Origin of the sequence: Nocardia callitridis (assembly GCF_039543305.1) — a bacterium.
Classification (GTDB): domain Bacteria; phylum Actinomycetota; class Actinomycetes; order Mycobacteriales; family Mycobacteriaceae; genus Nocardia; species Nocardia callitridis.
Genome location: NZ_BAABJM010000006.1, coordinates 170,964 through 227,137 on the forward strand (window position 1 = coordinate 170,964; position 56,174 = coordinate 227,137).

General features: G+C 65.0%; 54 protein-coding genes (1 of these 54 only partly in view). 23 read left to right on the forward strand and 31 right to left on the reverse strand.

What is annotated here, in order from left to right; translation table 11 throughout:
* Window positions 1-159 precede the first annotated feature (159 nt).
* From ABEA50_RS25225 to ABEA50_RS25235, 3 genes are all read right to left on the reverse strand, one after another.
* The gene (locus tag ABEA50_RS25225; protein ID WP_345498455.1) at window positions 160-1,593 is read right to left on the reverse strand and encodes an ATP-binding protein; all 1,434 of its coding nucleotides are present in this window, start codon (window positions 1,591-1,593) and stop codon (window positions 160-162) included.
* A 268-nt stretch (window positions 1,594-1,861) separates the two neighbouring features.
* Complete coding sequence (locus tag ABEA50_RS25230; RefSeq protein ID WP_033247721.1) at window positions 1,862-2,182, reverse strand: helix-turn-helix domain-containing protein; 321 nt, start codon at window positions 2,180-2,182, stop codon at window positions 1,862-1,864.
* A complete protein-coding gene (locus tag ABEA50_RS25235) occupies window positions 2,179-2,547 on the reverse strand; it encodes a type II toxin-antitoxin system RelE/ParE family toxin (RefSeq protein WP_345498458.1) in 369 nt (122 codons plus the stop codon). The genes ABEA50_RS25230 and ABEA50_RS25235 overlap by 4 nt, the downstream gene beginning before the upstream one ends.
* Window positions 2,548-2,871: 324 nt before the next feature.
* Between ABEA50_RS25235 and ABEA50_RS25240 the strand changes: the two genes are divergently transcribed.
* From ABEA50_RS25240 to ABEA50_RS25250, 3 genes are all read left to right on the forward strand, one after another.
* Window positions 2,872-3,195 carry a type VII secretion target gene (locus tag ABEA50_RS25240; protein ID WP_345498460.1) on the forward strand — a complete coding sequence of 108 codons (324 nt, stop codon included), beginning with the start codon at window positions 2,872-2,874 and terminating at the stop codon, window positions 3,193-3,195.
* Window positions 3,192-3,500 (forward strand): hypothetical protein, encoded by a 309-nt coding sequence (locus ABEA50_RS25245; RefSeq protein WP_345498462.1) that lies wholly within the window; start codon window positions 3,192-3,194, stop codon window positions 3,498-3,500. Before ABEA50_RS25240 ends, ABEA50_RS25245 begins: the two co-directional genes overlap by 4 nt.
* A gap of 274 nt (window positions 3,501-3,774) precedes the next feature.
* Window positions 3,775-4,254 carry a hypothetical protein gene (locus tag ABEA50_RS25250; protein ID WP_345498464.1) on the forward strand — a complete coding sequence of 160 codons (480 nt, stop codon included), beginning with the start codon at window positions 3,775-3,777 and terminating at the stop codon, window positions 4,252-4,254.
* A gap of 267 nt (window positions 4,255-4,521) precedes the next feature.
* On the opposite strand, the gene ABEA50_RS25255 is transcribed toward ABEA50_RS25250, so the two are convergent.
* Window positions 4,522-5,139, reverse strand: a complete 618-nt coding sequence (locus ABEA50_RS25255; protein ID WP_345498465.1) for a stage II sporulation protein M — start codon at window positions 5,137-5,139, stop codon at window positions 4,522-4,524.
* Window positions 5,140-5,275: 136 nt separating this feature from the next.
* Between ABEA50_RS25255 and ABEA50_RS25260 the strand changes: the two genes are divergently transcribed.
* Entirely contained in the window at window positions 5,276-5,881 is a 606-nt protein-coding gene (locus ABEA50_RS25260; protein ID WP_345498466.1) for a TetR/AcrR family transcriptional regulator, read from the forward strand.
* Window positions 5,882-6,125: 244 nt separating this feature from the next.
* Here the strand turns inward: ABEA50_RS25260 and ABEA50_RS25265 are convergent, their stop codons facing one another.
* Window positions 6,126-6,806: a GDSL-type esterase/lipase family protein gene (locus tag ABEA50_RS25265; RefSeq protein ID WP_345498788.1), complete on the reverse strand. Its 681-nt coding sequence runs from the start codon at window positions 6,804-6,806 to the stop codon at window positions 6,126-6,128.
* A gap of 32 nt (window positions 6,807-6,838) precedes the next feature.
* On the opposite strand from ABEA50_RS25265, the gene ABEA50_RS25270 reads away from it, so the two are divergent.
* Window positions 6,839-7,429, forward strand: a complete 591-nt coding sequence (locus ABEA50_RS25270) for a LysE family translocator (protein WP_345498467.1) — start codon at window positions 6,839-6,841, stop codon at window positions 7,427-7,429.
* 347 nt (window positions 7,430-7,776) lie between these two features.
* On the opposite strand, the gene ABEA50_RS25275 is transcribed toward ABEA50_RS25270, so the two are convergent.
* Both ABEA50_RS25275 and ABEA50_RS25280 read right to left on the reverse strand, forming a co-directional pair.
* A complete protein-coding gene (locus ABEA50_RS25275; RefSeq protein ID WP_345498469.1) occupies window positions 7,777-8,964 on the reverse strand; it encodes a DUF4041 domain-containing protein in 1,188 nt (395 codons plus the stop codon).
* A complete protein-coding gene (locus tag ABEA50_RS25280; RefSeq protein WP_345498471.1) occupies window positions 8,961-10,124 on the reverse strand; it encodes a hypothetical protein in 1,164 nt (387 codons plus the stop codon). Before ABEA50_RS25280 ends, ABEA50_RS25275 begins: the two co-directional genes overlap by 4 nt.
* A gap of 467 nt (window positions 10,125-10,591) precedes the next feature.
* Here ABEA50_RS25280 and ABEA50_RS25285 point away from each other — a divergent pair, with 467 nt between their 5' ends.
* The 6 genes from ABEA50_RS25285 to ABEA50_RS25310 all read left to right on the forward strand — a co-directional run bounded on the left by ABEA50_RS25285 (window position 10,592) and on the right by ABEA50_RS25310 (window position 17,567).
* A complete protein-coding gene (locus ABEA50_RS25285; RefSeq protein ID WP_345498473.1) occupies window positions 10,592-11,794 on the forward strand; it encodes a histidine kinase in 1,203 nt (400 codons plus the stop codon).
* 57 nt (window positions 11,795-11,851) lie between these two features.
* A complete protein-coding gene (locus ABEA50_RS25290) occupies window positions 11,852-12,628 on the forward strand; it encodes a LytR/AlgR family response regulator transcription factor (protein ID WP_345498475.1) in 777 nt (258 codons plus the stop codon).
* A gap of 349 nt (window positions 12,629-12,977) precedes the next feature.
* On the forward strand, window positions 12,978-13,346 hold the full coding sequence (locus tag ABEA50_RS25295; RefSeq protein WP_345498477.1) for a hypothetical protein: 369 nt from the start codon (window positions 12,978-12,980) through the stop codon (window positions 13,344-13,346).
* 27 nt (window positions 13,347-13,373) lie between these two features.
* Window positions 13,374-15,122: a sodium/solute symporter gene (locus ABEA50_RS25300; protein ID WP_345498478.1), complete on the forward strand. Its 1,749-nt coding sequence runs from the start codon at window positions 13,374-13,376 to the stop codon at window positions 15,120-15,122.
* A gap of 460 nt (window positions 15,123-15,582) precedes the next feature.
* Complete coding sequence (locus tag ABEA50_RS25305) at window positions 15,583-15,939, forward strand: DUF485 domain-containing protein (protein WP_345498479.1); 357 nt, start codon at window positions 15,583-15,585, stop codon at window positions 15,937-15,939.
* The gene (locus tag ABEA50_RS25310; protein WP_345498480.1) at window positions 15,936-17,567 is read left to right on the forward strand and encodes a solute symporter family protein; all 1,632 of its coding nucleotides are present in this window, start codon (window positions 15,936-15,938) and stop codon (window positions 17,565-17,567) included. Before ABEA50_RS25305 ends, ABEA50_RS25310 begins: the two co-directional genes overlap by 4 nt.
* Before the next feature lie 35 nt (window positions 17,568-17,602).
* On the opposite strand, the gene ABEA50_RS25315 is transcribed toward ABEA50_RS25310, so the two are convergent.
* A complete protein-coding gene (locus ABEA50_RS25315) occupies window positions 17,603-19,312 on the reverse strand; it encodes a CocE/NonD family hydrolase (RefSeq protein ID WP_345498481.1) in 1,710 nt (569 codons plus the stop codon).
* Window positions 19,313-19,716: 404 nt separating this feature from the next.
* On the opposite strand from ABEA50_RS25315, the gene proP reads away from it, so the two are divergent.
* The 3 genes from proP to ABEA50_RS25330 are packed head-to-tail and all read left to right on the forward strand — an operon-like array spanning window position 19,717 to window position 24,009.
* Window positions 19,717-21,240, forward strand: coding sequence for a glycine betaine/L-proline transporter ProP (gene proP, locus ABEA50_RS25320; protein WP_345498483.1), 1,524 nt, complete (start codon window positions 19,717-19,719; stop codon window positions 21,238-21,240).
* A gap of 59 nt (window positions 21,241-21,299) precedes the next feature.
* On the forward strand, window positions 21,300-22,064 hold the full coding sequence (locus ABEA50_RS25325; RefSeq protein WP_345498485.1) for an ATP-binding cassette domain-containing protein: 765 nt from the start codon (window positions 21,300-21,302) through the stop codon (window positions 22,062-22,064).
* Between the two features lie 4 nt (window positions 22,065-22,068).
* Window positions 22,069-24,009, forward strand: coding sequence for a YhgE/Pip domain-containing protein (locus ABEA50_RS25330; protein WP_345498487.1), 1,941 nt, complete (start codon window positions 22,069-22,071; stop codon window positions 24,007-24,009).
* 115 nt (window positions 24,010-24,124) lie between these two features.
* Here ABEA50_RS25330 and ABEA50_RS25335 read toward each other — a convergent pair whose 3' ends face one another.
* The 10 genes from ABEA50_RS25335 to ABEA50_RS25380 form a co-directional block, all read right to left on the reverse strand.
* Window positions 24,125-25,849, reverse strand: a complete 1,725-nt coding sequence (locus tag ABEA50_RS25335) for a DUF3556 domain-containing protein (protein ID WP_345498488.1) — start codon at window positions 25,847-25,849, stop codon at window positions 24,125-24,127.
* 84 nt (window positions 25,850-25,933) lie between these two features.
* A complete protein-coding gene (locus ABEA50_RS25340; RefSeq protein WP_345498489.1) occupies window positions 25,934-26,536 on the reverse strand; it encodes a hypothetical protein in 603 nt (200 codons plus the stop codon).
* A gap of 20 nt (window positions 26,537-26,556) precedes the next feature.
* Complete coding sequence (locus ABEA50_RS25345) at window positions 26,557-27,513, reverse strand: MlaD family protein (RefSeq protein ID WP_345498490.1); 957 nt, start codon at window positions 27,511-27,513, stop codon at window positions 26,557-26,559.
* Entirely contained in the window at window positions 27,510-28,601 is a 1,092-nt protein-coding gene (locus tag ABEA50_RS25350; protein WP_345498491.1) for an MlaD family protein, read from the reverse strand. Before ABEA50_RS25350 ends, ABEA50_RS25345 begins: the two co-directional genes overlap by 4 nt.
* The gene (locus ABEA50_RS25355; RefSeq protein WP_345498492.1) at window positions 28,598-29,689 is read right to left on the reverse strand and encodes an MlaD family protein; all 1,092 of its coding nucleotides are present in this window, start codon (window positions 29,687-29,689) and stop codon (window positions 28,598-28,600) included. Before ABEA50_RS25355 ends, ABEA50_RS25350 begins: the two co-directional genes overlap by 4 nt.
* A complete protein-coding gene (locus ABEA50_RS25360) occupies window positions 29,689-30,735 on the reverse strand; it encodes an MlaD family protein (protein ID WP_345498494.1) in 1,047 nt (348 codons plus the stop codon). Before ABEA50_RS25360 ends, ABEA50_RS25355 begins: the two co-directional genes overlap by 1 nt.
* The gene (locus ABEA50_RS25365; protein ID WP_345498495.1) at window positions 30,723-31,727 is read right to left on the reverse strand and encodes an MlaD family protein; all 1,005 of its coding nucleotides are present in this window, start codon (window positions 31,725-31,727) and stop codon (window positions 30,723-30,725) included. Before ABEA50_RS25365 ends, ABEA50_RS25360 begins: the two co-directional genes overlap by 13 nt.
* Window positions 31,727-32,782: an MlaD family protein gene (locus ABEA50_RS25370; RefSeq protein ID WP_345498496.1), complete on the reverse strand. Its 1,056-nt coding sequence runs from the start codon at window positions 32,780-32,782 to the stop codon at window positions 31,727-31,729. Before ABEA50_RS25370 ends, ABEA50_RS25365 begins: the two co-directional genes overlap by 1 nt.
* Before the next feature lie 4 nt (window positions 32,783-32,786).
* On the reverse strand, window positions 32,787-33,650 hold the full coding sequence (locus ABEA50_RS25375) for an ABC transporter permease (protein WP_345498497.1): 864 nt from the start codon (window positions 33,648-33,650) through the stop codon (window positions 32,787-32,789).
* A complete protein-coding gene (locus tag ABEA50_RS25380) occupies window positions 33,650-34,507 on the reverse strand; it encodes an MlaE family ABC transporter permease (protein ID WP_345498498.1) in 858 nt (285 codons plus the stop codon). The genes ABEA50_RS25375 and ABEA50_RS25380 overlap by 1 nt, the downstream gene beginning before the upstream one ends.
* Window positions 34,508-34,948: 441 nt before the next feature.
* Between ABEA50_RS25380 and ABEA50_RS25385 the strand changes: the two genes are divergently transcribed.
* Window positions 34,949-36,484: an aldehyde dehydrogenase family protein gene (locus ABEA50_RS25385; RefSeq protein WP_345498499.1), complete on the forward strand. Its 1,536-nt coding sequence runs from the start codon at window positions 34,949-34,951 to the stop codon at window positions 36,482-36,484.
* Window positions 36,485-36,504: 20 nt separating this feature from the next.
* A complete protein-coding gene (locus ABEA50_RS25390; RefSeq protein ID WP_345498500.1) occupies window positions 36,505-37,404 on the forward strand; it encodes an SDR family NAD(P)-dependent oxidoreductase in 900 nt (299 codons plus the stop codon).
* A 75-nt stretch (window positions 37,405-37,479) separates the two neighbouring features.
* On the opposite strand, the gene ABEA50_RS25395 is transcribed toward ABEA50_RS25390, so the two are convergent.
* Window positions 37,480-38,562 (reverse strand): NAD(P)H-dependent amine dehydrogenase family protein, encoded by a 1,083-nt coding sequence (locus ABEA50_RS25395; RefSeq protein WP_345498501.1) that lies wholly within the window; start codon window positions 38,560-38,562, stop codon window positions 37,480-37,482.
* Window positions 38,563-38,693: 131 nt separating this feature from the next.
* Between ABEA50_RS25395 and ABEA50_RS25400 the strand changes: the two genes are divergently transcribed.
* Window positions 38,694-39,434, forward strand: a complete 741-nt coding sequence (locus ABEA50_RS25400; RefSeq protein ID WP_345498503.1) for a glucose 1-dehydrogenase — start codon at window positions 38,694-38,696, stop codon at window positions 39,432-39,434.
* Window positions 39,435-39,440: 6 nt separating this feature from the next.
* On the opposite strand, the gene ABEA50_RS25405 is transcribed toward ABEA50_RS25400, so the two are convergent.
* Together ABEA50_RS25405 and ABEA50_RS25410 are read right to left on the reverse strand one after the other, a co-directional pair.
* Window positions 39,441-40,226 (reverse strand): enoyl-CoA hydratase/isomerase family protein, encoded by a 786-nt coding sequence (locus tag ABEA50_RS25405; RefSeq protein WP_345498504.1) that lies wholly within the window; start codon window positions 40,224-40,226, stop codon window positions 39,441-39,443.
* A gap of 16 nt (window positions 40,227-40,242) precedes the next feature.
* Complete coding sequence (locus ABEA50_RS25410) at window positions 40,243-40,824, reverse strand: TetR/AcrR family transcriptional regulator (RefSeq protein WP_345498506.1); 582 nt, start codon at window positions 40,822-40,824, stop codon at window positions 40,243-40,245.
* Window positions 40,825-40,982: 158 nt separating this feature from the next.
* Between ABEA50_RS25410 and ABEA50_RS25415 the strand changes: the two genes are divergently transcribed.
* Window positions 40,983-42,110, forward strand: a complete 1,128-nt coding sequence (locus tag ABEA50_RS25415) for an NDMA-dependent alcohol dehydrogenase (protein ID WP_345498508.1) — start codon at window positions 40,983-40,985, stop codon at window positions 42,108-42,110.
* 57 nt (window positions 42,111-42,167) lie between these two features.
* On the opposite strand, the gene ABEA50_RS25420 is transcribed toward ABEA50_RS25415, so the two are convergent.
* The 6 genes from ABEA50_RS25420 to ABEA50_RS25440 form a co-directional block, all read right to left on the reverse strand.
* Window positions 42,168-42,884 carry an ESX secretion-associated protein EspG gene (locus tag ABEA50_RS25420; protein WP_345498510.1) on the reverse strand — a complete coding sequence of 239 codons (717 nt, stop codon included), beginning with the start codon at window positions 42,882-42,884 and terminating at the stop codon, window positions 42,168-42,170.
* Window positions 42,881-44,311: a WXG100 family type VII secretion target gene (locus ABEA50_RS25425; protein ID WP_345498511.1), complete on the reverse strand. Its 1,431-nt coding sequence runs from the start codon at window positions 44,309-44,311 to the stop codon at window positions 42,881-42,883. The genes ABEA50_RS25420 and ABEA50_RS25425 overlap by 4 nt, the downstream gene beginning before the upstream one ends.
* A 4-nt stretch (window positions 44,312-44,315) precedes the next feature.
* Complete coding sequence (locus tag ABEA50_RS31050; RefSeq protein WP_425577711.1) at window positions 44,316-44,990, reverse strand: DUF3558 domain-containing protein; 675 nt, start codon at window positions 44,988-44,990, stop codon at window positions 44,316-44,318.
* On the reverse strand, window positions 44,932-45,297 hold the full coding sequence (locus tag ABEA50_RS25430; RefSeq protein WP_345498512.1) for a hypothetical protein: 366 nt from the start codon (window positions 45,295-45,297) through the stop codon (window positions 44,932-44,934). Before ABEA50_RS25430 ends, ABEA50_RS31050 begins: the two co-directional genes overlap by 59 nt.
* Before the next feature lie 471 nt (window positions 45,298-45,768).
* On the reverse strand, window positions 45,769-45,993 hold the full coding sequence (locus tag ABEA50_RS25435) for a DUF397 domain-containing protein (RefSeq protein ID WP_345498513.1): 225 nt from the start codon (window positions 45,991-45,993) through the stop codon (window positions 45,769-45,771).
* Window positions 45,990-46,880 carry a helix-turn-helix domain-containing protein gene (locus ABEA50_RS25440; protein ID WP_345498515.1) on the reverse strand — a complete coding sequence of 297 codons (891 nt, stop codon included), beginning with the start codon at window positions 46,878-46,880 and terminating at the stop codon, window positions 45,990-45,992. The genes ABEA50_RS25435 and ABEA50_RS25440 overlap by 4 nt, the downstream gene beginning before the upstream one ends.
* A 987-nt stretch (window positions 46,881-47,867) precedes the next feature.
* Here ABEA50_RS25440 and ABEA50_RS25445 point away from each other — a divergent pair.
* On the forward strand, window positions 47,868-48,095 hold the full coding sequence (locus ABEA50_RS25445; RefSeq protein ID WP_345498517.1) for a hypothetical protein: 228 nt from the start codon (window positions 47,868-47,870) through the stop codon (window positions 48,093-48,095).
* A gap of 26 nt (window positions 48,096-48,121) precedes the next feature.
* Here the strand turns inward: ABEA50_RS25445 and ABEA50_RS25450 are convergent, their stop codons facing one another.
* Entirely contained in the window at window positions 48,122-48,577 is a 456-nt protein-coding gene (locus tag ABEA50_RS25450) for a MarR family winged helix-turn-helix transcriptional regulator (RefSeq protein WP_345498519.1), read from the reverse strand.
* Window positions 48,578-48,683: 106 nt separating this feature from the next.
* On the opposite strand from ABEA50_RS25450, the gene ABEA50_RS25455 reads away from it, so the two are divergent.
* Window positions 48,684-49,943 carry a multidrug effflux MFS transporter gene (locus ABEA50_RS25455; protein WP_345498521.1) on the forward strand — a complete coding sequence of 420 codons (1,260 nt, stop codon included), beginning with the start codon at window positions 48,684-48,686 and terminating at the stop codon, window positions 49,941-49,943.
* Window positions 49,944-50,236: 293 nt separating this feature from the next.
* Complete coding sequence (locus tag ABEA50_RS25460; protein WP_345498523.1) at window positions 50,237-51,757, forward strand: acetyl-CoA acetyltransferase; 1,521 nt, start codon at window positions 50,237-50,239, stop codon at window positions 51,755-51,757.
* Window positions 51,758-51,891: 134 nt separating this feature from the next.
* Here the strand turns inward: ABEA50_RS25460 and ABEA50_RS25465 are convergent, their stop codons facing one another.
* Both ABEA50_RS25465 and ABEA50_RS25470 read right to left on the reverse strand, forming a co-directional pair.
* Complete coding sequence (locus ABEA50_RS25465; RefSeq protein ID WP_345498525.1) at window positions 51,892-52,983, reverse strand: NAD(P)H-dependent amine dehydrogenase family protein; 1,092 nt, start codon at window positions 52,981-52,983, stop codon at window positions 51,892-51,894.
* A 52-nt stretch (window positions 52,984-53,035) separates the two neighbouring features.
* Window positions 53,036-54,073, reverse strand: a complete 1,038-nt coding sequence (locus tag ABEA50_RS25470; protein WP_345498526.1) for a Rieske 2Fe-2S domain-containing protein — start codon at window positions 54,071-54,073, stop codon at window positions 53,036-53,038.
* A gap of 198 nt (window positions 54,074-54,271) precedes the next feature.
* Between ABEA50_RS25470 and ABEA50_RS25475 the strand changes: the two genes are divergently transcribed.
* Together ABEA50_RS25475 and ABEA50_RS25480 are read left to right on the forward strand one after the other, a co-directional pair.
* A complete protein-coding gene (locus tag ABEA50_RS25475; RefSeq protein ID WP_345498789.1) occupies window positions 54,272-54,838 on the forward strand; it encodes a TetR/AcrR family transcriptional regulator in 567 nt (188 codons plus the stop codon).
* 266 nt (window positions 54,839-55,104) lie between these two features.
* On the forward strand, window positions 55,105-55,683 hold the full coding sequence (locus ABEA50_RS25480) for a TetR/AcrR family transcriptional regulator (RefSeq protein ID WP_345498528.1): 579 nt from the start codon (window positions 55,105-55,107) through the stop codon (window positions 55,681-55,683).
* Window positions 55,684-55,689: 6 nt separating this feature from the next.
* On the opposite strand, the gene ABEA50_RS25485 is transcribed toward ABEA50_RS25480, so the two are convergent.
* On the reverse strand, window positions 55,690-56,174 hold the 3' portion of the coding sequence (locus ABEA50_RS25485) for an SDR family NAD(P)-dependent oxidoreductase (RefSeq protein WP_345498529.1). The gene runs 325 nt beyond the window's last position; only the last 485 of its 810 coding nucleotides appear in the window; its start codon lies beyond the right edge, outside the window; the stop codon is at window positions 55,690-55,692.

The window sequence follows — 56,174 nt, forward strand, 5'->3', positions numbered from 1 at the left end:
GCCGATTCCGCCGCACCGGCCAGCTCCTCGCCGACCCAGATCGCGCTGGCACGCGATGAACGACACGCCTCCGCACTGGCAAATGACTTCAGGCTCTGTATCCGTGGCGCCGTAGCCGGGTAACCGGCCGTCCGTTGGCGGCATCGACTTCGTTGTCGGTCAGCGCCATGCGTCGACGAGATCTTCTGGGCCCCAATGTGCGGTCAGCGGAAGGTCGTTGCCGACTCCGGATCGAGACACCGCGACGAGCGGGGTATCGATCTCGGTGCCGGGTACCGACAGCAGGGCCCGGCTGAGAGCCTCATAGTCGTGTCGATCGAACGGGCGGTTCTCGAGCCATTTGACGGAGCCGACGAAATGCACGGACTTCGCCGCCGGGGCGGTGTCCGCGCCGATGAGGTCGACTTCGGGATTGTTCTGACGGTTCCACCAACCGCCGACCGCGTCTGTGTCCGGCCACCGGTCGTTCGGCAGCAGTCGGAGCAGTGATTCGCGGATGAGTGGCTCGACCGCCCGGCCGCGCCACGTGGTCCACGACCGTTCGATTCGATCCGCCGCCAGGTCGTGGCGGCCGCGCTCGGCGAGCGGAATCGTCCGTTGCAGTAGGGCCAGCCAGAACCGCAGGTACGGGTCGGCGATGCGATAGCGCTTGTTCTTGTGATCGGGACGGGTGGACAGCGGCAGATCGGCGGTGATGATCCGTTTGGCCTGAAGGGTTTCCAACAGCGGAGCCAGTGTTCCCGCGGGAAGGGCTCCGGAACGACCGGCCTGCGCGGCGATCGTGCCGAAGGTGCGTTCGCCGCTGCCGATCGCTTCGAGAATCGCACGCGCGCGGGAGGATTCGGGAAATTCGCCGAGCAGCGTCAATTCGCCGGCCACGAGTAGCGGTGACAAGGGATCGGTGGTCGAGGCGCGGAGAAAATCGGCGCGGCTCATTCCTGCCTGCCATGACTGCACGATCTCCGGGAAACCGCCGGTGATGAGCAGGGCGTCGATCGCATCGGCGTCAGGCAACCCGGTCATGGCTTGCACATCGGCAACGTGGAGCGCGTCGACCGACATCTTCGTCGCTCGTCCGAAGAACGGCCGGTCTCGGGATTGCAGCGCCTCCATGACCGAGATGTCGCTGCCGACCAGGATGAGTAGGACCGGTTTGGCGGACAGCTGGCGGTCCCACACCGTCTGCAGTGCGCCCTCGAATTCCGCGTCCTGTTCGGTCAGCCATGGCACCTCATCGATCACGACCACACTGGGAGTGTCATCCGGTAATGCGATCGCCAATGTTCGCAGAGTTCGGTTCCAGTCGTCGGCTTGGATTCCGGCAACAAGGTCGGCCCCGGCGAGAGACGAGTAGGCGGTTGCGGCGATGAAGTCGGCACGCTCCGCGTTCGGATTGCGCCCGCGCGTCGCCTGGAACACCATGTTCGCCGCATTGGAGCGGTCACAGAACTCTTGAACCAGCCGCGACTTCCCCACCCGGCGACGACCGGTCACGATCACCGCCCGGCCACGGGTCGCGCCCCTTGCTCGGGCAACGATGTCGAATTGCTGCCCGAGGAGGTCGAGATCGGCTTGTCTACCTGCGAAATCCACCGGTGGCTCCTAGGTGAGATCTAATCTTAGTCAGATCAAGTCTAACTAAGATTGAATCTTAGTTTTATTCGAGCGTCGCCGCACCGGACTTCCCAAGGACGTCGGTGTGTCGCCGCCGGTTAAAGGCTGCACGCGATGGTCGGTCCCGACGTCGACGACCCGGCGTTGACCGGTCCCGGCGTCCTCGCCCGCCCCCGGGGTGGGGCGCTGGAACTACGCCACGAAAAGCTCCCACCCCCGAACACCGATTCTCGTTCCGGCGGCCACCTCACGCTGCGGGGTCGGTCGGCATTTTCAGTAGATGGCCACCGATGTCCGCCAGCAGCTCCAATTTCCCGCCCAACGCGGAAACATACGCGGCGAGAGCTTCGACGGTCGCGACTTCACCGTGCTCGATCTGCGACACTCGCCCCGGGCTGACCCCCATGATCTCGGCCAAACCCGCCTGCGTGAACCCCAGCCGCTTCCGCTCCTCGGCAAGCTGGTAACCCCACTGCTCTGCCATGATCGACCGACGACGCCGCGCCGCTTCCTCTTCGCCCACACGGCGGCGATAGCCTTCGCGATCCCATTTGGAGAAGCTACTCATAGCCCGTCCTCCTCTGCCCGTTCCTTCAGGTACACGCTGTACAGCTCTTCCGCGTGTGGAATCGCCTGCTCGTACCAGCTTTTCCACTGTCCGGTCTTGTCGCCACCGGTCAGCAAGATCGCCGACCGCCACGGGTCGAATGCGAACAGCACACGGATCATCGTCTGTCTCGGCCGTAATTCCTTCAAGTTGGCAAGTTGCGAACCGGTCAGCGTGTCGACGAGGGGGCGACCCAGGGTCGGACCGCATTCAGCGAGCACATCGACGGCCGCTTCGACCCGCTCCGCAGCTTCGGGATCGGAGTGCCGCAGATCGATCATCCACGCGGCCACCTCATCGGTCTGGTAGATCTCCCATTGACCCACGGATGAACTATAGCAAATCCTATAGTTCGCCGATCGGCAGCAGCGCGGTTCGCTCATTCCCACCCCTGAACACCGACGGCCAGATCCCGGTCATCTACCACGCTGAACCCGGTAGCCCACCGCCGACCGCCGCGCCCTCCTGACGTTCCTGTCACCCCGCCCACTACCGGCGGGGTGACAGCCGAAGACGTCGACCACACCCGGCCCTAGTGCGCACCCACCCTTGCCCGATGGAACCGATCCGCCTCCGCTCGCGTCTGACAAGACGAAGAGCGAACATGTAGCGGTGGGCCAGTTCTCGCCCGGATCGGAAAACAGGTGCTTGTGGCTGAGGAACTGAAGGTCGAGCCCGATCGGTTGGACGCGTTCGCGACGAAACTGACCCAACTGGCCACCGAGCACGCGCAGGCGGCGCCGTATGCCAAGCAGTGGCTGAATGTGGACAACGCCGCGGGCGGGGCATTCCTGCCCGGCGTCATCGACACGCTGCACCAGGTGCTCGGCCAGCTGGAAACGAACTTCGCGACACTGAAATCCGTCACCGAGGGTTCGGCCGCCGAGCTGGTCAAGTCGGCCCAGATGTATCGCACCACCACCCACGCCACCGCCGCGGCCCTCGACCAGACCTACGTCGGCGGCGAGAAATGACCGACACCACCACCACCGCAGCGCCCATCGCCGCGCTCACCGAACCACAGCCGAACGATCCGATCCCGGATCTAGTGGAGTTGGTGATCAATGGCAACGCCATCTCTCCGTCGTACTGGATCAATTACGTCCTCAGCAACACGATCCGCGTCGACCCGCTGACGTACGCCACCGACAAGATCGCCGGTGACTGGAAAGCCGTTCAGCAGGCGGGCGCCGCGGTCGCGAACATGTCGGATTACCTGCGCGACTACGCCCGCGAGGTTTCCGTCGACAACCGTGACCTGCATCGTCCCCCAACGTGATCCCGGGAACCAGAAAACCGAACAGGGATCAGATCGTCACCCCTGATGAGCCCGATGAGGACGATCGCTATTTCCAGGATCGCCGACAGCGTGGCTGGCTTCAGTAATCCGCAGGTGTCAACGACTCGATCCCGGAGTAACGATGTTTATGCTCGAATGGTGGCGGAGACCAGAGGTGAGTCTGCGTCTCGTCCACGACCCCGCGGCGATCAACCCCGTCGATCAGCGGGGAATTCAGCACTACCGGCTGGCCGGTGCGCTGCCACCGGTCTGTGTGAAGCACGGCAAGCGCGCGGTCGCCGAGCGCGAAGCACTGATGCAGATGCTCGATACACAGCAGGTCACGGTCTGGACCAGGCTTGCTTTCAAGCTTCCGCGGGTGTTGGTCGGAAACCACGATATTCCGCCCGCAGCGGATTCTGCGATACATGCGGTGGTGCCGATATGCGGTCGCTGTCGACTGTCCGAGAAATTTCGCGAGTTCACCTTCCTGTTCTTGGTTTTCGCGTTCATCTGTCTGGTGATCGGCTTATACGCTGCCGCGCAGTACGGCCAGCGCGGTCTCACGAACATCCTGGCGTTCGTCTTCTTCTGGGGTATCCCCGTGATTGGGGTGATACTTACCGCCCTGTTTACCGGCAGCGGTGTCGCTCCGGTCCGGCGGAGTCGACGCAGCGCGGACAGGAAATACCTCATCGTCCCGGTCCACCCCACCTTCGCCGAGCGTTTCGCATCAGCACCGACCAGCGATTGACCGAACGTTCCCGCGCCGCGCGGGGCTGACCGGGTCGGCGCGAACCGCATTGATGCCGCGGGCAGTCGTCAAGCTGGTACGCAACAGCGATTGGCGGGATGTCTCGCGTGTACTCCTTCGCCGGTGAGCGACCGATGAAGGTCCTCGGGAGACCGGAATATGGTGGTCATCAGCTCTGTACTTCTATTGTGCGACAGGGCTATTCAGCGGCGTGGCTCTGGTCTCGGCGCGAGCGGCACGGTTTTACCGGTATCCGGCGCGCAAGGATCATGTCCCCAGCACCAGGGGCACGAGGAAGTAGATTTCGATGGCCTCGTACACCGCGCCGATGACGAAGAGTACGAGTGCGGGGAGCCAGAGCCAGCCGAGTCGGCTCAGGCCGCGCACGTAGCCCTGTCGGCGAGTAAGGGCGTCGGCTGTCGTTGGTCGTAGCCATGACCTGCCGAGCAGGTACGCGCCGAACATCACCAGCACGTAGGCCTGGAACTCGATGAGCAGTGTGAGCGAGTGTGGGATGAGGGTCAGTTGCGCGGTCGTGTCGACGGGGGCGAGTGTGAGGCCGAGGTCGACGGTCTTGATCGCGAAGACCACGAGTCCCGCGAAGGGAATTACGAGCGACGGGAGGGTGATGAGTAGCAGCGCGGTCGGGAATACGTTGACGAGGAAGATGACCGTGCCGAACACCCATCCGTTGCCGATTACCGCGTCGACGAGCGCACCCTGATCGCCGTCCGCGAACGAGGTGGTTCGCGCGGCGTGCAGGTTCGGGAAGAGCACTCCCAGCGCGATTCCGAGGAGAAACACTCCATAAACGAAGACGTTGACGAGGAGATACGCTCGAAGGTCGGCGCGGATGATCTGAAACGGCCTGCGGAGGCGGTTCATTGGCGGTTCACGTCCATTTCGGGTTCAAGGTTGCCGTGTGCTGCCATCTCGGCACGGCATCTAGCACACTGTGTTACCTAGGCTTGAACGCGACAGTAGCACAGTGTACTAGTACGGCGTGTTAGAGGAGATGTTCATGGTGGAGCGGGAAACGGGTACCAGCAGCCGGGACAGGATTCTTCGGGCGGCGATGGCGATGTTCGCGGAGAATCCGCGTGCGCGGCTCAGTGTGCGCGCGGTTGCGGCGCGAGCCGGGGTGAGCACCGGCTCGTTCAGGTATCACTTCCCGACGCAGCGCGCACTTCAAGACGCCGTTCTCGTCGGTGTCTATGACGCGGTCGCTCCAGACGACAGGATCCACGACCGAGCGGCGCCGGCAAGGGACCGGCTGATCGATTGTCTCCGGCAAGTACTCGCGCTCGCCGGAGTCGGCGACCAAGCGCGAGCGGGTTGGGGCGAGATCTTCACGGCATACATCGAGCCGGAACCGACCGAGGACAAGCGCGCGGAGTATCTCGCTCTCGATCGGGAAGCACAACGTCGCGTCGAGTACTGGCTCACCGTCCTGAGTGCCGAAGGCGCTCTCGCCGAGGGCGACAACCAGCGGCGGGCCAGATTCCTCGTGACTGTTCTCAACGGACTCTCGATCGCGAGAGCTTTGCCTTCCGAGGACTCGATCCTGGCCGCCGAAACCGAGACGCTGCACGCGGCCGTCGACCACGTCCTCGGGTCCGAATCCTGATGGTGTCTCGCTGTCTTACCCACGACGTCCGGCAGCCGGCTCGCTTGTGCCTGCCGTCCCGCTCGAGGCTTGGCTGGTTCTGAGCGCGGGGTGGTGCGGATCGCCGCATCCAGTGATCGTGACCGGGCCTGCCGGTCGCGAGATATGTTGCGGCCCAATAGGTCAGCGTCCGCGCGGTCGATCTTTGCTGACGGCCACGAACATGACCGGGCAGGGTAGAGCCTGCTGACAGGTCGCCGTGTGGTCAGGTGTCGAGGGTTTGTGCGAGGTGGTCGGCGGTCGCTGTCATGCCTTCGAGGTTGGGGTGGTAGGAGCTGGCGATCGAGGTGATGTTTCCGGTGGTGAGGGGGTTTTCGAAGCCGTTGATCCAGGGGGCGGCGCTGCATGTTTTGTGCTGGTCGGCCTCGGGGTGGCCGACCGAGGTCGTGCCGGTGGCCAGCGCGGCGGCACGGGTGGCGGTGACGAGCCCGTCGTAGGTGCGGCGTGTGGTTCGGGCGTCGTCGGGGGAGAGTGGGAGGCTGGCGCAGGTGGTGGCCTGCGGGTCGACCGCCGGTAGGTACTCGACCAGGAGAATTTCGGCGCCGGGAGCTCTGTTCTGAACCGCGCGTACGACATCGGTGATCTTCTGTTCGAGCGCATCGAAGTCGGCAGGTCCCGGTGCGGTAGAGGCACCGACGACGGCCGGGCAAATCGCCTCGGCGGCAGCGGAATACGGGGCGACGGCCGGGCCACAGCTGCGCGCGATCATCGTGCCGATCAGTCCGAGATCGTTTCCCCCTATGGTCAACGTGACCAACTGCGTATCGGCCGTCACGGCGTCGATCTGTGCGGGTCTGGTCAGACCGTTGGACAGGCGTTGGGGTTCGAGGATGTCGGTGGTGGTCGCGCCCGAACAGGGGAGGTTGTATGTCGAGTGCGGCGTTATTCGGTTGGGTGATGGTGGCTTTGGTAGGTGTGATGACCCCGGGGATCGACACTCTGCTGGTGCTCAGGCATACCGCGCTCGGGGGCCGACGTGATGGGTTCATGGTGTTGGTCGGCATTGGTCTCGGCTGCCTGGTGTGGGCGAGCGCCAGCCTGATCGGTCTGACCGCGTTGCTCGCGGCCTCGACCGTGGCCTACAACGCTGTACGTGTAGCTGGCGCGGCGTATTTGGTGTGGCTCGGCATTTCGGCGCTCCGAAAGACGCTGGGCCACAACAACTCATGCTCTGTCGACGATGCCGATACCACGATGCCGACCTCACGGGGCGGGTTCGCCGCACTACGCGCCGGTGTGCTGACCAATCTCCCCAACCCCAAGGTCGGCGTCTTCTATATCAGTCTGCTGCCGCAGTTCCTGCCGGTCGGACCAGGCTCCGCCGGGTGGGGAGTCCTCCTGGTCGCCATCCACCTCGCGGTAACGTTCGCCTGGTATCCGACGCTGATTTGGTGGGCGGCGACGGCACGGACCTGGCTGCAACGACAGCAGGTGCGGCGGTGGCTCGATCGCATCACCGCGACAGTCCTGATCGGACTGGGCATCAAGCTCGCTGCCGAAGTTCGATAGCTCGAGCAGGAGGAGCGAACACACGCGCATGCCGCATCGCTACCACCGAGTCTGTGTAAGCATTCTGAACTGTCGCCGCAACAACATCCGCGACCACGAGTTCGGCGCGTGCATAATGGTCGGAGTGCCGACAGCCACGCGGTAACGCAGCTACGCCCGCAGTACGTGACGAACGCCGTAGGGGTGGTGATTTTCTTCGGTATACCGATGGTCTTGCTGCTGATCACCAGGACCTTCACCGGCAATCTGGGTGTCGGTCCCGAACGTCAGGTGCGCCGCAGCAACGACGGCAGGTACCTCATCGTCCCTGCGCATCCCGCCTTTGCCGAGCGATTCGCGGCGCCGCCTCACGCTAGACGATCAGGCCAATAACCTTTCGATTGAAAATATTGGGTCGCTTCGGGAGAGTCGTTGTAGTCGAGAAGATTCCCCACCTTCTTGGCCAACACCCGCCGAACGTCTTCCGGTGTGGCGAAGAAGAATTCGCGACGTTGGTTGGCATGGTTCAGCCGCCGGCCGCCGAATTCTTTGTGTAGTTCGTTCTCGAGAGTCACTGCATCGTCGGAGAAGTAAATGGCATGGACATCGAATGGGAAAGGAACTGATGCGCCACCGAGTTCGCGGACTCGGTCGAGTGGTTCGAGTCTACGGGTGAGTCCGATTTTTACGACATCGGCGCCGAACGCTCCGATATTAGAAATGACGTAGACGTAGCCTGCGCGGATGTTGGCCGCGCGAAAGTCGTTCTGCGCAATAGCATCTGTGATGCGCGTTAACTGGTCGTTGATGTCTCCGGTGTCTTGCCCTGCTGCCGTGAGTCGCTGCAGCACAGCGCGGTAGTGGGCTTGCTCTTTCTCGAGTCGTTCACGTTCGGCGGCGAGTTCCTGTTCGACTTTGCGTTGCTCACGGAGCCGCTCACGTTCGGCACGGGCGGCTTCGCGTTCTTCCTGAACTCGCATCAGGTAGTCGGCCGTCAGCTCGAGTTCCTTGATTCGCACCGCGTGATAGTTGGGCGAGACATGCATTTGCATTGCCGCACCAAGCTTTTCGATGTCCTTGGCGGCTTTGTCGAGCCGTCTCCGCGCGGTGTCCAGATTTCCTGCTCGCATGGTGCGAACGCAGTTCTCGGCTTCGGCGTTGTATGCCCGCAGCATCAGCTTGGACAGGTCCGTGGTCAATCGGCGACCCTCCGCGAGGGAGTTGTTGAAGCTGAATTTTTTGGCGAGGTTGATCGCTGTTCCACCCTGCACCGCCGCACGGACTTCGCCGCGCAACTCGGCAAGAGCCTTCTTGTATTCGTCGGCATTTTCCAATGGGTGGTGATACTCGTAGATTCCCACTTCCTGCAACACCAGTGCGTCGTCTACGACGATGAGCCGAGGATCGTTCGGCGGCGGTTGTCCGGCAGCATGCGCCGGGCGGGCGGCGAGCTGGGCAGTGAGGTCTCGGACGAGATCTTGCAGGTCGGCCGATTCGCGTTCCTTGACGACGAGCATCTTGCGCAACCCGATGATCACGGCTTGTTGATCGGTCATCCACGCACTCCGTGATCTGCTAATGGAACCAGCCCGAAGGGGTTCGGGGACACTGCTGCCGAGAGGTGAGCCAATGTTTGTTTAGGGTCTACTCGCGCGAGGTCGAGGGCGAGAAAATCTGCTCGGTCGGTAGCAAGCTGAAGGAGGTCCGTGCGAGTATCGTGACCGGTCGCGCCGTCGACTGCGTTCACCGCGACGGTGAGTGCGATGCTGTCGATGATTGCCGCCCGGTCGGCTTCGAACACCTCGTGTACCGTGCGTAGGGCTGTCTGCGCTATCGCCGACGCGTAGCGACGCTTACGTTCTGCCATCGGTAGCGCGGTGGCGGTGATCTCGTCGTTGGTTTTGTTGTAGCGGAACGATTTCGTTGTGAGGAAGGCGTCGGGGCGCGGGGCCAACACAGTGATGCGCAATTCCTGATCTGTTGCGTCGAACGAATGTTCATAGGAGACCTCGAACGTCTCGGGATAGATCGAGTTGGCCAGCACGATGCCGACGTATTCGTCCATCGCTGAGGGCTTGCGCTCACGCAAACCGGCGATGAGCTGGTCCAGCCGAGCATTCGATTCGTTGATCCGGTGGCGCCGTTCAGTCTCGGCCCGCTCATGTCGTCGGCGCGCATCATCCAACTCCGCGGTACGTGCGGCTTCGCGTTGACGCCACTGCGCGCGGAGTTCCGCGTTCGCGGCGCATGTCTGGATCAATATCTGTTCCCATTGCCTGACGAGGCGCAGATGCTCTTGCTGTGCCGTTGCCAACTGAGCGGAACGCTTTCGGTTCCCGCCTAGAGCGCCAGACAGACCCGACTGTGGTGTTGGTGCGACAAAGCTCGGGCGATCCAGTAGAGGGCGATAGTGGGGAACAGCTGACAGGACAAGCAATTCGGGGCGATCGAACGGCAAGGACGACGCGGATTCGCGTAGCGACTCCAAATCCACCCAGTCGTCGACGTCCAGTGTCGCGTTGAGCAAATTGTCGATTTCGTCGAACGCAACGGCGAGTTGAGCGTTCCGTTCCTCGGCCGCTGCCTCGCGAGCGGCGATGTTAGCCAGTCGCGCGGCCCGCTGGGCAGCGGTGCGTTGAGCGGCAGAGGCGCGGATCGCCGCATCGGCGGCGCGTTGCTGCTCGCGCGCGAGTCGAAGCGACTCTCGCACCGCCACATTGTGCGAACGGATCGCTTCTCGCTGCTGCTGTGCCTGACGTTGCTGTGTGAGCCGCTGCTGATACTGCAACTCGGCGAAAAACCCCCTGCGTCGTGCCACTCGGCACCACCCTCTTTCGGTACCACGGTCGACTGTCTTCCGTGGGTTCGGAATAACTGTCGTAACAACGGCGCGGCCGTTACACGGCGTTGGCCGAGTTGCTCCGTGGTTCCGAAACGACCGGCAGAGGTGTCTTGTGGCGTCTTCGCGGATCGCCGGAGATCGACTCTCTCGCCACTCGATTCCCCGGGGAAGCTCCTGGGTGTCGCCGACAAAGCCCGTCGTGACGGGGACGCGAGTGAACAGGAATGTTCGGCTACGTCGGACGCCGCGTCGCCCGTTTCGTTCGGCCGATAACCCGTCGGCGGCGCGACCTGTCTGGATAATCAGGCGGTGATCGTTCGACTGCCGGTGGAGAGCCACGAATGACGACGGCTCTCGTGACGCTGGTTGCCTCGGCGGTATTGCTGCTCGGTATCGCGCTGCTGTGGTTGCGGACTCGGCGGGTGGTGACCACGCCCGCCGAGCGCGCGGTGCATGTGGCGCTACATACCGCCTCGCAGGCCGCGGTGGCGTTGCGGCGGGGGTTGACCGAGGAGGCCGCGCGGGAAGCCGCGCCGTTCTTGCGTGCGCTTACCGGTGGTGCGGGGTTGGGGATTGTCGGGGGTGATGGTGCGTTGTTGACGTGGGACGGTGCGCACGCCGACCGTACGGACGACTTCCTCGTGGCGGCCGAACGAGCACGCGACGAGGAGCGGGCCGTGCTCGTCACCGCGCCGGGGAACGGCGAATATCAGGATCGAACGGTTATCACGCAGCCGTTGGTGCTCGAAAGCTCCGGTGTCGCAGGCGCTTTAGGTGTTGTGGTCGTCGGTAAGCCGGGGCCGGGCCAGCTCGGCGCGATCAGTGATGTGGTGCGGTATGCCTGTGGACAGCTCGAGTTGGCCGAACTCGATGCTTCGCGGGCGCGGCTGGATCGGGCGGAGGTGCGGGCATTGCGGGCGCAGATCAGTCCGCATTTCATCTACAACGCGCTCAATACCATCGCGTCGTTCGTGCGCACCGATCCCGACCGTGCGCGCGAACTGATTCTCGATTTCGCCGATTTCACCAGGTACTCATTCCGTGCGGCGGGTGAATTCACGGTATTGGCCGACGAATTGGGCAATATCGAGCGATACCTCACCTTGGAGCAGGCGCGATTCGGTGCCGCACTGCAAGTACGGCTGCAAATCGCGCCGGAGGCGTTGGGGGTGGTGCTGCCGTTCCTCACGCTGCAACCGCTGGTGGAGAACGCGGTTCGGCACGGTTTGGCGGGTAGGCCCGGTGGCGGCACCGTGAGCATTGTCGCGACCGATGCCGGGACCGATTGCGTGGTCAGCGTCGAGGACGACGGGGTAGGCATGGACCCGGAGTTGCTGCGGTCGGGCGTGCTGGACGCAGTGCGGACCACGCGGCGAGCCGAGCGCTCGGTTCGCGAATCCGCGCATGTGGGTCTGGCGAACGTGGATGATCGACTGCGTGCCGCTTTCGGTGACGATTACGGGCTCGTGGTGGAAACGGCGCAGGGCGCGGGGACGAAGGTGAGCCTGCGGGTGCCGAAGTTTCGTGCGGGTATTCAGGTCTGAGCGGGTGCGGCGAAACGGGGTCATCGGTCGGCCTCCGGTGCTTAGGATGTGCTCGTTGTGACAGCAGAGAATTATGCGGCGGGCGGCGTACTACGTGTGCTCGCCGTCGATGACGAGCAACCGGCGCTCGATGAGTTGGTTTACCTGCTGCGCGCCCAACCCGAGATCGGCGAGCTACACAGCGCCGTCGACGCGACGACCGCATTGCGATTGCTCGGCGCGCACCAATTCCACGCCGTATTCCTCGACATCAATATGCCCGGCTTGGACGGCATGGAATTGGCCGGAATCCTCGCCGGATTCGCCCACCCGCCCGCCATGGTGTTCGTGACAGCACACGACGATCGCGCGGTTTCGGCCTTCGATCTCGGCGCGGTGGATTACCTGCTGAAACCATTGCGGCGCGAACGGCTCGGCGAGGCCGTACGCAGAATCGGTGCGGCGAAGGGCGCGGCGGGAAGCGACCAGAGCGAGGTCATTCCCGTTGAACTCGGCGGTGTGACAACGCTGGTGCATCGGTCGAGCGTGCGTTGGGTGGAAGCCGAGGGGGACTACGCGAGGCTACACACCGATTCCGGCGCGCACCTGGTGCGAATACCCTTGTCGGCGTTGGAATCCCGGTGGCAAGATGTCGGTTTCCTGCGGGTGCATCGTTCCTATCTGGTGGCATTGCGATTGGTGACCGGATTGCGAACGGTAGGCACCGCGACGATGGTATGTCTGCGGGCCGACGGCGAAACGGCCACCGTCGAACTGCCGGTGAGCAGACGCCACGTGCGCGAACTCAAGCAGCGGCTGGTGCGCGGCCCGCGCCGAACATGGACGCAACGATGACCGGCGGTAGCACGGGCGGCGGGTATCGCGACGAACTCGGTGGGTGCGACCGCTGCGGGCCAGCGACAGTGGTGGGTCGCCGAGACGGTGAGGTCGTCGAGCACATCCGCCCCACGGCGGGCAGCGCCTGTCGACACGGACGTGGCGAGGTCTTGTCGGCTTCCGCGCGGCCCACGGTCCACATCGTCGGTGCCGCGGCGCGGCGGCGAAAAGCCGACGGGGCAAGGATATCGAAGGCCGCGACGACTCCGGTTCGTGACGTCGCCGGTTGGCAACGTTGCCGGGTGCGGGGACGCGAGAACGGTGGCGTCATCGAGCACGGTCGGTCGCCGGCGATTGCGCGGCCGCGATGACCGGCCCACAGCGGCGGCCCGTCCGCGAACGGGTGGTGCTCGCCCAACGGCGGGGTGCGCGCAGGGTGCGGACTCGGGTGGAGGTGGCCGAGCAGACCGAGATCGGAGTCGTGTTGATCGACGGCCTGATTCGGGCGCAGTTGGGGTTGGCGTTGCGGATGAGCTTGGTGATCGTGGTGGCGCTCGGCTCGTTGCCGCTGCTGTTTCGGATCGACGCGGTGGCCTCGGCAGCGGTGTTCGGGATTCGGTTGCCGTGGTTGTTACTCGGGGTCGTCGCCTTGGTGCTGCTGTTCGTTGTGGGTGTGGTTTTCGTGCGGCTCGCGCAGCGCAATGAGAACGACTTCCTTGAATTGACTGAGGACTGAGATGCGCTCGTCCTGCGGTGGCCGTCGTTGAATACGACGATTCCCGTCGTCACGGTGGCCGCTTTGGTGGTTGCCGCCGTCGCCACTGTGGCAATCGGGGTCTACGGAGTGCGGCTCGCGCGCACGACCTCGGATTTTCTCGTCGCTTCCCGCAGCGTCGGTCCACGCTGGAACGCCGCAGCGATCTCAGGTGAATATCTTTCCGCCGCATCATTTCTCGGCGTTGCCGGGTTGATCGCGAAGTTCGGTGCCGATGCGCTGTGGTATCCGGTCGGCTTCACGGCGGGCTATCTCGCGCTGCTGCTGTTCGTCGCCGCGCCGCTGCGGCGCTCGGGGGCGTACACGGTGCCCGACTTCGCCGAATTCCGGCTCGGCTCCGTGCTTTTGCGTCGGCTTGCCGCGCTGATCGTGGTGGTGATCTGCGCGGTCTATCTGATTCCGCAGTTCCAGGGTGCCGGGCTGACCCTGCGCATTCTGCTCGGCGTGCCGGACTGGGTCGGTGCGGTTGTGGTGGGTGTCATTGTCATCGCGAATGTGGTCGGCGGTGGAATGCGTTCGATCACGCTCGTGCAGGCATTCCAGTATTGGCTGAAGCTCACCGCGGTCGTGCTGCCCGCGCTGGTGTTGCTCGGCCATTTTCTCGCCGAAGACCGACAGCTCGGTGAGCAGGCGCCACCGACCGTCTCCGAGCGCACCACCGTGGATATCACCACTGACGTAGTGGTGCAGATCGGTGTGGCACAACCGGTGTCGATCACCGGAACGCTCGACGGTCGTGCGGTCGACGGACGCGAACTACTCGACGGGCCCCACGAACTCGCGGCGGGCACCCGGCTTACGCTCGAGCCTGGCAGCGCCGTTCCGGTCGTGGCGGGGGCGCCGGGCGACGGCGCGAGCTGGCTTACGCCCGGCCACGGGTTCGGTCAGAAACACGCTCTCTACCAGGTCTATTCGCTGATCATCGCAACTTTCCTCGGCACAATGGGACTCCCGCACGTGCTGGTGCGGTTCTATACCAATCCCGACGGCCGCATCGCTCGCACCGCGGCGCTCGCGGTAATCGGGTTGGTCGGTGTGTTCTATCTGTTTCCGGTGCTGTTGGGCGTGTTCGCCCGGCTGTATGTGCCGCAGTTGTTGATCACCGGCACCTCCGACGCGGCGGTGGTCCTGCTGCCCGGCGCGGTGTTGTCCAGTGTGCCTGGGCAATTGCTCGCGGCACTGGTGGCGGCGGGAGCGATGGCGGCATTCCTGTCGACGTCGTCGGGACTGTTGGTGAGCATCGCGGGCGTGCTCGGTACCGACATGTTGCGCGGGCGAATTCGCGATTTCCGGTTGGCAGCGTTGGGCGGGGGAGTGCTACCGCTCGGGCTGTCGGTCGCGGTTACCTCGCTCGACCTCTCCCGGACGGTGGCGTTGGCTTTCTCGGTGGCAGCGTCGACACTGTGTCCGCTGCTGGTGCTCGGTATCTGGTGGCGACGGCTCACCGCGACGGGGGCGGCCGCAGGACTGGTTGTCGGCGGGCTCACCGCGGGCGGCGCCACCGCCGTGTCGGTGTCCGGCGGCATACCGTCCGACATCGGCGGTGGTTGGCCCGCAGCTGTTCTCGGCTATCCGGCAGCGGTGAGCGTGCCGCTGGCTTTCGCGACCATGGTGCTTGTCAGTGTGCGCACCAGGGGCATGGACCCGCGTGCGGTGGGCCGGCTCTTCGTCCGAATGCACGCGCCCGAACGGCTCGGTCTCGGGGCCGATCGGGAGCGCACACTGCGTTCCAGGTGAGTGTGCGCGCCCTCGGCAGCCGCACTTCGCGCGTCGAGGCGAAGGCGGCAGTTGAGTGGTCTCGACGCCCGCATGGTTGGTGGCCTCGGTCGGGCCGCGTCGCACCCCCCACCGTCGGTGCGGCTCGTGTGCGGCATTGCGACCGGGCTCCCTTACCGACACGCTTGCCGCACCGATTCGAGCCATGGTGCGCGACCTGATGCGTGAGCGTCGTCTGGAGTCGGTGCGGGACTGTGGTGTTCGTGTTGGTGCGGTGTTGCGCGCTCACGAGATCAGTGCGAGACCTGGCCTCGCGCGCACACGGCGGTGATCATGCGTCTGCCGTTCGTCGCGGTGGAGCGACCGCTCACCGCACGGGGACGCGTGTTCATCGAGTGACGCCCACCACACCCGCTGTCCCGCCGTAGCGTCGCCGACAAGGAGAACTCGCCACACGCTCGCCACAAGCTAGGACGCCCCGATGACCGACGTCGACACTTCCGACGCAGTACCGAGGCGGATACCCACCGCCGCGGAGTTCGCGGACATGCAAGCAAGCCCGGAGTTCCAGGAATTGCGCAATCGCTTGCGGCGCTTCATTTTCCCGATGACAGCACTGTTCCTGATCTGGTATCTCGTCTACGTGCTGCTCGGCGCCTACGCCCACGATTTCATGGCCACCCAGGTATTCGGTGAGGTCAATGTCGGGTTGCTGCTCGGCCTGGCGCAATTCGTTTCGACCTTCCTGATCACCGGCCTCTACGTCCGGTTCGCGGGCAAGCAACTCGATCCACGCGCGGCAGCCATCCGCGACCAGCTCGAAGGAGAGCAGGCGTGAACACCACCTATCTCGCGGCGGAAAGCACCGTCGGCAATCCGGCCGCGAATATCGCGATCTTCTGCGCGTTCGTCGCGATCACCATGGTCGTGGTGATCCGAGCCAGCCGCAACACTCGCACCGCCGCCGACTTCTTCACCGGCGGCCGCAGCTTCTCCGGACCGCAGAACGGCATCGCCATTGCCGGTGACTACCTTTCGGCCGCAAGCTTTCTCGGCATCGCGGGTGCGATCGCCGTCTACGGCTATGACGGGTTCCTGTACTCCATCGGATTCCTGGTCGCCTGGTTGGTGGCGCTGCTACTGGTCGCCGAAATGCTGCGCAATACCGGCAAATTCACTATGGCCGATGTGCTCAGCTTCCGGCTGCGGCAAGGCCCGGTCCGCACGGCCGCCGCATTGACCACACTCGCGGTCTCGCTGTTCTACCTGCTGGCCCAAATGGCCGGTGCCGGTGGACTTGTCGCGCTGCTGCTCGATGTTTCCAGCAAGACCGGGCAGTCGATCGTTATCGCGGTCGTCGGCGTGCTGATGATTGTGTACGTGCTGGTCGGTGGCATGAAGGGCACCACGTGGGTGCAGATCATCAAGGCCGTCCTGCTGATCGCGGGCGCGGCCGTGATGACCGTCATGGTGCTCACGAAATTCGGTTTCGACATCTCCGGTGTACTGCGCTCGGCCCAGGAGAAGGTGTCCGGGTCCGCCAGTGCGGCGGTCGCGGGCCGTGACGTGCTCGCGCCGGGTGCGCAGTACGGCGAAAATGCCACCTCCAAACTGAATTTCGTGTCTCTCGGTGTGGCACTGGTGCTCGGGACTGCGGGTCTGCCGCACGTTTTGATGCGCTTCTATACAGTGCCGACCGCGAAGGAAGCGCGCCGATCGGTCGTGTGGGCGATCGGGCTGATCGGCGCCTTCTATCTGTTCACCCTGGTGCTCGGTTACGGTGCCGCCGCCATCGTCGGCCCCGACCGCATCCTGGCCGCTGCGGGCGGACAGAACTCGGCGGCACCGCTGTTGGCGTTCGAGCTCGGCGGCGTCGTCCTGCTCGGTGTCATCTCCGCGGTCGCCTTCGCCACCATTCTCGCGGTGGTCGCCGGACTCACCATCACCGCGGCGACCTCCTTCGCCCACGACATCTACGCGGGCGTGATCAAGCGCGGCAAGGTCGACGAAGCCAAACAGGTTCGCGTATCGAGGATTACCGCTGTCGTGATCGGCATTCTCGCCATCGGCCTCGGTATCCTCGCCAACGGTCAGAACATCGCGTTCCTGGTGGCGCTGGCGTTCGCGGTGGCCGCGGCGGCGAACCTGCCGACCATCCTGTACTCGCTGTTCTGGCGCCGGTTCAACACCACCGGTGCGCTGTGGAGCATGTACGGCGGGCTGATCTCCACCATCATCCTGATCGTGTTCTCGCCCGCTGTCTCGGGAAACAAATCCGCGATGGTTCCCGGCGCCGACTTCGACTGGTTCCCCTTGTCCAACCCCGGAATCGTGTCCATCCCACTGGCTTTCGTACTCGGCATCGTCGGGACGCTGGTCGGCCCGAAGGACGATCCCGGCAAGGCGGCGGAGATGGAGGTCCGCTCGCTTACCGGGGTCGGCGCCGAAAAGGCGGTCGCGCACTAGGTTCGACCGCGCTGGGTTCGGCGCCGACCTCGTCGTCAACGGTTGTTCTCGACCGTGAAGGTCGGCGCGATCCCCGGCAGCGGTTTGGTGTTCACCGCCAGGTAGGTGTCCAACCACGGTGCGCGTGCGCCGGGAGTCGGTGTGTCATGGGCGGGATCGTTCGTGGCGAGGTCCAATTGGGCATCGCGCACGGTGATCGTTTCGTTCGAGGGCGTGTCGATCCAATCGTTGTCCAGGTATCCCGGTGCGATGGTGCCGAATTCGACGGCAAGGGAGTGCCCGGCCTGGATCGTCCAGTCGGTCGATCGCAGCTCGATATTCGTCGTGCCCGGCCGCACCGTCGAGACCTGCCGGTCGAAACCCGAGGCGCTACCGTCCGGTGCTACGTCGTAGAGCGTGACCATGAGGTTGCCGTGCCCCTCGGTGGGTACCGAGATTCGTGGCGTTCCGGTGATCCTGGTGTCGTGGGCGAACGGCTCGGACCGGTGCACGAAGGTGTTGGCCGCCCCCGGTGCCGCGCCGTCGTCCACATACGATCCACCGCCGAGGCGCGTGGTGGCGTTGCGCTCGACCACGGGCCAGGTGTCCTGTGCGCGCCAGGCGCCGGTGCTGTCCTGGACGGCGAAGGCAGGGTAGTTCTCTTGCGGCGCTATACCTTTCACGTACTGGTCGAAGAACGACATGGTCTCCCGCAACCAGCCGTCCCTGCCCGTGGCGAGTTTTCCGTCCGGCATACGCTCATTGCCTCGGCGGTGATCCCACTGACCGAGCCAGCCGCGCTCGGGCCCCTCGTGGTTGTCGAGAAATTCCTGGACGCCCTCGGCCTCGGTGTTCCATTCGAGGAAACCCTGGGTGATGAAGATCGGCGTGTCGGTGCCCTTGGCGTTCGCGGCGAAATCGCGTGCACGCCAATACTCGGAGTCCGGGTCGGCGATCTGGTAATCGGTGGTGTTCTGTAACAGGCATTCCGGGTGCTTCTTCTCGTACGCGGCGTTGTCGCGGTAGTGCTCGTCGTCGTCCGGTAGTTGCGGCAGGTCGGCGATCTGGTTGTAGGTGCCCGACGCCGCGACGATGGTCGTGCGCGGCACGCCATTGGACCGGAAGTTGCGGTGCAGGTCCCAGATGGGTTCTTGCGCCACTACGGCTTTGAGCGCGTCTTGGCCGAGATTGTTGCCCGCGAGCCCGGTAATGGCGTCGAAGGACTTGCCGTACATGCCGACCGAGCCGGTGGACCACGGCTGCTCGGCCGCCCAGTCGATCGCCGCCTTGACGTCGGCCTGTTCACCGGGACCGGCGAAGTCGAGGCACCCGGTGGAGCCACCGAAGCCGCGCACGTCCACCATGACCAGCGCGTACCCGCGATCGAGCAGGCCGCCGTCGTTGACGAGGTCGCCGAAACGATCCGAAGGCCCGGTGTGCGCGAAGTGCTCGTCGGCCTGCTGTCCCGAGTGCCCGAAATAGGCACCGGCCGAGAGAATGACCGGAACCTTCGCGTCGTCGGCGAGCCCCTCCGGGCGCAGCACGTCGGCGTGCAACTGCACCTCGGATCCGTCCGAGGACGGGAAATAGTGCTGCGTCCACTTCGCGCCCTCGGGTACGCGATCGTTTTGCTCGTGGGTGACCGCGTTATCGGCCGTGGCGACGGCCGGGGTCGGGTTGTTCTGCCCCGTACCGCAGCCGGTGAGTGTGACGCCGAGCGCCAGGGCGAGTGTGGTGGCGGCTGCTGCCGCGCGCTCTCTGTTCATCAACCGCATGAATAGAGCACACACCATGCCGCAGCGGCACACTCAAGTCCGCGTGCGGAACGCGTTTTGCCCGCGCATCCAGCGCTCCGGGGGTTGGCAGCCCACCAGTACCATGCCGCACTGCCCGTCCTGCGTCGTGAATCTCGCGACCCGGTGGACGCGCCCAACCGCGCCGCAGACCTGATCCCGGCGATGGCGCTCGGGTTTACCTGACCCCGACAGCGTCGCCGCGCCCGGGTCGCGTCGCGAATCTCGCGACCCGGTCAACGCACCCCACCGGCGTCGAAGAGCTGATCCTGGCAGCGAGCGCTCGGGTGCGCCTGACTCCGACAGCGCCGCCGCGCGCTTACGATGCGCAGTTGATAGCGGCAAAGCATGACTCGTACAGATTGGGGAGCGTGGCGATGCCACAGAGCGACGGTCGCAAGTCGGCTCGCGAGATTGTGCAGGCGCTGCCGCGCCACGTGCGGGTGGATTCGCTGCGGCGGCTGCGTAAGCGCGGTAAGCCGCTGGCGTTGAAGGACATCACGGTGGTCGACGCCGGGATGCTCAAGCGGGCCGTGGTCGCCGCGTCGCTCGGTAACTGCATGGAGTGGTTCGACTTCGGTGTGTACAGCTATCTCGCCGTGGTCATCGGGAAGGTGTTCTTCCCCGATGTCGGCGCCGGCGTGCAGGTGCTGGCTTCCTTCACCACCTTCGCCGCGGCGTTTCTGGTGCGCCCGCTCGGCGGGCTGTACTTCGGTCCGCTGGGCGACAAGATCGGGCGGCAGAAGGTGCTGGCCACCACCATGTTGATGATGGCGGGCTCCACCTTCGCGATCGGCTTCATCCCCGGCTACGACACCATCGGCATCTTCGCGCCGATCCTGTTGCTGATCTGCCGGATGGTGCAGGGCTTCTCCACCGGCGGCGAGTACGGCGGCGCGACAACGTTCGTCGCCGAGTACTCCCCGGACCGCAGGCGCGGCTTCCTCGGCAGCTGGCTGGATTTCGGCACCTTCACCGGCTATGCGGCGGGTTCGGGTCTGGTCACCCTGCTCAATGCCACGCTCGGCGAGCAGGCTGTGCAGGATTGGGCGTGGCGGTTGCCGTTCTTGATCGCGGGGCCGATCGGCGCCATCGGCCTCTACATTCGGCTCAAGTTGGAGGACACCCCGGCCTACCAGGAGCAACTGGATTCCCACGATCGTGAGATGGCCGAGCAGGGCACCGGCAACAATCGCTGGCAAGAGGTGAAGATGATCTTCACCCAGCACTGGCGTTCGGTGACGATCTGCATTGGGCTCGTGCTGCTCTACAACGTCACGAACTACATGGTGACCGCGTATCTCCCGACCTACATGACCGAATCACTGAACCGCTCCACCACGACCTCGGACCTGTTGGTGCTGTGCTCGATGGCGCTGGTGGTCGTGCTGATCACGTTCGTCGGCCGCGCGAGCGATCGTTACGGGCGTCGTCCGGTGTTCCTGGTCGCCGCCGCGGCGCAGGTTGTCTTCGCCATTCCGTGCTTCCTGCTGATCCAGCAAGACGGTTGGGTGCTACCGCTGCTCGGTGTCCTACTGCTCGCCGCGCTGCTCGCCGGATTCGCCGGACCAAGCGCCGCGACGCTGCCCGCGCTGTTTCCGACCGTCATCCGCTACGGCGCGATGGGTATCTCGTTCAATATCGCGGTGTCGGTGTTCGGTGGTACCACCCCGTTGGCCAACACGGCCCTGGTGGAGGCGACACACAATTTGATGATGCCCGCCTACTACCTGATCGTTTCCGGTCTCATCGGCATGGTGGCGGCGTGGTTCCTGAAGGAATCGTCGTTGCTGCCGCTGAAGGGTTCGCAACCGATGGTGGGTACCAAGGAGGAGGCACAGGAATTGGTGACTACCTCGGAGTGGGCGTTGGCGGAAATGCGGTCGGGCGACTCGCGGTAGCCGCCGACCCGCGCCCCGCCGCGGGTTTGCCGAGGCGATGCGGTGGTATTGCGCCGAGGGTGACGCGTCCAGCACCGAACGCAGCATCCGGCAATAGCGCGGCATCCGGTCATCCGGATTCTGCGTCGTTCGCCGACGAGGCTCCGAGACGGTTCGAGGGTGTCGAGTTGATCGCGCGCGGGATTACCGCGTGCGGTCGTTCCGGATGCGCGTTCTCGGCGGTGTCGCTGGATGTGCCCGCGGGCGGGCTCGGCGTGGTGGTCGGCCAAGGCGGATCGGGTCGTACCTCGTTGTTGCTCGCGTTGGCCGGTCGGCTGCGGATCATGGCGGGCACGATCTCGGTCGGCGGGCACCGCATTCCCGGCGCGGGACGTGCGGTCCGTCGGCTGGTTTCGGTGGCACGGGCAGCGCCCGCGGTCGATCTCGACGACGAATTGCGGGTCGGGGAACTGATGGACGAGCGCGCCCTCATCGGCGGCGCCGACGGGGACGCCGTCGCCGAGACGATGGACCTGTTGCGAGTCGACGCACCCGCGGCCATGTTCGTCGGTGAACTACCGGCGCATCAACGCAGTTTGCTCGCGGTGGCGCTGGCGGCCGCGGAATGGCCGTCGGCGGTGTTCCTCGACGACGCCGACCGTGGTTGCGGTGCACGCGAAGCCGACCATGTCTGGTGGGGCCTGCGTACCCTCGCCGCGCACGGTTGCACCGTGCTCGCCAGCAGCACCCTCGTTCCCGCCGTGTGTTTCGAGGACGAGTCCATTCCGGTGTTCGAACTGCCACATCCGACGCAGCGCGACCAGATCGCGTTCGGTGAGGAGTGAGGCGATGACGTCACTACGCCTGGCACTGCTGGAGTTTCGCCGCTTCCGAACGCCCCTGCGTCGACTGGTGCCGGTCGCGTTGGCGATGATCCCGTTGCTGTACGGGTCGTTGTATCTCTGGTCGAACTGGGATCCTTACGGGCGCACCGACCAGATCCCGGTCGCCGTGGTCAACGAGGATCAGTCGACGGTGGCCAGTAATCAGGTCGTCGACGCCGGAGCGCAATTCACGCAGCAACTGAAGGCTTCGGGTGCCTTCGAATGGCATTTCGTCGATCAGTCCGAAGCCATGAACGGTTTGCGCGACGGCCGCTATTACTTCACGATCGCGATTCCCGCCGACTTCAGTCGAAAATTGGCGAGCGCGCAGAACCCGATCCCGGAGCGCGCCTCGATGGATATCACCCTCAACGATGCCAACAACTACGTCGTCGGCATTGTCGCGGAGGCCGCGAAAACCGAACTGCAGAGCCAGGTCGACAGTGCCGCGCACGCAGCGTATGCCACCGCGATCTACGGGAATCTGTCGACGGTCAAGCAACAGTTGGAGATCGCCTCGGACGGCGCGCACCGGCTGCTGGACGCCAGTGTGCTCGCGCAACAGGGCAGCGCGGCGATGACGCAGGGGATTTCGGCCGCGCAGGCGGGGACCGGTGCGATCGGCGACGGTGTCGAGCAGTTGGCCGTCGCGAGCGAACAGGCCGATCAGGCGCTCGCCGCGATCACCGCCGCGGGCAGTTCGGCGCTACCGGCGGTCACCGGAACGGTGTCCAACGCGACGGCCGCCGCGGCGCAGGGCCTGAGCCTGGTGCGCGATGCCACCGGGCTGGTGAGCAGAACCGCGACCCAGGGCAGCACCGCGCTCGATCAATTGGTCGCGGCGCATCCGGAACTCGCGCGAGACCCGCTGTTGGACACCTTGCGGCGCAATACGCAGGCGCTCACCGATACCGCGTCGGCGGCGGCGACCTCCGCCGAGGGCGCGCAGGGCTCCGCGCAACAGGCGGCCGACCGTGCCGGTGAACTCCAAGGTCAATCGGGGGCGATCGCCGAGGCGGTCGGCGGTGCGGGTACGCCGTTGCAGGCGCTGACCGCCGCCGCGCGCACGATCGGCGGCGGCACCAATCAGATCACCGCGGGGTTGGCGGCCCTGCAATCCGGTAGTACCACGTTGCGGACCGGTGCCGACCAACTCAACAGTGGCGCGGGCGATCTCACACAGGTCGTGGACGACGCCACCGCGAAGATCCCCGACACCAGCCCGGAGCAGACCGCGCGGGCGGCCGATGTGCTCGGGTCTCCAGTGGGGATCACGACCGACAACCTGAATCCCGCGGGTGTGTACGGGCGTGGTCTTGCCCCGTTTTTCTTCGCGATCGCCCTGTGGGTGGTGGGGCTGCTGGCATACCTGTTCATTCGACCGATCAATCCGCGCGCGCTCGCGGGACGGGTGAGTGCGTGGGTGGTGGCGGTGGCTGGCTGGTTACCTGTCGCGGGCATCGCCGCGGTGGGTGGGTTGCTGCTGTATCTCGTGGTCCAGTTCGGTCTCGGTCTCGACCCGCTGCATCCGGTCGCGGTCGTGGCGCTACTGGTGCTCGCGGCCGCGGCGTTCGTGGCGATCGATCATTTCCTGCGTGTCGCGCTCGGTGCGATCGGTGAGGCATTGTCGTTGGCGCTGTTGATCATTCAGTTGACCGCCTGCGGTGGCCTGTATCCCATCGAGACCACGCCGGCGCCGTTTCGTGCGATCCATCCGCTCATTCCGATGACCTATGTCGTCGACGGGCTACGCGTGGGGATCTCCGGTGGACTCACCGCCAATTTCGTGCGCGACCTCGTGGTACTCGCCGGATTCTTGGTGGTCTTCCTGTCGGCGACCGCGCTGGCCGTGCACCGGCAGCGGGTGTGGACGCTCGACCGTCTGCACCCACAGCTGGAAGTGTGACGGCGGCCGTTCGTCGTGCGTGCGATACCGACGGCACGAACGGCTCATCGAGGTCCAGCGCTCCCCTGTCGACATCGATGGCGTGCGAGAGCGGCCCGCGGGTGGCGGTGCCCGTTCAGGTCGCCGACCACGTGGTCCGTACCGGCAGCGTGTCGTCCCACGGCTGTCGGGTGACCATGTCGGCGACCCGCACGGTCCCGCGCTCGAATTCGCCGGTGGCGGGGTCGATCAGCCGGTAAGCCTGCTGCTGTCGGTGAATCGGCTGCGCGTCGAGCAGGACCACGCGTACCTCACCGGGTGCGAAGTGGCAGCGTTGTTGGAGTGCGTCGATCAATTGTTCATTGGTCATGTGTCCGTCGCCGAAGTTCCAGCCGAGGGCGGTACTGGCGATCCGCTCCCCGTCGGTCAGGGTGTAGTCGGCTTCGTCGCGGTCGGCCAGCGCGCGATGGGCGAGGGTGAACAGGGCACGGCCGTGGGTGTTGAAGGCGCGGAACGCATACCCCATGTACAGCGGAATCTGCGCGGCTTCTTTGTTGCCGTAGAACTTTTCGAGTTGCGCGGCGGGCATGCTGGCGATCGCGACGATGTTCTCGCTGATCTTCGCCGACGCCGCGGGGGTGAGGCACCACAGCGTGGTGTCCCAGTTTCCGGCGTAGTAGCGCATTCCCGGCAGGAAGGCGATCTTGCGGGGAAAGAGATTGCCCGCGATGACTACCGCGGCGACGACGAGCAGCAAGATCACCGGCAGCGGACTGCGTAGCTCGCCAAGCCCCAGCTCGGGATGGCCGAGGAACAGCGCGAAGATCGCGAAGATCATGAACACATTCCATTCCAGCGGCACACCCATCGGGATCGACGACAGGATGCCGAGGTGGAAGCACACCATCACGAACGCGGCGATCGCCAGCGGCCAGCCGTGGGTGCAGAACAAGACCAACGGCACAAGCATCTCGACCGCGGTGCTGAGGTGCGCGAAGACGCGGGACAGTCGTCCTGGTCGCAGGTCGTCGGGAAAGTGTTCGAAGAACCGGCGTTTGATGAACTTCGGCCGGATGACCGGGCTGTTGCTCATCATGGTCGACATAACGAAAGGAAAATGCTTGTTCAGCTTGGAGGTGGCCGCGCCGACCCAGATCACCAGGCACACGAACTTCGCGGCCAGGATCATGTCGGCGCCGGTGAACAGGAACGTGACGGTGAGCGTGGCGTACACCTCGCCGCGCGCGGCCAGGAAGATCACCTTGTCCCGCAGGCCGAGCACGGCCAAAACCGCGAGGATCGCCCAGATTTCCCACCTCGGTAGCACGCCGACGGTGGTGTCGAGTCCTGCGACGGGGCCCGTGCCGTCGGTACCCAACGCGAGGCCAAGCATGATGAGCAGCGCCGCGTAGAGCACGGCGTCGAAAGGTGTGCGAGTGGTGCCGCTGGTCAACGGCACCCGGTTCGGCCACGGTGGCAGCCGAATGGTTTTGGGCCGCAACCAGTACAGAATCGAGCCGAGCGGCGGCATGAACCGATTGTTCAATGGGCCGAAGCCACAGCCGAGCCCGACGACTTCGAACAGCATCGTGTAGAGCACGACCTTCTGAAACACGATCGGCTCGTCGTACCAGGTGGCCACGTCGGTAAAGCCGTCGATGCCGGTGGTGGAGAGCACGATCAGCCATGCGCCGAGCAGGTAGAGCGCGATCTTCAGCACGTAGAACAGGTGCAGCAGCACCGGCGTCCCGAAACCTGTCTCGGCCCAATGCCTTGCCATCGGCTCGATCTTCTGCGCACGGGTGCCCTTGCTCCATGTCGCGAAGTCGATGGTCGGCAGCTCTTGCTTCAGCAAGCCCATCACATCACCTCGGTTCGTCGTCGACAGCTTGCCTCGGCCCGGCCGCTTCGGCGTGGGATTCAGCGGATCAGGCTGTCCCCTCGGCTATTTCGTGGGTAGCGCATTCTGCAATCCACCCACGTCGGTGATGTTCCACCCGGTGTTGCGGTCGATGGTCAGGGAGTAGGTCACCGTGGTTTGCGCGCCGTCGGGGGTTTGCGCGCTGGTCGAGTTCACGTTGAGGTAGGCATTCACCTTGTAGATGCCGCCGGATTCGGAGATGACCGCCGCCGACAGCGGCGTGGCCTGCGAGGTCCATTGCAGCGGGAGCAGGATCTGTTCGAGTTGCGGTGCGGTGGCATCGAATTTCGCCGCGAGTTGCGGACTCGTCCCGGCTTTCAGGCGACCGACCCAGCCTTTGACGTCGTGGAAGTCGATGGTCGAGGCGTCGACGGCGTACTTCGTCGCGATATCGGTGGCGTGCTTGTCCTCGGCCGCGCGCGCGTCACGGTCGGCCAGGTCGGCGCGCGCCGAGAAATACAGCCAGCCGAAGACGAGGGCGACGATCACGAGGACGGTGATCGTCACCGTGGTCAGCACCGTCGACAACCGGATCGCCAGGGTGCGCGCGACACGGCGTTCGGGGACCGGGGTCGGCGCGTCCTCGGTGTCGGTCGGGGCGTGCTTCTCGTCTGTCGTTGTGCCCATACTTCTGTCCTCCTGCCGTGCTACTTGACGTTGATCCGGAAGTGCAAGGTGCCCTCGGGATCCACCCCTCGCAGCGCCTGATCGATCAGCGCGCTGATATCGAACGGGGCTGCGTTGCCGACGGATTGGGTCACCACGGGTTGCAACGCGGGTGCCAACGGCGCGACGGCGGGTCCGATCTCGGCGAGAAACCTCGTCAGGTTTCCGAGGAACGGGACGAGCCCGTCGCCGGTGAAATAGTCCTGCACCGGCCGCTTTCCGGAGAGCACCGAGCCCGACTCGACGATCGCGGTCAGGCGGGTACCGAACTCACCGAATTGTGGTCCAGCGGTGGTCAGCGACGGTCCGAGCCACGCCATGTCGGCGCCCATCGCCTGCATGTCGCTGAACAGTTGGCGCAGCGAAGCATTGCGGCTCAGCAGTGTCGCGGCGAGTAGGTCGCTCGAACGCCGCAAGGTCTGCATCGCCGCATCCGTTCCGGTGAGGGCGGTATCGGCGGTGCCGACCAGATTCGCGACGGCGTCGGGATGGATCTTGTCCAGCAGTGCGACGAGGCGGGTCGAGAGCGCGCTGATGGTTGTCGGCGTGCGGATCTGGTCGGTGGCGATGACTTCGCCGTCGCGCAGGTATGGCCCACCATCGGTGGTGGGGGAGAACTCGATGTAGGGCTCGCCGAGCGCCGAGAGCTGCTCGATACGCACAATGCTGGATGCGGGGATCCGGTACCGATCTTCGATGCGGATGCGCACGAGCACACCGTCGGCGATCTTGCGCACCGTCTCCGTTTTGCCGACCTGTGTGCCCTCCAGCAATACCGGCGAATTCGGGCCGAGGCCACCGGAATTGGCGATGTGCATCTCGGCGGTGTGGAACGAGCGCCTCGGATCGACATGCAATACACCGACCGCCATGTAGGCCACACCGAGCACGAGTACCGCGGCAATCGCCGAAAGAGATACTGCCCCACGAAGGTTCATCGCACCGCCCCGATCATCCTGAGAGTGTCGATAATGCGGCCGGTCTGCTCGTCCTGCGCTGGCGGCGGCGTCGGCTGCGCGATGTCGATGCCGACCATATTGATCTTCGGGCCACGTGCGAAGAAGGGGACGAGCTTGTTCTGGATGAGGTCGACCAGCGTGGCGAAATTCGAGGGCGAACCGGTGTCGAGCGGATGGCTGCCGAACAGCATGGGCACCACCGCTCGCAACGCACCGTCGAACGAACCCAGTGCCGGACCGAGCCAGCTGGCGGCTGGACCGACCGGGCCGAGGGAGGTGAGCACGAATACCACCCCGACCTCGGCCTTGATGACGTCGGTGGTGTGCTGCACGCCGTAGGGGGTGAGCAGGGGGTCGAGCGTCGCGGTGTTCTGCGACAACCCGTCGTCGACGGTGGCCTCGATGCCGTTGACCACCGCGCGGATCGACTCCTGGTGTTCGGCGAGGTCGGTCAGGTCCGAGCCGAGCGTCGATGAGATGCGCGCGGTGTCTCGGGGATCGGCGGGGAAGATCCCGTTCGTCGTGCGCACGATGCTCTGGAGATCGGTCACGGCGCCGCTGCCGATGAAGGTGGACAGCTGGGCGAGGATGTCTTCGATCGGTGGTGACTGGGTGGTGTCGGTCAGTGGGATGGTGGCCTCCGGTGCGAGTCGGCCGGGGGCGGGCGTCGTCGGTTCGGTGAGTGCGATGTGGACGTCACCGAGCGGAGTCTCCTGGCGCAGTTCGGCCGTGGTGCCGACCGGCAGCCGCACCGACTCGCGAATGTCGATGTCGGCGACGACGTGTCCGTTGCGTGCGGGCGCGGAGGGCGTCGCCGCGACCGGATCGACCAGGGTGAGGTGGGTGAGTTGGCCGATACGGACGCCGTTGGCGATCACCTTCGCGCCCTGGGGAAGATTGAGCACGTCGGCGAATTCGATCCGTAGGTGATACGTGGGTCCGCTCACCCCGGTTCCCGGCACGGAGATATCGGCGGGTTGCACGTCGCACCCGGCGCAGGCCAGTGCCAGGGTGGCGGCGCACAGTGCGTTGATACCGAAGCGGCGCAGGGGCGCGAAGCGTCTCATCGTCGACTCACCGCCGCGAGGAGTGCGGGAAGGGCGGGGACGGTCGGCGCGCCGTTCGCGTCCTGCCGACACTGTTGCCGGGCAAGTGACTGCAACGCCGCGCACAACACATCCGTATTCTGCTGTGGTAGAGCAAGTTTCGGCGCCGCGTAACCGATAGTGAAACGCCCGGTGGTGGGGTCGACCGCATCGGCGAAACCGGTCGCGATGGCCGGTGTCATCCGGATGACGTCGGCGAGCGTGCCGACTCCCGCCGCGAGCAGTTGGGGGAGGTTCGCGATGGTATCGAGTTCGCGGAGTGCGGGGGAACCTATCATCATGATCACGTCGTTGACCTGCGGCAGAAATTCGACGAGTGCGGTCACGATATCGGCGACGGGCGGGAACGCCAGGGTGTTGATGTCGCGGAACGTCTCCGTCAGGTGGGTGACGGTCGTCTCGAGCTCCGGCCAGTTGACGCGGGCTCGGTGCGCGAGGTCGGTGAGTGCGTCGAGCAACTGTCCGATATGGCCGATGGCGGCGTCGGGGGAGGCGAGCGCCTTGCTCAATTGTTGGATCACGGCGTTGATTTCGTCGCCGGTCCCGGCCGTTGCTCGATCGAGGGTGTCGAGTGCGTGCGGTCGGGTGGGGTCGTCGGCGGTGCCGAGTTGATCGGCGAGGGTGGCGAGAGCATCGAAGGTCTGCGAAAGGCTCTTGGGCGTCAGGGTTTTGGTGATACATCGGTCGGGGTCCCAGCCCTGCCCCCGTGGTTGCGCGCCGATGAGCGCCAGGTTCCGGTCCGTGATCAGCGTGTTGCTCACGGTGACGGCGCCGACATCCTGCGGCAGCGTGCGGTCGGCGCGGACGGTGAAGCGGACCCGGGTGGTGGGGCCCCGGGGGTCGATCGCGGTGATCTTGCCGACCTGCACGCCCATGATGGTGACCGCGCTGTCGGTGTACAGCCCGACGCTGTCGGGCAGTTCGGCGCAGTAGCCGCGGGTGGCAGGGGCGGACTTGCTCACCGTCAATCCGATGCCCGCCGCCAGCACAACGACGAGGACGACCGCGGCCGACATCAGCCCGCGTGCGGCGAGAATCTTGCTGAGCATCAACACCCTCCGCCCGGGATCGGTACGCACACACCGGAAATCGTTGCCGCCGACTGGTCGACGTTCACCCCACCGTCCGGTGGTACGAGGGGAAGGAGGCGCTGTTCGAGGGTGTGCAGCGAGTCGAGGAGGGTGCCCATCCGGTCGCCGAGTTTTCGGAGTTCGGGGATGGCGTCGGCGAGCGGCTGAGCCCGCTCGTGCAACCCCTCGTCCCATGCCCGCCCCAGCGGGGTGAGTTCGTGGAGTACCTCGGCCAAGCCGTGCAGTGCCTCGCTGATCTGATCCCGGTTGTTGGCGACGATGGTTTCCATCGTGCCGAGACTGGTGAGCAGTTGCCCGACCACTCGCGCATTGGTTTTCAGCGCGGTGAGATATTCGTCGGCGAGCGAGAGGGTTTTGGAGATGTCCGCGTTCTGCTTGTCCATGATGTCGGTCAGATCGCCGACGGCATGCACCGCGTTGCGCAGGGCGTCGGGACTTCGGTCGAGCGCGGTGGTCAGCGCGGCGAGGTCCTGCTCGACGACGTTGCCGTCGGTGTGCGCGACGGGTGTGATGGCATCCTGAAAGGCCTGAGTCAGGTTGTAGGGCAGGATAACTCGTTGCGGCGGAATGACCGTGGCGCCGAGTGGTTCGGTGCCCGCCGGTTGTAGGGCAAGGTAGTACCCGCCGACGATGGTCAGCATTCGCACGGCGAGTGTGCTCGCGTCGCCGACCGAGACATCGTCGGCGACGGTGAATCGCACGCGCACCCGATCATCGAGCAATGTCAGGGATTTCACCTTGCCCACGGGGATTCCCGCGACCCGGACGTCGTCGCCGACGCGTACCGCACCGGCCTCCGGCATCTCCGCGGTATAGGTATTTTCCCGCGTGGTGCCAACCACGTTCAGCAGGGCGATCGCGGCGATCACCACCAATGCCACGCAGGTCCCCAGCACACCCCAGCGCAGATCCCTGCCGTGTTCACTCGTGCTCGTGACAAGCCCGCGCAGGCGGAAATGAATGTGGCGCAGACGGATTCGCCGCCATTTGGTTACCGGTTGCATAGCGTGATCCTTTGTCCGGCGATCAACATCTCCAGCGGTTGCGGCGCGATCGCCAAGCCGTGCGCGCACGTCATCGCCGCGTCCGGTCCGGTCGGGGGAACCGTCGAGGCCATCGTCTGGATCAGGCTCGGGAGTCGTCCGAGGACCGCGGTGGCCTGGCGGGGGTCGGGCAGCACTCGGTGCAGGAGGGCGTCGAGGTCTCGGTTCTTCTCGCCCGTGACACCGAGGACGTTCAACATGTCACGCAGTGGTCGGAGCACCGGTGGGATTTCCAGCGCGAATTGCACGAGGCCGGGGAGTTCGGCGGTGATGCTGACGAACAGTTCGGTCAGATTGGACATCAGCCGCATCGCGTCGCCCGATTTTCCGGACAGGTGCTCGGTGATCTGCGCGAAATTGCCGATGAGTGTCGAAAGGACCTGTTGGCGATCGGAGGCGTAGCGGCTCAGCGTATCGATGGCGGTGAGCGCGGGGCCGGTAGCCGAACCGTCACCCTGGATCACCGCGAGCATGCTGTCGGCGAATCGATTGATGTCGTCGGCCGACATTTGCGCGAGGACCGGTTGTAGTCCATTGAACAAGGTGGTGATGTCGAACGCGGGAACGGTTTCATCGACGCCGAAAACCGTTGCCGGGTCTCTTCTTTCGCTCGGTTGATCGGGCTGCTCGAGATCGAGGTAGCGGAAGCCGGTGAGGTTCTGATAGCGCACGGCGACTTTGCTGTTCGCGAACAGCGGGTGGTCGCGGGATACCGTGAAACGCACCCGTGCGAGCGCGCCGTCCAATTCGACCTCGCGCACCTTGCCGACCTGAACGCCGAACAGACGCACGTCGTCGCCGAGGCGCAGTCCGTTCGCGTCGGTGAACATCGCCGTGTAGGTGTCGGTCGATCCGCTGACCGGTCGCTCGATCAAGCGGAAGATCCCGACGAGCGCCAGCGCCATCACGACGATCGCGGCGGCGATGCGCAGCAGTAATGAGCGAGTCGACATCAACGCCCTCCCGTCGGGGGTGGCGCGATGCTGGCCGACAGCGGCGCCGCTAGGCCGGGGACGAAACCCAATTCGACGCGCGTGTCGAGCACCGGACCCGAAGGGGAGTCGTGAAATGCCGCGTCGAGTCGCGTCAGGAGTTCGGTCAGTTGTTCTCCCGATCGTGCGGGCGTGCGCACCGACCCGGCCAGTTGGTCGAGAATCGTGCTGGCGATGGGGATGAATCCGGCGAAATGCTGTCGGGATGTGGTGAGTGTCTGGGTGAGGACCGGCAGTAGTTGGTACCGCACGCTGTCGAACATCTCGACGAAGCGCGTGAGATTCTCCTCGGACTCGAGTTGCTTGTTCGTGAGGTCCGCGTGCAGCAGGTCGAGTGCGCCGTCGAGCATCGACGAGACCCCCGTCAACGCCGAACCCCATTGGGTGAGTAGGTAGGACGGGGGGAGCTGTTGGGTTTCGGTGAAGGCGCGGGTCGTGGTGCCGATCGCTTGGAGCAGCGGGGTGAACGCCTTGATGTCACGTGACATTGTCTTCAGTAGCTCGGCGAGCGTCGGAGTCAGCACGTTGTCGGTGAGCTGACCGGTCGATCGGAGCAGTCGCGCGAGGGTGGCGTCGCGGACGCGGTCGGCGTCGGGTCCGCTCAGGTCGACCATCGCGCCATCGGCGAGCGTCGTCCCGCCGTCGCCGTAGTTCAGTTGCAGCGCGGAGATGCCGAACAGATTTCCCGGCACGTAGTCGACGGTCAGGGCGCTCGTCAGGCCGAAAAGCTGGGAACGCGACAGCGTGAGGTCGATGCGTTGGCGCCCTTGGCCTTCGAGGTCGACGCCGCTGATCGAACCGACTTCGACGCCGTCGAGTCGGACATCGGTGCCGACCCCGATACCCTCGCCCACGTGGTCGGTGACGAGAGCGACGCGGATCTGGTCGGCCGGTGTGGAATCCGGGATGACGCGCCATGCGAGGAGTATCGCCAGCGTGAGGAGGACGGCGCCGATGCCGAATATCCGGGCGCGTACCGGTCCGACTTCGGTCCCTGGCAGGGCATAGGCTGGCACGGCGTCACCCCGTAAACGTGATGGGGGACTGGAATCCCCAGAGAACGATGGTGGCGAGCATGTCGAGCGCGATGATCGAGACCAGGCTGGCGCGGATGGCGCGGCCGGAGGCGATGCCGACGCCTTCGGGGCCGCCGGTGGCGAAAAAGCCTTGGTAGCAATGGATCAGGACGACGGCGAGCGCGAAGACCATCACCTTGATCGTCGCCGCGACGACATCCCAGCCCAGCACGAATTGGTCGAAGTAGTGGTTGTAGGTTCCGGCCGGTGTGCCGTGGATGGTCGTCACGATCAGCTCGCACGACAGGTAGCTGAGGATCAGCGCGACTACGAATGCCGGTGCCACGGCGATGATTCCGGCGATGACGCGGGTGGTGACCACGAACGGCACCGACCGCACGCCCAGCGATTCGAGCGCGTCGATCTCCTCGGAGATGCGCATGGAGCCGATCTCGGCGGTCATCCGGCATCCGGCTTGTGCCGCGAATCCGACGCCCGCGGCGATCGGCGCGAGTTCGCGGGTGACGCCGAACGCGGAGATCAGCCCGCTGAGTTGACCGATGGACAGCAGATTGAGCGCGCTGTAGGCCTCGATGCCGATGGACGCACCCATCGCCGCACCCATCAACAGCATCAGCGGCACCACTCCGCCGCCGATGATCACCGATCCACGGCCCCAGGTCATGTCGGTGATCACCGCGATCGTCTGGCGCCGGTAGTGCACGAGGGTGTAGGGCAGTGACGACACGACCTGCCAGCCGAATCCGAGGACGAAGCCGATCGATTCGAACGGCCCGAGCGGGTGCACGCGTCGGCGTATGCGGTTGATCCACCGGAGGCCGAGCGGCGTATACGGCGTCGCGGTCATCAGGCCATCCTGACCGGGAAGAACATCGTGACCACCTGGGTAATCGCCGTGTTGAGTACGGTGACCGTGGCAACGGACATGACCACGGCGGCGTTGACGCCGTCGGCGACACCGCGTGGGCCGCCGCGTGCTTCCAGCCCGCGTTGGCAGGCGATGACGACCACGAGAAACCCGAAGATCATTGCCTTGATCAGGGATACCCAGATGTCGAGCGAGGTGGTGAAGGCACCGAACGACTCCCAGTAACTGCCGGGCGTCACGTCAAGGGCGGTTACGGCGACCGCGAAGCCGGAGCCGATCCCGACCATGATGATCAGGATGTTGAGTAGCGGCGCGACCAGCATCATCGCCACGATGCGCGGCACGACCAGGCGCTGCACCGGATCGATGCCCATGACGCGCATGGCGTCGACCTCTTCGCGGACGGTTTGCGCGCCCAGGTCGGAGGCGATCGCGGCCGAGCCGGCGCCGCCGAGCATCAGTGCGGTGGCCATCGGGGCGCCCTGCTTGATGACGCCGAGCCCGCCTGCGGCGCCGATCATCGAATCGGCGCCGAGTTCGGACACGATATTGCCGACCTGGGTGGAGACGATGACGCCGAACGGAATCGCCATCAACACGCTCGGTATGGCGGTCACCTTGATGAGAAACCATGCCTGAGTGAGGGTTTCGTTCGTACGAAACCGTCCGCGCAGGACATCGGTGCCGCCGATGAGGACCGCGCTCGACCCCATCCGCAGCGCCCTGCCGAGCGTGGCGAGGCTCGACAGCACCGTGTCGGCGAAGTTTTGACGCAGTACCGCCCCGGCGTGGGGATTTTTGTCCTCGGGGCGCATGTCCAGTTCAGTGGTCGACATCGAACCTCCGCATGTCCGCCGAGCTGTTGCGGCGAACGTACCATATGACCTGGACCACATTCCAGACACTAGTCCAGAAAAATGCCCTACTCGATATCGTCCGGGATCGAACCAGTGTGCGCCTGAATGGTTTCGCTTGGTGGTGAACTTGGAATATCGATCGAATCGGCGCATCGACACCGCTGACCGGGTTGTCGAATCCGTGGTCACAGCGCTGCGGCGCGCGAAAAGCATTGCCGCCCCCCTGTTGATCTGTTACCGTTCAGACACTTGTCCAGATGTCTGTCCGGCAGTGCTGGCGGTGGGTACCGCAGCGACGAGTTCGCTTGTCGCTCAACGCCGGTATTCGCTCAGCCGAATGTTTGCGGGTCAGCCGTGCCGTGCGTGCGGCTGGTCGCCGATCGGCATCGACAGCGTGCGTATCCAGCTGAGGAGATCGACATGGCGATCGTGCAAGCATTGCCGCCCACGGCCGACGGCCGCCGCCGACTCGGATTGAGCAGTCCCGCGCACGGCGGCGCGGTCGGCGAGATAGCGGTGAGTACCCCGCAAGATGTCACCGCGGCCGTCGCCGCCGCCCGTGCCGCGCAGCGCGAGTGGGCGACGCGATCGCCGCGTGAGCGTGCCGCGATCCTCCGTGGCGCGATCGAGATACTGATCGCCAGGCAAGACGAAGTCGTCGAGACCATTCGGGCCGAGACCGGGAAGCCACGCATCGAGGCGCTGACAATCGAAGTCCTGCCGTCGTGCGATTTCCTCAACTACTGGAGTGCCAGGGCCCCAAAGGATCTCGCGGACAAGAAAGAACGCCTGCACGGCTACCTGCGCCCGATGAAGAAGCTGCTGATGCACTACCGGCCGCTGGGTGTCGTCGGCGTGATCACACCCTGGAACGCGCCGTTCGTGTTATCGATGAACCCGGTGGTGCAGGCGCTGCTCGCGGGTAATGCGGTGTTGCTCAAACCGTCGGAAGTCACGCCGCACGCGGGTGCGTGGGTGGTGCGGATCCTGCACGAAGCTGGGGTGCCCGAGGAGGTGTTGCAGCTGGTCCACGGCGACGGTGAGACCGGTGCGGCCCTCGTCGCCGCCGATGTCGACAAGATCTCGTTCACCGGCAGCGTCGCCACCGGCAAGAAGATCGCGCAAGCCTGTGCGCGACGGCTGATTCCGTGCACGCTGGAACTCGGCGGCAAGGACGCGATGATCGTGTGCGCCGACGCGGACGTCGAGCGGGCCGCCGAGGGGGCGGTGTACCTGTCGATGTTCAACAGTGGCCAGGTCTGCCTGAGTGTCGAGCGGATCTACGTCGTGGACAGTGTCGCCGACGAGTTCATCCGGTTGGTTCAGGAGAAAGCGCGGTCGTTGACCTACGGCGCCGAGGGCAAAGACGTGGGGCCGTTGTTCTGGGACCGGCAGCTCGACATCGTCACTCGCCAGGTCGAAGACGCGAAAAGTCGCGGCGCGACATTGCTGGTCGGCGGCGGGTCCGAAACCGCGAGCGGCTTGTTCTTCGCGCCGACGGTCGCGGTCGATGTCACCCACGACATGGAGCTGATGCGCGAGGAGACCTTCGGCCCGGTTGCGGCGATCGCGCGGGTCGCCGACGAGGAAGAAGCCATCCGGTTGGCCAACGACTCGCCCTACGGGCTCGGCGGCAGCGTCTTCACCAAAGACAAAGCCAAGGCCGTTCGCATCGCCAAGCGACTCGATACCGGCTCGGTCGTGCACAACGACGCCGCCGTGATCTACGGCGTTCCCGAGGCGCCGTTCGGCGGCCGCAAACTCAGTGGCCTCGGTCAGGTGAACGGCCGCGACGCGTTGCGCGGATTCACCCACGCCCAGCCGATCCTGCTCGACCGGTGGCAACTGAGCACCGAACGCAACTGGTATCCGTACACCGAGAAGTCCGTGCGGACAATCGAAGCCACGCTGAAATACGGTTTCGGCACCGCGCTCGCGCGTCGGCTGATGCGGTAATCGACGCGGAGGAGCGCACGATGAATGCACGAGCATTGTGGGGACGCGGCGCGGTCGTGGTCGGCGCCAGCAGGGGGATCGGTTTCGCCGTCGCCGCGCTGCTGGCCGAGCAGGGCGCGGGGGTGGTGATCAACGGTCGCGACGAAGACGCTGTCGAACGGGCGGTCAGGTCGGTGACGCGGTCGGGCAATCGCGCGGTCGGTGTTGCGGGATCCGCGGCCGACGAGGCCATCGCGACCACCCTGATCACCGAATGCGTCGACAAATTCGGGGCGATCGACATCCTGGTCAATTGCGCTGGCACTGCCGAACCCGCCGCCTCGTCGATTCTGGATGTCACACCGTGGGATTGGCGCGCGCTGCTGGATTCGCATCTCACCACCGTGTTCAATACCTGTCGCGTCGCCGCACCGAAGATGGTCGAACAGGGGCGCGGTGCCATCGTGAACACCGGCTCCTTCGCCTCGCTCGGAAACTACGGCGGGACCGGCTATCCGGCGGGCAAGGGCGCGGTGACCAGCCTGACGTTGGCGATTGCCGCCGAATTGAAGGAGCACGGTGTGCGGGCGAATGTGGTGTGCCCCGGCGCGAAGACCCGACTCTCCTCCGGATTCGCCTACGAGGCAAAGATTCTCGAACTCTATCGACGGGAAATGCTGGACGAGATGACGATGCGCGGTTCGTTGGACGCGCCGCCCGCGGAGTACGTCGCGCCGCTCTATCAGTTCCTGGCCAGCGACCTCGCCGCGGATATCACCGGCGAGATCTACGTGGCGGCAGGGGGATTCGTCGGCCACTTCGCTCGTCAGACACCCACGGTCGTGGGCTACCGGGATCATCAGGACGCGTCGCCGTGGACGGCGGCCGAGCTAGGTCAACTCGTCGCCGACCGTAAGACGGGACGCTCGAAAGCCGGATAGCGGCGGGGACCGCACATCGTTCATCGCAGCGAGTTGGTGGATCGCGGGCGGCGGTCAGGCGGCGCAAGCGGATTCTCAGCGTTGTCCGACGTCGTAGAGGCCGTCGCCGGTGATCAGTGGCAGGTCCAGGGTGGTCCTGATACCGGGTGCCGCGGCAACGACCGCGGGAATCGCGTTCACGATGCGACCCGCGGCGGCGACGATGGCCGCATGGTTGTGGTCGCCACGGTCACTGCTCGGGCAGATGTCCACGACATAGGAAGGCTCGCCGACGATTTCGACGCGGTAGGAGCCACCCGGTTGCGCGGGCTGTGCCCAGTCCGGACGCAGGTCCGGCTGCAAGCGGGTGACGTGCTCGATGACGATGGCAGCCCGTCCTCCGACCATGGCGTTGATCTCGAAGCGTAGCGCGCTCACCCCGCCGACGGGGACGTGTCCGGAGGCGATATCGAAAGCCTCGGTGGCGGTTTCGCGTTCATAGCTCTCGGTGATCTCGTCGACCGTGATGCCCAATCCCGCGGCGAGTTCGCGGATCGCCGAGCCCCACGCGATGCTCAGGACGCCCGGCTGGAGCAGGAGGGGGATCTCGTCGAGCGGCCGACCGAACCCCATCACCTCGTACATGACGGTGGTGCCGTCATAGCTGGCGTAGTCGGCGATCTCCATGCAGCGCACCTGCTCGATCCGCTGACAGGTGCTCGCCAGCGCGAACGGGAGCAGGTCGTTGACAAATCCGGGATCGACTCCGTTGATGAAGACACTCGAATTCCCTTGCCGCGCGGCATCTTCGATTCGCGCGAGGTACTTCTCCGGCAGCACCTGCCACGGGTACATCAGCACGCCGGGTGCGGTGCCGACCACATTGATCCCCGCCGCCAGGATTCGGCGGCAGTCCTCGAATGCGGCGGGCATCCGGTTGTCGCCCATCGCGCAATAGACCACGCAGTCGGGGCGGGTGGCCAGGACGGCGTCCAGGTCATCGGTGGCGTGGATACCCGTCGAAACATCCAGTCCGGCAAGCGCACCGGCGTCTGTGCCGACTTTGGTCGGGGTGGAGACGCACACGCCGGTCAATTCGAAACGGGGGTCGGAGACGAGCTGGTTCAAGGCCAGTCGGCCGACATTTCCTGTGCCGATGTGGGCCACACGGATTGGCATAGATATCTCCTGGCGAAAGGGCGGCCTGCTGCGCCACGTCGTCGTTACCGTAACAGCCGCGAGCGGAAATATGAACACCATTATGGACAAGTGTCTGGAATGTATTTCTGGTTCATGTTACCGTCGTCGTCATGGGACGCGTTGACGGAAAAGTGGCACTCATCAGCGGGGGAGCGCAGGGGATGGGGGCCGCGCACGCGCGGCTGCTCGTCGCCGAGGGTGCGAAGGTGGTGATCGGCGATATCCTCGACGAGGCGGGCCGAGCGCTGGCCGACGAACTCGGCACCGCAGCGACTTTCGTGCACCTCGACGTCACCGATCCCGAGTTGTGGACCGCCGCGGTCGAGACCGCGACACGCGAATACGGTGCGCTGAACGTGCTGGTGAACAACGCGGGCATCATCAACGGTGCCCCGCTACAGCGGTTCAGTCTGGCGAAGTGGAATCAGATCATCGAGGTGAACCTCACCGGCACCTTCCTCGGTATGCGGGTGGCGGTGGAGCCGATGATCGCCGCGGGTGGTGGCTCGATCATCAATGTGTCCTCGATCGAGGGTCTGCGCGGCGCACCGTGGGCGCACGGATATGTGGCCTCGAAGTGGGCGGTGCGCGGCCTCGCGAAATCGGCGGCATTGGAATTGGCGCAGCACAACATTCGGGTCAATTCGATTCACCCCGGCTTGATCCGCACGCCGATGACCGAGAACATTCCCGACGACCTGGTGACCATTCCGCTGGGGCGTCCCGCTGAGCCGAAGGAAGTCGCCACGTTCGTGCTCTTTCTGGCCAGTGACGAGTCCGCCTACTCCACCGGCTCCGAATTCATCGTGGACGGCGGACTCGTTACGGCGGTGCCGCACAAAGCCGGGTAGCCGCGCTCACCACCCCGGCGGCAGATTCGTGAAGTCGGCAGCGCGCCCTTCGGCGAATGCGGCGAGGGCTTCGGCATTGGCCGGTCCGCCCATCAGGTCGACGAAGCAGGCATTTTCGCGCCCCCGTGCGGCGGCGATCTCGGGGCGTAGGTGTTCGGTCATGGTCTTCTTCACCGCTACGAGACTCGAGATCGGTTGGGCAGCAAGCTGTTCGGCGTGGGATCTGGCCGTGGGTAGTAGCTCTTCGGGCTCGGCGACGGCGAACACCAACCCCATGTCCAGCGCCTGCTCGGCACTGATCCACTGCGCGGACATCAGCATCCACGCGGCGTTCTGCCGACCGACCAGCCGGGGGAACAGATACGACGATGCCGCCTCCGGTGCGACACCGAGGCTGGTGAACGGACATTTCAGCCGGGCGGTCGCGGACATGAACGCCAGGTCCGCGAAGCCGAGGATGGTCGCGCCCAAGCCCAGGCCGAGTCCGTTGACCGCGCACACGAAGGGCTTGGGAAATTCGACGAGCGCGTCGAGCAGGCCGAGGAAGCCGAATTCGCCAGGGGTGAAGTCGGTTCCGGCGACGCGCTGCGCCATCTCGTTGAGGTCGGTACCCGCGGAGAACGCGCGCCCGTTGCCGGTGAGCAGCACGACCGCGACGTCGGGATCGTCGGCGGCCGCGCGCAGTGCGCGGGCGGTGGCGTCGTACAGCTCTTCGTTGAAGGCGTTGAGGGCCTCGGGGCGGTCGAGCGTGAGCTCGCGTACTCGATTGTTGTCCGCGCTGCGCAGCACCATGGTGTTCCCGCCTGTTCTAGTTCTCGCCCAACAACAGGCGCGCCACCGAGGTCAAGCGCTCTGCCATCTGCTCGTAGGTGGAGTAGTTCATGCCCGCCTGGATCATCGCGCCACTCACCGCGATGTTCAGTGCGTCAAGCACTTTCGGTGTGCAGTTCGTTCCCGCCGCCTGCGCGAGGCGGTCCGACATCGCCATGCCGATATGGCTGCGAATGCGGCCGACGTCGGGATCGCGACTGAGCACCGCGGCCGACGCCGCCACGGTCAGCTCCGGTTCCGCCGCCATGATCGCGCCCAGTTCGGTGAATACGCCGGACAGGCGCTCGATCGGCGTTGTCCCGGTCACCGGCTGCTGGCACCACTGGTCGATTCGGCGTCGATACGCCTCGGCGACCAGGTGTTGCTTGGCGGAGAAGTAGCCGTAGGCGGTCGCGTGGGTGAGTCCGGCGCGGCGGCAGACATCGCGCATCGAGAGCTGGTCGTACCCCTGCTCGCGCAGCGCTTCCTGGCACGCGTCGAGCAGGCGATCCGCCGTTTCCTGCGAACGTCCGGCGAGCGATCTTCGGCCGGGGCCAACGGTTTCCGTCACTTCCGCCATGTGGTTTACAGTAGACTTTACACGTGTAAAACTCAATTCGGCTCGCTGGCGCGGAGACCATTGCTGACCCGCGTTCGGCCGGATGGACCCAGTGCCGCCGAGGCATAGCCGCGCGGTTTCGGATCTCGACGTGCACCACGACGAAAGCAAGGCGGACGATGAAGACCAAAGGCGCGCTCATCTGGGAATTCGATCAACCGTGGTCGATCGAGGACATCGACATCGGCGACCCGCGCAAGAACGAGGTCAAGATCCAGGTGGAAGCGGCCGGGATGTGCCACTCCGACCACCATCTCGTCACCGGCGGCATCCCGATGATGGGCTTTCCGGTCCTCGGCGGGCACGAGGGCGCGGGCGTGGTCATCGAAACCGGGCCTGGCGTCGAGGATCTCGCGGTCGGCGACCACGTGGTGCTCTCGTTCATCCCGTCCTGCGGTAAATGTCCTTCCTGCCAGGCTGGGCTACGCAACCTGTGTGACCTCGGCGCGCTGCTGCTGGCGGGGACCTCGGTCACCGACGGGTCGCATCGCGTGCAGGCCGGTGGCAAGGACGTCTTCCCGATGACACTGCTCGGTACCTTCTCGCCGTACATGGTCGTGCACCAGAGTTCGGTGGTGAAGATCGATCCCTCGATTCCCTTCGAGGTGGCCTGCCTGGTCGGCTGCGGTGTGACCACCGGCTACGGCTCCGCGACGCGGACGGCGGATATCCGCCCCGGCGAGGATGTCGCGATCATCGGCGTCGGCGGTGTCGGTATATCCGCGTTGCAGGGTGCCGTGCTCGCGGGTGCCAGATACATCTTCGCCGTCGACCCGGTGGCGTGGAAACGCGAGCAGGCGTTGAAGTTCGGTGCGACGCACGTCTACGAGACCATCGAGGAAGCCACCGCGGGCGCCGCCGAAATCACGCGGGGCGGCATGGCGAAAAAGGTCATCGTCACCGTCGGGCAGGCACGTGGCGAAGACGTCGACACCTGGCTCGGCATCACCGCCAAGGCGGGGACGTGCGTGGTAACGGCCATGGGTAGTCTCACCGACAATCAGGCCACACTGAACCTGTCGATGCTGTCGCTGCTACAGAAGAACCTGCAGGGCACCATCTTCGGCGGCGGCAACCCGCACTACGACATCCCGCACCTGCTGTCGATGTATCAGGCGGGAAAACTCAATCTCGACGACATGGTCACCAGGCAGTACCGGCTCGATCAGATCAACGACGGGTACCGAGACATGCTGGAGGGGCGCAATATTCGCGGTGTCATCCGGTTCACCGACGCCGACCGGTAGCGTCTCGGGGCCGGGTCGTCGTCGGGCCGTTGTTTCGGATGCCCGAAAGCGGGGGCGTCAGTATGTGGGCTCCATAATTTGGGTTATGGCCTGGCGGAGGCCGTCCGGGGCGCAGGGGGAGAGGTGAAAGTCGTCGTAGCGGCGTTGGTACAGGTAACGGCCGTCGTCTTCCACGTCGAACCAGGAGAGGTAGCGGCCGGAAGCCGGGCGTGGCTCGTGGCGCCCATGCAGGATTTCGAGATGACCGTGGCCGGTGCGTGGCGCGGCCAGCAGTTGGCGCATGCGGTCGGCGAGGCGTGATCGGTCATGATTTCGGGTCTGAAACTCGCTCGGTTGTTGCAGTCGCGCATAGGTTTCGACCATTTCCTGCGTTCGGCCCGCCTGGCATTGGCCTGCGACGGCCGCACAGATCTTGGCCACCAGCGCGGGGGACCCGACCTCGATCACGACATTGGCGCCGAACGCGGGGTCCGGTCCTGGGCGTTGCACCAGGGTGACGCCGATATTGCCGGTCACCGCGCCGTACACGCGGAGCGGGCGTTTACGTTCGCCAACCAGCACCAGCGCCGCCTCCGGGTTGGCCGCCGTGCGGAGGACGGGCAGTAGGTCCGGATCTCGCAGCACCGGAATACGTTCATCGATGTTTCGTTCGATCGCTTCCCATTCGCCGCGCCATCGCACCGAGGCGAGCAGGCTCAGCGGTGCCGGATACCGGTCGGACCCGATCTTCCCCCAGATATAGATGAACTCGTCGGGAGTGAACTCCCATTTCATCGGGTACGTTCACCTCTATTGTCGTGGCGTCCCGATCCCTCAGCGGCCCAACCATCTTCGGCCGGTCGGTCATCCGCGCCGAGCACCGGCGGCACGGTGGGTTCGTTCGGGCCGATCAGTTCTTCGCCGTTCGCCTGATTGATCAACCAGTCGGGAGTCTTGTGCTGCGAATCCTCGTCCTTCTTTCCACCACCGCCAGCCCCGCCGTGCGGCATCATGCCGCCCGGCGCTCCGCCCTTGCCGGGTGCACCCGGGCGCACGGCTTGGTTGGGTGTTGTCGTCGGAACACCGAGAGGCGCAAAAGATTTGGGAGCCGCCGGGGCGTGGTTCGTGCCGGGCGCCCCCGGTGATGTGGGTGCGCCGGGGCCTGGGACTCCCGGCCCCGGCTGCGGGGAACCGAGCTGTGGTGCGCCAGGGGTGCGGCCGGAGGGATCGGTGGCACCTGCCGCAGTGGTCTGGTTCGGTGTTTCGCCCGTCGGTGCGGAATCAGATTGCTGGGCTGGCTGATTCGCCGGTGCGCCAGTGGAATCGTCGGCGGGCTGACCGCCGGGCGCTTGTTCGGGATCGTTCGCACCGCCCGGCGCCGGCTGCTCTTCGGCCGCACCCTCGGGACTCGAAGCATTCCCCGAAGTCGTTCCAGGACTGCCCGGTTGCGGTCCGCCGGAATTCTCGCCCACCGGGGTAGGCGGAACGAACGTCGGCACACCCTGCCCCGCCGGTTCGTAATTAGGGATGTAATCATTACGCATCGCCCACACGGCAGTCTGATACGCCTCCTGCTCAGCCGCCGATTGCCCGGTCATCACCAGGGGACTCGCCGCACCAGCGGGACTCGGCGCGGTCGCCTTCGGCGGAACAGGCGGAACGGTGTTTTTCACGACCTGCGCCGCGTCCGCGACCGCTTCGATACGCGAGGCCACCGACTGAAACGCGTTGTGCATGCCGGTTACCTGCTTGTGAAAGGTATCCATGGCCCCGAGTACCGAGTCCGCCGCCGCCCCTTCCCAGCCGTGCTGAACCGTCTGGCGAACCTTGCTGTTCAGACCCATCATGTTGCCGAGCAGGGCATCTGCTGTATTTTTCCAGTCCCTCGCGTACTGCGTAAGGACGCCAGGCAGCATGGCCTGGGCGTGTTCGTAGATCTCTTGATGCGGAATGCCCGCGAATTCCTCCATCTGGGTGATGTACGCCGGGTCTTGCCCGTCGACGTGATCTGCCGCTTGCTGTGCGAAACGTTGCGCTGCCCGCGCCGCATCCCGCTTCTCCTGAAGTTTCGGATCGTTCGCTGGGTTGCCAGGGTTCAGGATGCGGGGGAGGAGGGAAGGTACGCCAGGGTCCGAGGGCGTGCCAGGGCTGGGGGAGTTGTCCGGTATCGGAGTGATGCCGGGGATCAGCGGCGTGCCGGGAACAGTGTTATCGTCGCCCATTGTCTTAGTTTTCCTTGCCGACAGACGGTTCTAATATGGCGGCGGTGTCAACGATATTGTCACATGAGTCAACGGTTTCTGGCCCGCGGTTTAGGGTAATTCCAAAGTAACCAGCTCTTGTTTGGATATCCACTGAACATGTGGAGTCGGATTTTCGAGTAAACAATGCTTCCCGACCGTTAACAGATATTCTCTCGGTCTTTCCGGAATATTTTTTCTCGACCTCCTCGAGGGAAATATTCGACGACTCAATTGCGAGTCGTACGCCTCGATCAGAATCGAAATCGCAAGTCAGGTAGGTGTATTCGGCCACTCTATCTTTGCCTCTTTTGCGAGTGGCAGGATCGAAACCAGCTTCCTGCACGTCATGGTCGCTTATCCATGTGCAGGCGTCGAATACCACGCGTGGACGTCCTTGTGCGTCGGTGTATTCGTTGTCTTGCGGTGGGGGCTGCAACTTCGATGCTGTCAGTGTCGGCCTCGGGGCTGGTGCTGTCGAACTCGATAGTGCTGGAGTTGAGTTGGATGTTTCCGGTGGCGCTGAGTTGTCGGAGCATGCCGCAACAGCTGCGGCAGCTATGGAGACCGCGACGAGGCTGATGGTCCTTCGTTTTGTCATTTCAGGCATCATCCCTACTGATTTCCTGTATCGCTGCTGCATTTGCAGCATCGGCATCATCGAGTAATCCACCCGCTCGCAAAATCGCAGCCTTCATTCGGAGTGCCGCTTCACCAGTTGCCTCCAATGCAGCCACGGCCTGGTCTGCCTTGGCGGCGAACCCACCCTGTAGTTGTTGAGCGGAGTCGAACCCACCGAATCCATCTGCACGACTGAGACGGGCAGTCTCTTCTCGTCGCTCGTGGATCATCCCCACGAACCAGTCGAAGTGCGCAGCGCACTCCCGCGCCGCACCCTCATCGAGCCGAAATTGTCCGCTGTCGGCAGCCTGCCAAAGCTGGACTGCCGTACCGTGACCGATGTCCATGGTCACCCCTCCCTGCCGTGTACTGGCTCTACCTTACTTCGACGCATCCTCTGCGCGTTCGGTTCCCCCTCGCCACTGCCGATGGTGAGAGTCGTCCGTGTGGGTGCTGAGCCTTGAAACGGTCGCGAGAGAGGTGGTGGGTAGTCCGCTGGGGGTGGTGCTGTGTGCCTGGGACCGCCGAAGGCGTTTGTGCTGGCGGGTTCGTGGGGTGTTCGAGACCCAGTGTTTTGCGGGTAGTCGTGGTGTAGAAGGCCGCGGTTGGCCGGCCTCCGACGAACCATGCCCGATCCCGCGTGTCGAGGCGACGTTACAGATTATTCGGCAGAGCACAGCTTTCAATGTGCAACAGTGTATTTCGGGGATTTCGGCATTGGATCGAACAGGCAGTGCGCTCTCGGTCGCGGACGGCGTATCGGCAGTTCGACCATGTGAGGAGCCCCGCCGCACCTCGGTGAAGTGGTGGGGCGGGGGCTACTCGGCTGCCACTCGATGAAGGGCTAACTCGCCGTTCTGGATTCCGGCGGTGAACGATTCCCACGCGTTGGATGCGAAGCGTAGTGCGGGGCCGGTTGGATTCTTCGAGTCACGGATGCCTATCGTGGCGTCGTCGAGGAATGCGACCTCTACGCATTCCAGATTTCCTGAGCTGTGGGAACTCTTGTGCCACCGCGTGTTTGCAGGGACGTGATCGTTCATTGGTGTGGGTCCTTTCGTGCTACCTGTCGGATCAGGTTTCTGCTGGCTGTGTGATCGAGTGCGGCGCACTGGATTTCGGCCATTGCCTTACGAAACAGAGAAAGGTCGGCTTCTTCTTCGAGGTATATCGCGCCGGTATAAGTCTCGGTGTACACGAGGGACGAACTGGTTGTGGTATTCATGCCGGGTTCGAAGTCGAGAACGAAGAAGGGGCCGACCGGTGTTCCGGTGGGGAATCCCGCTTTGAAGGGCAGGATTTGGACGGTGAGGTTCGGTTGTGTGCTCAGGTCGGCGAGGCGTCGAAGCTGAGCGGACATGATCGCATCGTTTCCGACGCGTGTGTGCAGGACCGATTCGTGCAGTACCAGATCGGCGGTGAGGGGATTCCGCTTGCGCGTGATGTTGCGTTGCCGTCGCAGTTTCAGCTCAGCCCGCCTGTCTTGTTCTTCCGCGGACTCGGTCGGGAAGAAGATCCGGTCGAGCGTGCGGGAATAGTCGCTCGTCTGGAACAGGCCAGGAACCACGTCCGGCCGGAAAATCTGCATCGAGTGTGCTTCGGTTTCCAACCGCATGTACACGTCGAAGTTCGAGCGGATGAGGTCGTTGTACGAGTTGTACCAGGTCTTTTCGGCTACCTGACGGGCGAGTTCGATCATTACGGCGACCTGGTCGTCTTCGATGTCGAGGATGCTTCCCAATTCGACGAGGTCACGGTCGAGGACCTTGCCCGGCTCGCCGCGTTCGAGTCGCGAGTATCTGCTGTGGCTCCACTGCATGGCCGCCGCCACCTGTGACTGGGGGAGCGTGGTGTTCTCTTCGCGTTGTCTGCGAATGAAACGGCCCAGCTGGCGGCGCGGCAGTGAGGCGCGTGAAACATCGTGGGGCACGTCGACTCCTTTTCGGACTCTCTTCTCGGATGCTCGCAATGGCACCGTTTCGTTCCCGAAATGGCACCGATGGTGGGGTTTTTCCGCACTTTTTTCGACGGTCTCGTGATGGCACTGTCACGCGACGCCGTCGATGGTCTGCTTGGTCCGGCGGGGCGGTGAGTGGACCGGGCGCCAACCTACGAACAGATCTACCACAACACACAGACAGATGAGCGGGGGCTATTCCGTTGAACGACATAATGTTTGGTGACACGCCGGTAAGTAGATGCCGATTCTATCGGCGGGTCTGCGACCTACCCGCCACCCTCGTCCCGCAGTATCCGGGGCGAATTGTCATGCGCGCCAGCCATGTGTGGGCTTTGACTATGCCGGACCGGCTCGGTATCGACGTGAAAGCGTATATGGGGCATGGTGATACGGGAGTCGGCCCGATTATTTCACACCCTCGATCGCGGCGCTGGACCTTTCTGATCAGGGCGGATCTACCCGATGAGATGAGCTTGTTTTCGGAGATGTTTCGGCGCGACGTTTCCATCGTCGGCTCCGGCGCGACGATCGCCCTGCCCTCGCCCACCGATGACGACGGCGAATTCCGGCGGTGGATCGAACCGCCCCGGTGCATATTTCGACCGTCGGGGCTGGTGGTGGTCGGGGCGATTCGCGCGTGCGTGGCCCATGGGGGAGGCAGGCCGTGGGGGAGAACTCGTGTCTGATCGCACGTCAACCGCATCCGCCGAGCAGGCAAGGATCACGCTGTCGCAGTGTGGCGTGGCGGTACTCGAGCACGGCACGGGGATGGCGACGGCCGTCTCGTGTCCCGCGCGCTGTGGTTTCGGGTTGGTGCCGCTGGTGGCGGGCACCATCATCGAGCACGTCGGGAAAGCGGCGTGGCCGTGCCCGTGGGGTGGTACCCGCGTTGTGGACGATCGGGGCGCAGTTCCGGGCCGAGACCACGGAAGGGTCTGTTTGCCGAGGTGGTGCTCGTTGAGCGCACGCGAAAAGTCGCCGGTGCCCATGGAATCCGACATCCATCTTTGCGTGTTCCTGCGGGGGATGAGGTTCGATTATCTCGCCTGTGCGACGGCGGCGCGCCGGTTCGTCCAGGAGCACGCGAGGCTTGGTTACGTGGACGCGGTCGAAATGCTCCATGATGACGATGACGCCGCGCGATTGCCGCGTCTCCCGTGTGAACGCCTGTTCCTGCTGCCATGAGTTCGGCGCGTGCCACCGCTTCCGGGTCAGTCCGCCGCCATGGTGCCCAGGCGTGCGAGCAAGTCGGCGGATTCGACGAGTTGTGCCGCGTCCTCGGGTGGCATTTCCGCGAGGAGGCCGCGGATTCCGCGCAACCACATGTCGTCGATCAGTTGATTGTTGCGCTCGGCCAGGGCTGTTTCGTGGAGGTGGCACGCGCGGCCGTCCGCGGGATCGGATCGCTTCTCCAGGAGTCCCCGGTCGACGAGGTGGCGCACGGTGGTGCTGACATTGCTGCTCTGGAGGCCGAGAAAGCGCGCGACTTCGGAGATCGTGATACCCGGTCGTCGCACGACCACGCGGAGCACTTCGAGCTCCGATTGCGGCAGTCGCGCCAGGCCCGCCTCGCGCTCGCCGAAGCGGCGCAGCGCCCAGACGAGTGCGCGCGCGGTCTGCGCGAGGTGTTGAGCGTCGGCATCGGTGACGACAGGACGTGTGGACATTTGCGGAGTCTATCGGATAATCTATATCTAAAGTTATATATAGATAAAAGGTCAGGGTAGCTCCAGTGGCTCGCCGGGTGATGGCTCGTGGGCGGACGAAAGGTCGATGTTGCAGCGGCGAACACCGGACACCGGCACTGTTGTCGAGCGGGAAGAAACGGCGAAAGCGGCGGGAGCCACGCACTTCCCCGTGCGCCTGATCGCTACGCTGTCGCTGCTCGCGGGCGTCGCGCCGCTGTCGATCGACATGTACCTGCCCGCATTTCCCGAGATGGCGGTCGAATTCGGCACCGGTGCCTCGGCGATTCAGCTGACGCTCACCGCCTTCCTGATCGGTCTCGCGTCCGGCCAGTTGGTCATCGGCCCGCTCTCGGACCGCTACGGCCGGCGACCCCTCCTGCTGATCGGAACACTGACCTGCGCGCTGTTCAGCGCACTGTGCGCGCTGGCCCCCACGATCGAACTCTTGGCCTCCGCGCGCTTCTTTCAGGGCTTCGCCGGAGCGGCGGGCATTGTGCTCGGTCGGGCCGTGATCTCCGACCGTGCCGAAGGTCCCGCTGCGGCGAAGCTGTTCAGCCTGCTGATCGTCATCAATGCGGTGGCTCCGATCGTCGCGCCGCTGCTCGGTGGTGCCATCGTCACCGGTGTGGGGTGGCGCGGGGTGTTCTGGGCGCTGGCCGCGTTGGCGATCGTGATGTTCCTGTGCGTGGTGCTCGGGGTGCCGGAGAGTCACCCGCGCGAGCGGCGAACCGGAGGCGGCATCGCCTCGACGCTGCGCAATGCCGGTGTCGTGCTGCGTAATCGCCGCTACCTCGGCTTCACGCTGTCCTACGTGTTCGCCTTCGGGGTGATGTTCGCCTACATCTCGGCCTCGCCGTTCGTCCTCCAGAACGTGCACGGACTCTCGGCCGGTTGGTACTCGGTCGTTTTCACCACCAATGCGCTGGGCCTGGTCGTGGCCAGTGTCGTCAACAGCAAGCTCATCGGTCGGGTCGGCGGTCGCGCGATCCTGCGCGCCGGTCTGCTGGCGCTCGCGACCCTTTCGGTCGCGATGCTGGTGAACAGCCTCGTCGGACCCGTCTTCGTGATCACCCTGATCCTGTTGTGGTGCACCGTGGCCAGCCTCGGGCTCGTCGTCGCCAATGCGACGACCCTCGCGCTCGGTGAGGCACGGCAAGCGGCGGGCACCGCCTCCGCTGTCCTCGGCGCGCTCCAATTCCTGCTGGCCGCCGCGATATCGCCGCTCGTCGGCATCGGCGGTGACCACACGGCCCTCCCGATGGCGATCGTCATGGTCGTCAGTGCGGGCTTCGGCTTGGTCGCGTTCGTCGTGGCGACGGGGCGTCGCGGGGCTCGTAGCGAGTAGGGGTAGTTCGCGTCGGGCGACTCGGTGTGCGGTAGGCGGCGCGGCGGCGGGTTGCCGGTTGGAGGTATAAGCCGCGCTCCCGTCAGGTCTTTCGCATGCCAGCTTGCCGCGGTTCGCACCGGCGCTCGAATGACGGTGCGGTGCCGCGCCGACGCTGACTGGAACAGGTTCTATTTCAGATGGTAACGTCCCTGGCGAGCGGCGAATCCGCCAACCCGATGGGGTTGCACTACCGCACACCGAGGTGTGCGACTGGCGGGTTCGTCGAGACCGTGTGAGACGAGGTGTTGGTTGTGATCGACCCGTGTACGCCCGTGCTCGTCGGCGTAGGACAGGTGGCCGATTCGGTCGATGATCTCGACTACCGGCAGTGGTCCTCGGTGGATCTGGCGACCGTGGCGGCACGGCGCGCGGTCGACGACACCGCGGCGGATTATGCGACCGTCGCCGCGTCGGTCGAGGTCGTCGCGGGGGTGCGGCAGTTCGAGATCTCCGCGCCGGTGCCAGCGCCACTGGGCAGGTCCGACAACTACCCGCGCTCGGTCGCGCGCAGGATGGGGATCGACCCGGGACACGCCGTGCTGGAAGTGGTTGGTGGCCAGGGCCCACAACACCTGGTCACCGAGTTCGCGAGCGCCATCGCGGCAGGGCGACTCGAGTCCGTCCTGCTTGTCGGCTCGGACGCGATCTCCACCGAGCGGTTCTATGCCGGTCGCGCGGACAAGCCCGATTTCACCGAGGCGATCGGTGGACAGCTGGAGGACCGTGGTTTCGGCTACGAATCCTTCCTCGACGAGAACCTCATCCGACACGCGGCGGTCAGTCCGCCGACGCAGTACGGGTTGCTCGAGAACGCCCGGCGCGCCCGGTTGGGGGCGACGCCCGCGGAATACCGCATGCGGATGGCGGAGTTGTTCGCCCCCTTCACCTGCGTCGCGGCCAAGAACCCGCTGGCCGGATCGCAGGTCGTGCGTTCGGCGGCGGAGTTGGCCACCGTCACCGCGAGCAATCGCATGATCTGCGACCCTTATCCTCGGCTGCTCGTGGCGCGTGATCTGGTCAATCAAGGTGCGGCTGTCGTGCTGATGTCGGTGTCGAAGGCCCGCGAACTCGATGTGCCACAGGAGAAGTGGGTCTATCTCCGTGGGCACTGTGACCTGGTCGAGCAGCCACTGCTCGAGCGCGTCGACCTCGGTGGGGCGCCGACGGCGACGATGGCGGCGCGGGAGGCGCTGCGCGTGGCGGGTATCGGTCTCGACGACATCGCGGCCTTCGATCTGTACAGCTGCTTCCCGATCGCGGTCTTCAACTTCTGCGAGGGCATGGACCTGCCCACCGACGACCCTCGCGGCCTGACGGTGACCGGCGGCCTACCGTTCTTCGGTGGTCCCGGCAACAACTATTCGATGCACGCCATCGCCGAGATCGTCAGCCGAATGCGCGAGCGGCCAGGCGATTTCGGGCTCGTCGGCGCCAATGGCGGCATCATGAGCAAGTACTCGGTGGGCGTCTATTCGACCGCGCCCGCCGACTGGGTACCCGACCGCGCTCCCGCATTGCAGCAGGCGGTGTCGGACCTGCCTTCGGTCGACGTGCGGCCGCGCGCCGAGGGTGCGGCGCGTATCGAAACCTATACCGCGCGAGCGGAATCCGGTACCGGCGTGGGCTTGGTCATCGGCCGCATGGTCGCCGACGATACCCGTTTCCTCGCGGCGATCGATCCCGAAAGCCTTGGTGCGGTGGGTGATCCGATCGGTCAGGACATCGTCGTCACGGCGGGGGAGAACGGCAACTCCGCGGTGATGCGGAACTAGGGTGTCGCAGCGGCTCGTGGACCCGTGATCGGGTCGGGCGCGCGAGGCCCGGATGAACGCGCTCCCGGCGAGCTACTCGACGCCGCGATGCTCACCTCGGGTACGGTGACCAATCGTGTCGCCGGCCGACCCGACTAGCGCTGGAATCGTCCGGCGAACCCGCGCAGCGGTAGGTCCGCGCTGGTGAGCAGTCCTGGCGGAGCGGCAACGACCGAGGTAATGGCGTTGAGTGCGGGCAATCCGGTGACGGTCATGCCGATCGAGGCGAAGTTGTTCGGGTCGCTCAGGTCGACGCCCGGCTTCGGAAAGATCATGTGCTTGTTGTAGACGCACGGGTCACCCTTGATCTGAGTGATGTAGCAGCCCTTGATGTCCCAGCTCGGATTCGTGTGCGGGGTCATCTGCCACTCCAGATGCGTTTCGATCCTCGGTACCCCGTCGACCATCCCCTGATATTTGAGGTAGCTGCCGCCGAGTGAACCTTTCGCCATCCGGTACCAGCCGAGGTCCACGTCCTTGGTGCAGGCGCCGAGTTCGTAGGAGAAGGTCACCTCGTCGAGTTCGAGGTCGAAGCAGTCGGCCATCATCAGCACGCTGTCGGCGAAGACGCGGGTGTATTTCTCCAGTTTGTCGGGGATGCTCGGGTCCTCGACCGGTAGGCCGTAGCCGACCTCGATCCAGGTGTCCTTGGAGTGGTGGCAGGACACGTCGACGGATTCGAGGGTCGTGATGTTCTCGATCTCGGCGACGTCGGCCGAGCACACCACGCCGAGGATCTGGTTCACGCCGGGATTCATCCCGGTGCCGTAGAAGGTGGACCCGCCCTTCTCGCACGCATCGCGCAGCAGTTGGGTGACCGGTTTCCCGGACGGGTGTGGATGATTGGTGTCGCGATGCCAGCCGGTGATCCAGTCGGCGGTGGTCACGATATTGATCCCCGCCTCGAGCACCCGCACATATAGATCCTCGTCGGGGAACACTCCGTGGAAAGTGAGGACGTCGGGTGCGGCGGCGATGATCTCCTCGATCGAGCCGGTCGCCAGCACGCCGTTCGGTGCGAGACCGGCGATCTCACCGGCGTCCTTGCCGATCTTTTCCTTTGTGTAGCAATGTAATCCGACAAGTTCGAGGTCGGCGTGGGTGCCGATGCGCTTGATCATCTCGGTGCCGACATTGCCGGTGGCGACCTGGAACACCCTGGTCGGTGTGCTGGCGGATGTGGTCATCGCGGTGGACCTTTCTGTCGACGCGGTCGTGGGGGTTTCGCGGAGTCGTGGATCAGGTAGGGGAGATGTCGGCGGCTGTCGCGGCGCGCAGTTCGGCCGCGCTGCCGCCGCGCCCGTCGGGGTAGAACTGCTTGGCCCAGGTGCGGATCGCCGTGAAGCCGCGGTATTCGCCTGCCGAGAGTGCGGGCGGGTCGGAATATCGCTGGTGCTGCCAGATGTGGACGTCCTGGGTGAACTGGCGGATGATCTCCTCGGCCATGGCATTGGCCCTGCGCTCGGCCTTCGCGGGATCGGAACCCGTTGTGCGGCCGATGTATACGCTGAACCGGACGTCGGAGGTGCTGTCGTCGACCGGGGTGACAGCGGTGATGGTCCGATTGTCGATCATGCCCCAACTCTTGGTCACCGCGACGCCGAGTCCACCGTTGATCGCCTGCACGCCGCTGTGCACATCCTCGATCGACTGGCCTTCGTCGCCTTCGAAGGTGATGGTGAAGTCGACGTAGGAGACCGGCCGGTCGAAGTCGTGTCTGGTGAACACCGGCACGATGGGTGTCTTGTGCACGAACTTGAAATGCGCGAAGTCGACGCCGTTTTCGAGCACGTACTGCGGGTGGATCTCCAAGTTCTCTCGCAACAGCGTGGCGACCTGGTGATAGTCGGATCGGCTGCTGCCGTCGCCGAACCCGGCGAATACGTCCGGCACGTCGAAGTAGGGTGCGCGACCCAGTCGGTCGTACCAGACATAGATCGACTCGTTGCGCTCGAGCACCGGATAGGTGGGCATCCGGCGACCCCGATTCGGGCGCTTCTCATACGGAATGCAGACATTGCGTCCCTCGTGGTCCCACTGCCACCCATGGAAGGGGCATTCGAGCACTTCGCCCTCGACGTGTCCGCCGAAACCCAAATGGGCGCCGAGGTGTTCGCAGTAGGCGTTCATCACGGTCAGCTGTCCCGACCGCGCGCGCCACGCGACCAACTCTCGACCGAAATAGGTCATGCGGTGGACCTCGCCGACACCGACCTCGGTGGACCACGCGACCTGGAACCAGCCTGTCGGCTGCATCGATAACGGCGGCTTCGCCATTCCCCGCGTCCTTTCTGCTCGGCGCCGAATCGGTCGAGCTGACCGCCGCCTCGGCGAATAACAGTGGGTGCTGTGAAAATAACACAGTGCCCACTGTGAAACCAGGAAAAGCGTGCGAGCGCTACCATTCCGTGCGTGATCGACGACGAGGGCTCCGTGCGGCGCGGCAATCGACGCGGCACCGCCACCAGGGAGAACATGCTGCGCGCCGCGGTCAAGGCGTTGGCGACCGGTGACCCGGGTGCGGTGTCGGCCAACAAGATCGCGCGTGAGATCGGCGCGACCTGGGGCGCGGTCAAATACCAGTTCGGTGACAACGACGGACTCTGGGCGGCCGTGCTGCACTACACCGCCGAGCGGCGCGCCGAGGTGCTCGCCTTCGGCGACAGCTCGATGCCGTTGCGCGAGCGGGTCGCCGAGATCATCGACACCCTCTACGAGGGGCTCACCTCGGCCGACTCCCGCGCGATCGAGAGTCTGCGTGCCGCACTGCCCCGCGATCACGCCGAACTGGAACGACTGTATCCACGTACGGCCGCCGAACTCTCGTCCTGGGGTCGAGGTTGGCTGGAGACCTGTCAGCACGCTTTCGCCGACCTCGCCGTCGACCCGGAGCGTGTGCGCGAGGTCGCGGCGCTGATCCCCGGCGCCATGCGCGGCATCGCCTCCGAACGTCAACTCGGCACCTACGCCGACCTCGACCAAGCGCGGCGCGGCCTGACCAATGCCATCGTCGCGTACCTGGAGAACTCGGCCGCCACGTGATTCGAGAATGCCGTGTGCCTGCGCTCCAGAAACGGGGGAACGCCGGCACGTTGTGCCTATGGTGTTGTGCGGCAGATGATTACGGAATAGTAGGAGTGTCCGTGTGGCATCGTTTCGCCGTCACGCGCTCGGCGGCACGACCATGACGTCGAGGTGTCGGCGAGTCCGCGCGCGTGCCGCACAGATCGGTGACCGGTCGCCGATCGCACGGGCGCCTGGTTCAATCGCTGATTGAAACGGTGATCCGGCAGTGCTTGACTGATCGCATGGCGGACGAGGTCGAGACGAAAGCGGGCACTCGGGAGCGGTTGCTTTCGGCGGCAGAGGGACTGTTGCTCTCCGAGGAGTACGACGAGGTGTCCGTACGCGGGATCTGCGCGGCCGCCGGGGCGAATCCCGCTGCGGTGCACTATCACTTCGGGTCGAAGGATGCCCTGGTCACCGCGCTGCTCGAAGATCGACTCGAGCCGCTGTGGGCCGACCGGCTCGGTGCCGCCGCCGAATATGGTTCGGTGGGTGCGGTCGTCGACGCGATCCTCGGGCCGTTCGTCGAGCTGTCGGCGGATCCCCTGGGGCAGTTGCATCTTCGGCTACTGGCGAAGTTCGTGTTGGGCCGCCACCCGATGGCGTTCGATCAACACTGGTTCCGGCTCGGCTCCTGGGTCGGCCTCCTGCCCGACCTCGGTGCTCGCGAGAGTCGTCGCCGCTGGATCGTGGCCTTCGACCTGATCATCCTGCGATTCGGCGGCGGCGGGCTCGAACCGGAGGTCGCACGAGCCGCGGTGGCAACGCTGCGCGATTTCGTCATTGCCGGGTTGACCGCGCCAACCGGGCAGCAGCGCTGAGCGAGGTCATCCAGGACCTAGCAACTTCCTCAGTACCGGGTCGAGCACGGCGTCGGGGAGCCGGTGCATCAGCGTTCGGCGCGAATCCGGCCGTACCGAATAGCGCCGCCTCGGGCGGGCGGAATTCGCCGCGCGCCATACTGTCTCGGCGAGTACGGCGGGATCGTGCGCATGGCGCTGCTCCCGTACCGCCATGGCGCCGACCTTGCCGACCAGCTCGACGAAATGCGTCGAGTTATCGCGCGCTCGGTCGAAGGTGGCGCGAATCCCGTCGACCATATTCGTGCGAAAAGGTCCGGGTTGCACTGTGCTGACGGGGATCCCGAGGAACATCAACTCCCGCCGCAACGCCGCCGAGTACGCCTCGACGGCGTGCTTGGTCATCGCGTAGGGGCCGTTGAGCATCAGCGCCTTCTGCCATCCGGTTTCGGAGCTGATGGTGATCACCCGACCGCGACGGCGCAGGACGAGCCCGAAGGCTGCCTTGATCA

What these genes read in the sequence shown, in the direction of transcription:
- ABEA50_RS25315 (WP_345498481.1), bottom strand. Translation starts at nt 19,312, where the DNA reads ATGAACAGAGAGCGCGCGGCAGCAGCCGCCACCACACTCGCCCTGGCG.
- ABEA50_RS25355 (WP_345498492.1), bottom strand. Translation starts at nt 29,689, where the DNA reads ATGCTCAGCAAGATTCTCGCCGCACGCGGGCTGATGTCGGCCGCGGTC.
- ABEA50_RS25380 (WP_345498498.1), bottom strand. Translation starts at nt 34,507, where the DNA reads ATGTCGACCACTGAACTGGACATGCGCCCCGAGGACAAAAATCCCCAC.
- ABEA50_RS25385 (WP_345498499.1), top strand. Translation starts at nt 34,949, where the DNA reads ATGGCGATCGTGCAAGCATTGCCGCCCACGGCCGACGGCCGCCGCCGA.
- ABEA50_RS25270 (WP_345498467.1), top strand. Translation starts at nt 6,839, where the DNA reads ATGACCCCGGGGATCGACACTCTGCTGGTGCTCAGGCATACCGCGCTC.
- ABEA50_RS25260 (WP_345498466.1), top strand. Translation starts at nt 5,276, where the DNA reads ATGGTGGAGCGGGAAACGGGTACCAGCAGCCGGGACAGGATTCTTCGG.
- ABEA50_RS25340 (WP_345498489.1), bottom strand. Translation starts at nt 26,536, where the DNA reads ATGGGCACAACGACAGACGAGAAGCACGCCCCGACCGACACCGAGGAC.
- ABEA50_RS25475 (WP_345498789.1), top strand. Translation starts at nt 54,272, where the DNA reads ATGCTGCGCGCCGCGGTCAAGGCGTTGGCGACCGGTGACCCGGGTGCG.
- ABEA50_RS25305 (WP_345498479.1), top strand. Translation starts at nt 15,583, where the DNA reads ATGACCGACGTCGACACTTCCGACGCAGTACCGAGGCGGATACCCACC.
- ABEA50_RS25420 (WP_345498510.1), bottom strand. Translation starts at nt 42,884, where the DNA reads ATGAAATGGGAGTTCACTCCCGACGAGTTCATCTATATCTGGGGGAAG.
- ABEA50_RS25390 (WP_345498500.1), top strand. Translation starts at nt 36,505, where the DNA reads ATGAATGCACGAGCATTGTGGGGACGCGGCGCGGTCGTGGTCGGCGCC.
- ABEA50_RS31050 (WP_425577711.1), bottom strand. Translation starts at nt 44,990, where the DNA reads ATGATGCCGATGCTGCAAATGCAGCAGCGATACAGGAAATCAGTAGGG.
- ABEA50_RS25285 (WP_345498473.1), top strand. Translation starts at nt 10,592, where the DNA reads ATGACGACGGCTCTCGTGACGCTGGTTGCCTCGGCGGTATTGCTGCTC.
- ABEA50_RS25350 (WP_345498491.1), bottom strand. Translation starts at nt 28,601, where the DNA reads ATGAGACGCTTCGCGCCCCTGCGCCGCTTCGGTATCAACGCACTGTGC.
- ABEA50_RS25435 (WP_345498513.1), bottom strand. Translation starts at nt 45,993, where the DNA reads ATGAACGATCACGTCCCTGCAAACACGCGGTGGCACAAGAGTTCCCAC.
- ABEA50_RS25480 (WP_345498528.1), top strand. Translation starts at nt 55,105, where the DNA reads ATGGCGGACGAGGTCGAGACGAAAGCGGGCACTCGGGAGCGGTTGCTT.
- ABEA50_RS25230 (WP_033247721.1), bottom strand. Translation starts at nt 2,182, where the DNA reads ATGAGTAGCTTCTCCAAATGGGATCGCGAAGGCTATCGCCGCCGTGTG.
- ABEA50_RS25335 (WP_345498488.1), bottom strand. Translation starts at nt 25,849, where the DNA reads ATGGGCTTGCTGAAGCAAGAGCTGCCGACCATCGACTTCGCGACATGG.
- ABEA50_RS25405 (WP_345498504.1), bottom strand. Translation starts at nt 40,226, where the DNA reads ATGGTGCTGCGCAGCGCGGACAACAATCGAGTACGCGAGCTCACGCTC.
- ABEA50_RS25465 (WP_345498525.1), bottom strand. Translation starts at nt 52,983, where the DNA reads ATGACCACATCCGCCAGCACACCGACCAGGGTGTTCCAGGTCGCCACC.
- ABEA50_RS25245 (WP_345498462.1), top strand. Translation starts at nt 3,192, where the DNA reads ATGACCGACACCACCACCACCGCAGCGCCCATCGCCGCGCTCACCGAA.
- ABEA50_RS25255 (WP_345498465.1), bottom strand. Translation starts at nt 5,139, where the DNA reads ATGAACCGCCTCCGCAGGCCGTTTCAGATCATCCGCGCCGACCTTCGA.
- ABEA50_RS25375 (WP_345498497.1), bottom strand. Translation starts at nt 33,650, where the DNA reads ATGACCGCGACGCCGTATACGCCGCTCGGCCTCCGGTGGATCAACCGC.
- ABEA50_RS25400 (WP_345498503.1), top strand. Translation starts at nt 38,694, where the DNA reads ATGGGACGCGTTGACGGAAAAGTGGCACTCATCAGCGGGGGAGCGCAG.
- ABEA50_RS25470 (WP_345498526.1), bottom strand. Translation starts at nt 54,073, where the DNA reads ATGGCGAAGCCGCCGTTATCGATGCAGCCGACAGGCTGGTTCCAGGTC.
- proP (WP_345498483.1), top strand. Translation starts at nt 19,717, where the DNA reads ATGCCACAGAGCGACGGTCGCAAGTCGGCTCGCGAGATTGTGCAGGCG.
- ABEA50_RS25365 (WP_345498495.1), bottom strand. Translation starts at nt 31,727, where the DNA reads ATGTCGACTCGCTCATTACTGCTGCGCATCGCCGCCGCGATCGTCGTG.
- ABEA50_RS25360 (WP_345498494.1), bottom strand. Translation starts at nt 30,735, where the DNA reads ATGCAACCGGTAACCAAATGGCGGCGAATCCGTCTGCGCCACATTCAT.
- ABEA50_RS25455 (WP_345498521.1), top strand. Translation starts at nt 48,684, where the DNA reads ATGTTGCAGCGGCGAACACCGGACACCGGCACTGTTGTCGAGCGGGAA.
- ABEA50_RS25430 (WP_345498512.1), bottom strand. Translation starts at nt 45,297, where the DNA reads ATGGACATCGGTCACGGTACGGCAGTCCAGCTTTGGCAGGCTGCCGAC.
- ABEA50_RS25395 (WP_345498501.1), bottom strand. Translation starts at nt 38,562, where the DNA reads ATGCCAATCCGTGTGGCCCACATCGGCACAGGAAATGTCGGCCGACTG.
- ABEA50_RS25330 (WP_345498487.1), top strand. Translation starts at nt 22,069, where the DNA reads ATGACGTCACTACGCCTGGCACTGCTGGAGTTTCGCCGCTTCCGAACG.
- ABEA50_RS25415 (WP_345498508.1), top strand. Translation starts at nt 40,983, where the DNA reads ATGAAGACCAAAGGCGCGCTCATCTGGGAATTCGATCAACCGTGGTCG.
- ABEA50_RS25345 (WP_345498490.1), bottom strand. Translation starts at nt 27,513, where the DNA reads ATGAACCTTCGTGGGGCAGTATCTCTTTCGGCGATTGCCGCGGTACTC.
- ABEA50_RS25410 (WP_345498506.1), bottom strand. Translation starts at nt 40,824, where the DNA reads ATGGCGGAAGTGACGGAAACCGTTGGCCCCGGCCGAAGATCGCTCGCC.
- ABEA50_RS25425 (WP_345498511.1), bottom strand. Translation starts at nt 44,311, where the DNA reads ATGGGCGACGATAACACTGTTCCCGGCACGCCGCTGATCCCCGGCATC.
- ABEA50_RS25295 (WP_345498477.1), top strand. Translation starts at nt 12,978, where the DNA reads ATGACCGGCCCACAGCGGCGGCCCGTCCGCGAACGGGTGGTGCTCGCC.
- ABEA50_RS25450 (WP_345498519.1), bottom strand. Translation starts at nt 48,577, where the DNA reads ATGTCCACACGTCCTGTCGTCACCGATGCCGACGCTCAACACCTCGCG.
- ABEA50_RS25275 (WP_345498469.1), bottom strand. Translation starts at nt 8,964, where the DNA reads ATGACCGATCAACAAGCCGTGATCATCGGGTTGCGCAAGATGCTCGTC.